Source organism: Serratia proteamaculans, from assembly GCF_008830365.1.
GTDB classification, from domain to species: Bacteria; Pseudomonadota; Gammaproteobacteria; order Enterobacterales; family Enterobacteriaceae; genus Serratia; species Serratia proteamaculans.
This window is the reverse complement of the sequence record NZ_WBKI01000002.1, coordinates 112709-170379: the sequence shown is the minus strand read 5'-3', so window position 1 is coordinate 170379 and position 57671 is coordinate 112709. Positions and strand designations below refer to the sequence as shown.

The window sequence follows — 57671 nt, the reverse complement described above, 5'->3', positions numbered from 1 at the left end:
CATCGATAATCTGCGGGTGGTGGACAGTCTGTTGATTTGGCAGCGCGCCAATAACGAACAGATTAACGTTCGCGATATTAACCTCACCTTGCAACAGAATGCCAAACGCCAGGCGCAAATGGAGCTTTCCAGCCGGGTGAATCGCAATCAACGCGATCTGACTTTCAGCATGGCCGCAGATATCGATCTGCAACAATATCCGCGACGAATTGCCGCTAATGTCACCCAGTTCAGTTACCAACTGGAAGGCGCGGACATACTGGCCGGGGGTATTAAAGGCGATGGCAGTGCTCAGGTGGTGTATCAACAAACCCCGCAGCAAGTCGCGCTAAGCCAACTGAGCCTGAGTGCCAATGACAGCACCTTTATCGGTGGTGCCAGCGTCAAGTTCGGTGAGATACCAGCCTATAAGCTTGACCTGACATCTGCCGCGGTGAATTTTGATGCCTTCACTGGCTGGCAGTCCAGTAGTTCCCAGGTGCCGCAAGCACAGAACATGACTTCTTCACCGGTCATTGCCAGCCAAATGGATGATCCGCAGCAAAATCTTGAGGTGTTGCGAGAATTTAACGCTCAACTTAATTTGAGCGTGGATCAATTAATCTATCGAGGCATGAATATTACCCACCTTTCTACGCAAGCGGAAAACCTCCAGGGGTTGTTAACGTTGCATTCGCTTGCTGGGCAAGTAGCGGGCGGTGACTTCGCTTTACCTGGATCCCTCGACGCGCGGGGTAAACGCCCGGTAATTTCAGTGCAGCCGGTGGTGAAGCAGGTTGAACTTGGCACCGTTCTGAAGGCGTTCGATATGCCGCAAATCATGACCGGTAAGTTCAGTATGCAAGGGGATTTAACCGGCGATCGTCTTACATCACAGTCATTTGAGCACCGCTGGCAGGGCACGGCTCAACTGGCGATGCAGGACGCACAACTTCATGGTCTGAATATTCAGCAGTTGATTCAGCAGGCGGTGGCGCGTAATGACAGTAGCGTGCGCGGACAGGACGATTACCAGCGTTATACCGAGGTGAAACAGTTGTCGGCCAAAGCCAGTCTGAACCATGGCACGATAAAAATCACCGAGCTGGGCGCCGACTCTCCTTTGTTGAACCTGAACGGCAGCGGCACGGTGGATATGCCGGGCAAACAGTGTGATGTGGCACTGAACGTCCGCGTCACCGGCGGTTGGAAAGGGCGCGACGATTTGATCGAGGAGTTGCAGAAAACGCCGATCCCGCTGCGGGTTTATGGCCCGTGGAACCAGCTTAACTATCAATTGCAGGTCGATCAGGTTTTGCGTAAGACACTGCAGAACCGGGCGAAGGATGCGCTGAACAAGTGGGCCGATAAAAACAAGGATTCGCGCGAAGGACAGGATCTTAAAAAGCTGCTCGACAAGCTCTAATTACAAATTGTGCGGGCCGGTCCGCGGCCCGCATGCTCTGTAAACCCTGCCAGAGTATTTCCCTTTCCCAATAATTTCCTCCCGTAACATTGACGAACATCATGATGCATTTGACTGAGTTTGTGCAGAGTGTGCGCAGTAAAGCGATTTGCACGCTTTGGCATGGTCAATAACGATAATGATAAGTTGAGGGAATATGATAGAGCTTCTGATTGGGGCGGTCGTCGCGGCGGGTGTTGGCCGTTACATCATCAAGGGTTACTCCGCTACCGGTGTATTGATGGTAGGTGGCCTATTGCTGTTGGCCATCAGTGCCCTGATGGGCAAAAGCCTGTTGCCTGCCAGCGCCGCCTCTACCGGATGGCGCGCGACCGACATCATTGAGTACGTCAAAATTCTGCTGATGAGCCGCGGGGGCGATCTTGGCATGATGATTATGATGTTGTGCGGGTTTGCGGCTTATATGACGCACATTGGCGCCAATGATGTGGTAGTGAAACTGGCCTCCCGTCCACTGCAGATGATTAACTCCCCGTATCTTCTGATGGTGGCAGCCTATTTTGTTGCCTGCCTGATGTCATTGGCGGTCTCATCTGCCACCGGCCTGGGCGTATTACTGATGGCTACGCTATTCCCATTGATGGTCAACGTGGGTATCAGTCGCGGTGCGGCGGCAGCGATCTGCGCTTCGCCGGCGGCGATTATTCTGGCACCGACCTCGGGTGATGTGGTGCTGGCGGCCAAGGCGGCGGAAATGCCGTTGGTTGATTTTGCCTTTAAAACTACGTTACCCATCTCGATTGCGGCGATTGTTTGCATGGCGATTGCGCATTTCTTCTGGCAGCGCTACCTCGACAAGAAGGCCAACGAACAGCACCATATTATGGATGTGAGTGAAATCACCACGCACGCCCCGGGGTTCTATGCCGTACTGCCTTTCACGCCAATCCTTGGGGTGTTGGTATTTGACGGCAAATGGGGACCGGAACTGCATATCATCACCGTGTTGGTAGGCTGTATGTTGTTGGCGGCGGTGATTGAATTCCTGCGTAGTTTCAGCGCCAAACAGGTATTTAGCGGTCTGGAGGTTGCTTATCGCGGCATGGCGGACGCCTTTGCCAGCGTAGTGATGCTGTTGGTGGCCGCCGGCGTATTCGCCCAGGGGCTTAGCACCGTCGGATTTATCAGCGGACTTATCAGTCTGGCGCAGTCGTTCGGTACCGGTGGCATTATCATGATGCTGGTACTGGTGGTGATTACCATGCTGGCAGCTATGACGACCGGTTCTGGGAACGCACCTTTCTATGCTTTCGTTGAACTCATTCCCAAGTTGGCGGCGCAGATGGGGGTTAATCCGGCTTATCTGGTGATCCCGATGCTGCAAGCGTCAAACCTGGGGCGTACTTTGTCGCCGGTTTCCGGTGTGGTGGTTGCGGTGTCCGGCATGGCAAAAATCTCACCGTTCGAAGTGGTGAAACGCACTTCAGTACCGGTGATTGTTGGGTTGATCGTGGTTATTGTGGCGACGGAATTGCTGGTTCCCCAGCATTTGTAATGGCGGCCGGGCGATGCCCGGCCCCGGTTTAAACCTCGTAGTCTGGTTCTGGTACTAACAGCGGGGTGATTTTCACCTTTAAAATACGGTGGCTACTGACTTCAAGTGGTTCAAACAGGTAGTCACCGATCCGCAACTGCTCGCCTTCCTGAGGAATGCGCTGGCTGTGTTCCATCAGCAGGCCGGCCAGCGTGTGGTATTCACGCTTTTCTTCCAGCGGTAGCGGCAAATACAACACCAAATCTTCCAGCGGCATATAGCCATTGGCCGTCCAGCTTCCGTCATCATTTTGCACAATGTCATGGCGGGCATCGACTTCTTCACCGGCTTCCGGCAGGTTACCGGCGATGGTTTCCATCACATCGGTTAGCGTGACGATCCCTTCCACCGAGCCGAACTCATCAACCACAAAGGCAAAATGCGTCTGCGCCTGGCGGAATTGCTCCAGCGCGCTCAGCAGGGTTAACTGCTCGGGGAAAATCAGCGGCTGCAGCACCAGCGCGCGTAAATCTAGCGGGGCTTGGGTCAGCTGTTGTTTCAACACGTCAATAGTGTGAATAACGCCGAGCGGTTCATCGCTGGCACTGTTTTCCACCACCACGATGCGCGTATGCTGGTTTTTTTCCAGCAGTTGGGTCAGCTTTTCCTGTGGGTCATTCAGCTCAAGGTACTCCACATCATGTCGAGAAGTCATGATGCTGCTTACCGTACGCTGGGCCATGCCCAACACGCGTTCGATCATATGGCGTTCCTGCTGATTGAAAATCTCGCCGCTCTCACTGTCGCTGTCAGCCAGCAGGTTGGCTGAGTGGCTGTCGACTTCTGCTTCTTCATGTTTGCCGCTCAGCATGCGCAGCACGGCCTCTGCCGTCCGTTCGCGCAATGGTCGCACTTTGGAAAGAAAACGGCGGCGATTGAACTGCGATAGCTGGTTCAAAGCTTCAATCATCACCGAGAAACCAATGGCGGCGTACAGATAACCTTTCGGAATGTGGTAGCCAAAGCCTTCGGCAACCAGACTGAAACCGATCATCAACAGGAAGCTCAAGCACAGGATGACAATCGTAGGGTGGGCATTGACGAAACGCGTTAGCGGCTTACTGGCAAGCAACATCAGGCCGATAGCAATACAAACCGCAAGCATCATTACTGCCAGGTGATCGACCATGCCAACGGCGGTGATCACCGAGTCGAGTGAAAAGACGGCATCCAGTACCACGATTTGCGCCACTACCGGCCAGAAACGGGCGCCTTTTCGCTGACCCTGTTGTTCTTCGTCTTTGCCCTCCAGCCGCTCATTCAGCTCCATCGTGGCTTTGAACAGCAGGAAGACCCCACCAACCAGCATTATAAGATCGCGGCCACTGAAGGGGTGCCCAACGGCAGAAAACAGTGGCTGAGTGAGTGTCGCCAGCCATGATATGGAGGCCAATAACGCCAGACGCATCAGTAACGCCAGCAATAAACCCACAACACGGGCTTTATCTCTTTGATGCTTTGGGAGCTTTTCCGCCAGGATGGCGATAAAGATAAGGTTGTCTATACCCAGAACGATTTCCAGCACGACCAGAGTGGCCAGGCCGGCCCAAATTGTTGGATCTGCGATCCATTCCATACGCCCAATTTCACCTGTAAGTTCGACGGCTTATCCCGCAACCGAATGATGGGTGTTGAGCCGGGAAAATTCAACTTTAAAACAGGGGACATACAAGCGACATGAAAAAGCCAAGCAAAAATAATGCATAAAAAATCATCTCTGTAAGAAGCGTTCAGGGTGTGGGAACGTTTGGAATGGGGGATTTTCAGAAAAAGGAGGTATATTGGGCAGAGATGGGTATGAGAGCCTACGGGTAAAGAAATAGACAATATAATTTTTAAAAATCAATCCGTTATAGATTCATATTGCTGCTACACTTTGTTCAGTCTGCTCCAGTGGGTAGTCTTATTCTGAAAAGGGCATCCAACGGGTATCTTAGGCTTGTATCGATACGGTAATAGTATAAGAATCTTAGCCACATAAACATTTACAAGTATCATCGTTTGGTTATAAGGGCGTATTTGTTTTCTTTTTTCTGTGATCTACCTATCGCTTAAAAAGCGAGTATGGCCCCTAATTTACATCAAAGTGAGATTGGAACCCTCAATCACCCCATAGAGAACGATGACAGTACACTGGTAGCTGAAAGCCAGGGGCGGTAGCGTGTCTAAATCATGCGCCCAGGGCTGGGTGAGCATCTGGGTACAGAATTAGGTCGGCTACGCTGTAGTTATTTGATTTTGGATGAAAAAAACATGCAAAAAAGATTGAAAGCTGTGATCCCCGTTGCTGGCTTGGGAACTCGTATGTTGCCGGCAACAAAAGCCATTCCTAAAGAAATGCTGCCGGTGGTCGATAAACCACTGATTCAGTACATTGTGAATGAGTGTGTGGCGGCGGGGATCAAAGATATTGTGTTGGTCACCCACTCCTCCAAAAATGCGATCGAAAACCATTTTGATACCTCGTTTGAGCTTGAGGCCGTTTTGGAATCGCGCGTTAAGCGCCAGTTACTGGAAGAAGTACAGACTATATGCCCGGCAGATGTGACGGTGATGCAAGTACGTCAGGGTCAGGCTAAAGGGTTGGGTCATGCGGTGTTGTGTGCCAAGCCTATGGTAGGCGATGAGCCTTTTGTCGTCTTGCTGCCTGACGTGTTGTTGGATGACTCCACGGCGGATCTGCGTAAAGAAAATCTGGCCAAGATGATCGAGCGCTTCGCGCAGACCGGCTTCAGCCAAATCATGGTAGAACCGGTACCGGAACAGGATGTTTCTAAATACGGCGTCGTCGATTGCGGCGGTGCAGCACTGTCGGCAGGGGAGAGCACCCCAATGACAGCGGTGGTAGAAAAGCCGGCGCTTGAAGATGCACCATCTAATCTGGCAGTGGTAGGGCGCTATGTCCTGTCCGCCGATATTTGGCCGCTGTTGGAAAAAACCTTACCGGGTGCCGGTGATGAAATTCAGTTGACCGATGCCATTGCGGCATTGATGGGGCAGGAAACCGTAGAAGCTTTTCATATGAGCGGAAAATCGCATGACTGCGGCGATAAGTTGGGTTATATGAAGGCATTCGTACAATACGGGCTGCGCCACACCTCCGAAGGCGAAGATTTTACCCAGTGGCTAAAACAAACGCTGAACAGCAAGTAAGAGTTACGGCTGAGAAGACGATCATAAGATATCAAGAGGATTACCATGACTAAGTTAAAAGCTGTCATTCCCGTTGCAGGTCTGGGTATGCGTATGCTGCCTGCAACCAAGGCTATTCCAAAGGAAATGTTGCCGATCGTTGATAAGCCGCTGATTCAATACATTGTTAATGAGTGCGTTGCTGCGGGGATCAAAGAGATCATCCTGGTGACGCATTCATCCAAGAATGCAATCGAAAACCATTTTGATACCTCCTTCGAGTTGGAAGCGATGCTTGAAGCGCGCGTTAAGCGCCAGTTGCTCGATGAAGTGCAATCTATTACACCGAAAGGCGTAACACTAATGCATATTCGTCAGGGGCAGCCACAAGGCTTGGGGCATGCGGTGCTTTGTGCCAAGCCGCTGGTAGGGGACTCACCTTTTGTAGTTCTGCTGCCGGATGTCTTGCTTGACGACGCCAAAGCCGACCTGAAGAAAGACAACCTGCCGCATATGATTAGTCGCTTTGAACAGACGGGTTTGAGCCAGGTGCTGGTTCAGGCTGCGGATGCGCATGTTTTGCACGACTACTCGGTGGTTGAATGCGAAGCCAATAAACTGCAGCCCGGCGAAAGCTCACGTATGACCTCTATTATCGAAAAACCCGGTCATGAAGTCCCGCTGAAATCTAATTATTCTGCGGTAGGGCGCTATGTTCTTTCTGCCGATATTTGGCCGATTTTGGAAAAAACAGAGCCAGGCGCGTGGGGGAGAATTCAACTGACAGATGCCATTGCCGAGTTGTTGAAACACCAACCGGTTGAAGCGACAGAGTTGGTGGGAGAATCGTTCAACTGCGGCGAAAAAATGGGTTATCTGCGGGCGTTTGTTACTTATGGCCTGCGTCATCCAACTCAGGGGAAAGCGTTTCGAGAGTGGGCTGAGCAACTTTCATTATAATGATAATTACGAAAATTTTTTGGCTACCTAAGAGCAATTCTGAGGTGGCCTTTCTCTGTGTTTAGCAGAAAGCGTTTAGATAGGCATACTCTTTTTTTTGATTATTATGCAATAATGTTGTTGACGTTACTTTTATAATAGCAGGTGCGAGTTCAATGCTTGCGCAATGAGTGCGAACTTTTCATACCTGCTTGAGTAGTTGACAAATCATTTTGCTGAGTGCCGCGATAGCGCTACGTTGGCCCGGGGCTTAGCACCACAAACATTCTTAATTTGATAGTGATGATAACTCGATGGCAAAAAAACAATGGAAACTGATACCTCTTTTGGTGTCAATTAGTGTGATTAGCGGTTGTACGATGGTGCCGGGATCTCACCTTTCGACAAGTGGAAAAGATGTAGTAAAACAAAATGATAGCGACTTTGATATCGACAAGTTGGTAAATATTTATCCTATGACGCCAAGCCTCGTTGAAAAAATGCGGCCTAAACCTGTGGTTGCACAGCCAAACTCTTCACTTGAGCGAGAACTGCAGAATTATGAATACCGCATCGGCGTCGGTGATGTGCTGATGGTCACTGTATGGGATCATCCGGAACTGACAACGCCAGCTGGCCAGTACCGTAGTGCCAGTGATACCGGCAACTGGGTTAACTCAGACGGTACGATTTTCTACCCGTACATTGGCAAAGTAAAAGTTGCGGGTAAAACGATGGTTCAGGTTCGAAATGAGATATCCAGCCGTTTAGCACAATATATAGAAAGTCCACAGGTGGATGTAAGCATTGCAGCGTTTCGTTCGCAGAAAGTATATGTGACAGGTGAGGTCGCAACTTCAGGCAAACAAGCTATCACAAACGTACCTTTAACTGTTATGGACGCTATCAATGCTGCCGGCGGGCTAGCCGAAAATGCGGATTGGCGAAATGTAGTGTTGACGCATAATGGTAAAGAACAGCGTATTTCTTTGCAGGCTTTAATGCAGAGAGGTGATCTTATGCAAAACCATCTGCTTTACCCTGGTGATATTCTTTATGTTCCACGTAATGATGACCTGAAAGTTTTCGTTATGGGCGAAGTGAAGAAGCAAACTACGCTGAAAATGGACCGCAGTGGAATGACGTTAACCGAAGCGTTGGGCAATGCTGAAGGTATGGACCAAAGCTTCTCGGATGCCACTGGGGTTTTTGTTATTCGCCCGCTACATGGTACTGACGCTCAAAAATTGGCCAATATTTATCAGTTAAATGCATCTGACGCAGCCGCGATGGTAATGGGAACTGAATTTCATCTTCAACCGTATGATATAGTTTATGTGACAACTGCACCTGTTGTCCGTTGGAATCGGGTTATTAGTCAGCTTGTACCTACAATCACCGGGTTTAATAACTTAACCGAAGGTTCATTACGCATCCGTAATTGGCCATAGTCTTGGTGACAAGTATGTTTGATTCTATTTTGGTTGTATGCGTAGGTAATATATGCCGCTCCCCTACCGGGGAGCGGTTATTAAGAAATGGTCTACCAAATAAGAAGATCAGTTCGGCTGGGCTTGGTGCCTTAGTTGGTAAACCTGCAGATACTCGAGCAACAGAAGTTGCTGAACAACATGGCCTTTCTCTTGATGGTCACGAAGGAAGACAACTTACAGCTACTATGTGTCGTGAATATGATTTGATTCTGGTTATGGAAAAGGGACACATAGATGCAGTCTGCAAGCTGGCTCCTGAAGTTAGAGGAAAAACTATGCTTTTTGGACATTGGCTGGATAAACGAGAAATTACAGATCCTTTCCGCCAGAGTCGTGAAGCTTTTGAGTTTGTATATCTCCTTCTTGAAGAATCCTCCCTGCAATGGGTGAAAGCCTTAAGCCGATAATCAGTCAGGACTACCAATGTCAGAAAAAAATAGAGTAAATAATTCGGGAAATGATAAAACAGATGACGTCGATTTGGGACGTCTGCTGGGTGAGTTAGTCGATAATCGTTGGCTGATCATTGGCGTTACTACATTGTTTTTAACCTTAGGGATATTATATTGTTTATTTGCTACGCCTATTTACCGAGCGGATGCTATGGTACAGGTAGAGCAAAATGCAGGTAATTCGCTACTTAATAATATTAGCCAGATTTTACCTAATAACCAACCTGAGTCGGCTCCTGAAATCGAGTTATTACGGTCAAGAATGATCTTGAGTAAAACGGTAGATGACTTGAATTTACGTGTTGTCGTCGAACAGGAGTATTTCCCGATATTCGGGAAAGGATATTCTCGGCTTGTGAAAGAAAAGTCAGGAAACCTTATGGTTTCGAGATTTGAAATTCCAGCAGATTGGATTGACGAACCTTCAGTAGTTGTAAAAGTTAACGAGAACGGTGGTTTTAGTATCATAAAAGATGGTGCTGAAATTGCCACTGGCAAAAGTGGTGAGGTAATTAGAAAAGGCCAACTAGCAATTTTGATAGACAAAGTTGAAGCTAAAAAAGGAACTAGTTTTAAAGTTTCCAAGATTAGCGAGTTGGCAGCCATTAATATTTTACTCGATAAGTTTGAGGTTGGCGATAAAGGGAAAAACACTGGGGTTTTAGGTTTAGGTATGACTGGAGAGAATCCAGTACTTATAAAAGAAATACTAAACTCGATTGCAAGAAATTATCTTGAGCAGAACGTAGAGAGAAAGTCTGAAGAAGACGCTAAGAGTTTAGGTTTTTTGAATGATCAGTTACCTAAAATACGTGAGTCTCTCGATATAGCAGAAGAAAAACTTAATAAATTCAGACAGAAAAATGATTCTGTAGACTTGTCCCTGGAGGCTAAATCTGTTTTAGATTCTATTGTGTCTGTTGATACTCAGCTAAACGAGTTGACCTTTAAAGAAGCTGAGATTTCAAAGCTCTATACAAAAGTTCACCCCTCGTATAGAGCTTTGTTAGAAAAACGAAAGACTTTAGAAGATGAAAGGGACAAGCTAAATAAACGCGTAAGTGCAATGCCGAATACACAGCAAGAAATTTTACGTTTAAGTCGGGATGTGCAGTCTGGTCAAGAAGTATATATGCAATTGCTGAATAAAGAGCAGGAGCTTAATATATCCAAGGCTAGTACTGTAGGTAATGTACGCATAATTGATAAGGCCATAACACAAGTAAAACCTGTAAAACCACGTAAAGCAATAGTGCTCTTATTAAGCATTATTCTGGGCGGGGCAATATCAACAGGATATATACTCCTGCGTGCGTTCTTGCATCGAGGAATTGAAAGTCCCGAGCAATTGGAAGAATTAGGGATCAACGTTTACTCAAGCGTACCACTTTCAGAATGGCAGCGGAAAAAGGATTTAGAATTCCGTTCAAAAAATAAAAAGAAAAATGCGGATTCTAATCTGCTTCTTGCATTCGGTAACCCTGCCGACCTTGCGATAGAAGCAATTCGTAGTCTGAGAACTAGCTTACATTTTGCAATGATGGAAGCAAAGAATAATGTTTTGATGATTTCAGGTGCAAGTCCAGGAATCGGTAAAACATTCATCTCAGCAAACTTGGCTGCTGTTATTTCCCAAACAGGTAAGAAGGTGCTATTTATTGATAGCGACATGCGAAAAGGCTATGCGCATGAGCTAATTGGCTTAGATGGCAAGAATGGACTATCTGATGTGTTGTCAGGGAAATTAAATGTAGTAGAGTCAATTAAAAAAACGTCATTTGAAAATTTTGATTTTATGCCTCGGGGACAAGTTCCACCGAACCCTTCAGAACTACTCATGCATAGTCGTTTTTCTGAAGTTATCGAATGGGCATCTAAACATTATGATTTTGTATTGGTAGATACGCCACCTATATTAGCCGTTACTGATGCTGCAATAATTGGGAAGCATGTTGGCACCGCGTTAATGGTTGCCCGTTTTGAGCTGAATAGTCCAAAAGAGGTCGAGGTCAGTATAAGGCGGTTTGAACAAAATGGTATTGATATTAAGGGCGTGATACTGAATGCGGTAATGAAAAAGGCTTCAAACTATTATAGCTATGGCTATGATTATTATGATTACAGTTATAAGTCTAAAAGTTAGTTAATTATAAGCGTCGGCTATGAGGGTGGGTAGCCCTCATAGCCTTTAAAAGATGTTTCACACTCCAAAAAATCACCAAAAAGTTTATTATTTTCTAACAGTTGATCTCATAGAGGTTTTAATTTTAAAACACACAGAAGTCATGTCGCTTAGCTTATATATTTGGCGTTGCGCATGGTCATGCTAAGGTTTTATTATACTAATGCTTTATTATACTAATGCTTCTACATTCATATTGGGATTGTTAGGCTGAATTAACTGTAATTAAAATTAAAGGTAATTATATGAGTGCGCGAGTTTACTCAAAAAGAACAAACTTTATAAAGCTTATTTTAGCTCTCTCCGATTTTGTGTTTTTTACAGTATCTTTATTTTTAGCTATTTTCCTCGTGGGTTTCTTCGGCGGCGATGTTAATGAATTTATTCCTGATACAGAAATGCCTGCTCGTGTATTAACCCACATTTCATTAGGAATACTATGTATTGGGTGGTTTTGGGTAAGATTACGACACTATACCTATAGGAAACCTTTTTGGTTTGAACTAAAGGAAATACTCCGAACAATATTAATATTTGCTGTATGTGATCTTGCGATAGTAGCATTCTCAAAGTGGCAGTTTTCACGATACGTGTGGGTGATTACCTGGACACTTACTTTACTGCTGGTTCCGCTTGCACGAGCTGTAGCTAAGCGTTTATTGAATAAGTTTGGGTTGTGGCAGAAACATACTGTTATTATTGGGACGGGAAAAAATGCCCGTGATGCATATGCTGCCTTACAGAGTGAAGAGGTTTTGGGATTTGCTATTTGCGCTTTCTTTTCAAGCGGAGAAAAATGTGATAAAGAGCTGTTAGGAAAACCAATAATTAGCGATGAAAAAGAGCTTTGGATGCAGTGTGATCCTGAGACGACCCAGTTTATAGTAGCTCTTGAATTTGATCAGCATGCGTTGCGTGATCAGTGGCTAAAAAAACTTGCAAAACATCACTGTCGTTCAATATCTGTAATACCGACGTTAAGAGGTGTTCCTTTGTATGGTACAGATATGTCGTTTATTTTTAGCCACGAAGTCATGATATTGCGTGTGAGTAATAATTTAGCGAAAAGGACTTCGCGGTTTGTGAAACGCTGCTTTGATATTATTGGTGCGTCCGCTATTATTATTCTTTTGTCACCTGTGCTTGTAATACTGGTTTTCCTGGTTTCTAAAGATAGAGGTAATGCAATATACGGACATGAACGTATAGGTCGTGACGGACATAAGTTTAAGTGTCTGAAGTTTAGATCAATGGTTGTTAACTCACAAGAAGTGCTTAAAGCGTTATTAGAGAGTGACAGTGATGCGCAAGCTGAATGGAACAAAGATTTTAAATTGAAGAATGCCCCACGGATAACAAAAGTTGGAAAGTTTATTCGTAAAACTAGTCTAGATGAACTTCCTCAATTATTTAACGTTTTGAAAGGAGAGATGAGTTTAGTTGGGCCTCGTCCAATAATCGAAAAAGAGTTGGAGCGGTATGCTGGTGACGTAGATTATTATCTGATGGCCAAGCCAGGGATGACGGGGTTATGGCAAGTCAGCGGCCGAAACGATGTTGATTATGATACAAGAGTATATTTTGATGCGTGGTATGTGAAAAACTGGTCACTGTGGAATGATATCGCTATTTTATTCAAAACCATAAATGTAGTTTTGAAACGTGATGGCGCATATTGAGTGTTGTTAAATCCATAAAATAGTAAAGATAAGACACCATAATTTATTGAGGCTTTATGTTGAAAGATAAAAAAATAGCTATTGTTTTCACTGCCTCGATTGTTGGTGGTCATGAGCTAATGGCAGTTGAGCACATCAAAAAATTCAACAGAAAAGGTTTTTCAATAACATGTTATATACCAAAAGATAATAATAAGCTTAAAGCTATTTTTAAACTTAATAATATAGATTTCATTTCTCATAAAGTTGTTCATAGAAAACTAGAGTCGATACAAAGCTTCATTAACCCTATTTTTGTTCTTGATTCCCTAATGTTTTTACATGGAGTGAATAAAACCTCGGACGAGATAGTCATTATTCAAGGGGATATAGAGTTAGGGGCAGGGTTTATCAATGCGGCAAAGCTAATTGGGTATCCAATTGTTAGTTACATACCCTACGCACATGATTTTGATGTTATGGGCAGTAAGTTTTCAAAAGTAAAAAATTTACTGTCTAATATTTTATATAGAAATTGTCAGCGCTACATAACAATTTCGCATTGTTTTAAGAGTGAGATAATATCTAAAAATAAAAAATCGGTTGTAAAGGTTATCAGAAATTTTGTATCAGAACCGCCCATTCAACAAGTAAGAGGAAAAGGTTATTTCTTTGAGCGAAAGGATGGGGTTCTGAAATTGCTAATGGCAGGTCGTGTTTATTTTAGACAGAAAGGACAAGACTTGTTAATTGAAGCGCTCAGAGGCATAGATCAAAGAATAGAACTCACCGTTATTGGTGATGGCCCGGATTTAAAAAAATTGATAACTTTAGCATCAACGTTGCCTAAGAACATTACAGTAACATTTCTTGGGTGGAAGGATAATGTATGGGACTATGCACAAGATATAGACTTAATATTGATACCTTCAAACTTTGAAGGGGTTCCCCTAATAATGCTAGAGGCCATGAAAAGAAATGTTCCAGTAATAGCTTCTGCGAGAGATGGAATGGCTGATTATTTGGAAAGAAAATCATTATATGATGTCGCTGGTGTAACTGATGAAGTCAAAATTATGAACCTGCGCAATAAAATTAAGGAGTTTGCTGAGGTTGAGTGATAAATTTCACTGTGTTAGAATGTAAAATATTGTGTAAGGTGAAACAATGAATTATAATGAGTATAGAGTGTGGGTGGTTGTCAGATGAAGAAAATAGTCAATATACTGATTGTCATTTTACTCGGTTTTGCTACTTTAGATGGATTAAGAGATACATTTTTCCCTGACAACCCAATATCTTATATTAAAGAAGCTGGAGCGGTTCTGTTATTTTTTATATTATTTATTGTTTCATATAAAAGACAGATAAATATAAATAGTCGGTTCATTCTTGTTTGCAATTTCTTTACGATTTTTTTAGTGTTGGTGAGTTTGGTTACAACAAAGTTTGCGATTTCGGGGGCAACTAGAGGTACTCTCTCTTTTGGTGGTTGGAGTGTATGGATAAAACTGCTATCATTCTATTGCCTAATGAATGCACTTTATTTATTACGGTGTAATTATCCATCAATATTTTACAGAATACCAAAAGCCTATATAAAATTTTCGTTATTATATTGCGCATTAACTCTATTCTTCATTTTCTCAGGACTAAGCTCTCAGTTGACTCAACGAAATTGGGGAGGGCGATTGTCAATTGGATATCCGACAATGGATAGCCTTATTCTTGTTGTGTCAATTATATTTTCTATTTATTTTATAAAATCAAAAACATTAAAATCATTATTTATTTCAGTTTTTGTTATTGTCATGCTGATGCAAAATACTGCCTCGGGTTATGTTATGCTATTTGTGCTTTTCCTATTTAGTACTGTATTTCTTAAGGGGCTGTACAAAATAATCCCTGTTATGTTTAGTGGTATATTAGGTGTTGTTGGGTTTTATGTTTACAATTATTGGTATATGGATATGGGGGCCTTTGGCTACCTTTTCGTTGATAAAGTGAATGGTTTCTTGTTAGGTTCAGATACTAGCTCTATAGAATTAAGACAACAACAAATCAGCTATTTAATGGATGATATGAATTCATATATGCTATATTCAATTTTTGGCAAAGGGGGAGAGGAGGCTTATTTAGTAGAAAGTACATACTATGCACTATATGGGTTTGTTGGTGGAGTGGGTGTTTTTCTCTTCGCATTGTTATTCATATTTCTTCTATTTAAACTACCTGCTTCATTCTCTAATGCCTCATTCTATTGTCATAGCTTTATTATTATGTCAGTGTTCTTGATTTCTTGCGCGGGTCTTATAGGTTTTTATTTGTTCCCAATGATTTTTGTTTTGGCATATTTAATTTCCGTCTATAGTGCAGCTGAAGTAACTCATGAGAACAATATAAAGGAACTAGCATGAAGGATATTTATTACGATTCGCGGTGGTGTGGAAGCCATGGTATTGGTCGTTTTGCCACTGAGATAAAAAAGTCAAAGCTAAAACTGATCGATATTCCCCTTGATGGAAATCCAGCAGATAAGTATGACGTTTTTAAGTTAACTATTGCATTATCTAGAATTGATGGGTTGTACTTTTCCCCCGGATATAATGCCCCGCTTCTTTTCTTAAAAAATACAGTGATAACTGTACATGATCTGAATCATATCGATTTAACATATAATAGTTCATTTTTGAAGAGACATTACTATAATTTAGTGTTAAAACGAGCATGTAGACATTGTGCTAAGATTCTCACTGTGTCGGAGTTCTCAAAGCAAAGAATAATAGAATGGGCTCGAGTGTCAGCTGAAAAGATTGATGTTGTTGGTAATGGAGTATCGAAAGAGTTTAATAATCATATCGATTCGTATCGTCCTGGATATCCTTATATTTTTATTGTTGGAAACCGTAAGCCTCATAAGAATGAAGAGCGAGCTCTTCAAGCTTTCCTAGATGCTAATATATCTACTGATATTAAACTTGTTTTTAATGGTAGCTTGTCATCAAGCTTGAAAGAAATTATTGAGCAATATGGCGCAACAAACCGTGTATCATTTTTGGGGCACTTGAGCAATGATGAATTAGCTAGTGTATATAAAGGTGCTGAATTGCTTTTGTTCCCTTCACTTTATGAAGGTTTTGGGCTTCCTGTAATCGAAGCTATGGCTTGCGGAACCCCAGTTATAACGTCTAACTCTACCTCTTTGAAGGAAATATCTGCAAATGCTGCCTGTTTAGTCGATCCGGAAAGCCTTGAGGATATTACGGTTGCAATTGAGAAAGTTATAAATAATGTTGATTATAAAAATAGTTTAATTAAATCTGGCTTTGAACGCTCAAGTTTTTACACATGGGAAAAAACCATACAAAAAGTCGAGAGTGCAATAAATCCACTTCTCTAATTAATCTGCATACCTCTAGTTTAATAACTTAAAAATACTTAAATGTATACCGGAGAGGTTATGAAAACCATTAGAAAAATGCTTTTTTCAATAGCGCTATTTGGATTTTATTCAGTTAAATGTTATTCGTTTGAGCTCGGTGTTGGCACACATTTAGCTTTCTATCCAAATAGCGACGATTATTATATACAATTGGCGAAAAGTTATGGATTTACCTCATTGAGGGATGAAGTCTCTTGGCAGCAAATAGAAAAAACACCAAAGGTTTATTCGATACCTAAAATAATAGATAAAACGGATAGTGCATTCTCTAGCATTAAGAGTGATGTATCGATGATTCTTATTCTTAGCTATGGAAATGTTTTGTATACTCAAGGTGGATATCCTCAAAATGATGATGATATTCAAAAGTTTTCTGATTATTCATCTTGGGTCGTTGAACGTTACAAGGGCCGGGTTAAGTATTATGAAATTTGGAACGAATGGCTTGTTGGAACAGGAGTAAGCAATAAAAAAATAAAAAGACCGGGGGATGATGTTTTTTTATCTTTAGTGAAATCTGCATCTTATGCAATAAAAAAGGTGGACAATGAAGCAGTTGTAATGACTGGAACAATTAATCCGCTGAAGCCACAAGAAAGAAAATGGATATATAGTTTAGTAGGCAATGGGCTACTTAAGTATGTAGATGCGATCTCCATTCACCCTTACTCATTCCAGTTCAAAGGAAGCTCGCTGCAGACGCCGGAAGGTAATTTAATTGAAGTAGATAAATTCGAAGAGGAACTAAAAAAAATAGAGGGAAAAGAAATTCCATTATATATAACAGAGGTTGGGTATCCGACTATTTATGCGGGTGGTGGATTCTCTCCGGAGAAGGCTGGTGTTGATACACTTAAATATTCATTACTTGCAAAGGCTAGAAGTTATATTCGAGGTATTTGGTGGTATGATTTTATTGATGATGGGAAAAGTTTTTTTAACAGAGAACATCATTTTGGTTTATTAGATATCGACCAAAAACCTAAACCATCGGCATTGTATTTGAAAGAATTTAGAAATTTAATTAAGTATTCTAACGTAAAAATAATAAGACAATCAGTCAATGGCATAGTGGAAGTTAATATTTCCAGTCGAAGTAAATCGATTACTATTCAATGGGATAATTCAAAGTCAGATTCCGATCTTGTTTTTATTGAGCAATTACGGCTGGCTAAGAAAGAATTGAATTACTAATGTAGCCTTCAATTCTGTACTAAAGTATAAAAATAAATGTATTTATTGTTATCGTGAGAAACTCAAGTGGTTGATAAAAAGGTAATGGCAAGAAATACCTTCATGTTGTTTGGGCGAATGTTACTAATTATGTTCGTAACCTTTTATACATCAAGAATGGTATTAGGAGCGTTGGGCGTCTACGATTTTGGCTTATATAGTGTCGTTGGTAGTATAATTGTTCTTTTCTCATTTATACAAAACGTCTCTGCTTTAGCGACACAGCGTTTCTTATCCGTAGGACTGGGAAGGCGAGATGATGAATGGACAAATAATGTATTCAATACCAGTATTATTGTTCATCTTATCATTTGCGGATTGATATTATTTTTGGCTGAGACGGTAGGATTATGGTTTCTACTACACAAATTAAAAGTGCCCGCTGAAAGGTTGAATGATATTTTTTGGGTATATCAAATATCTGTGATCTCATTACTTTTTCAGATAATGCAAACGCCATTTATGGCATCACTCATTGCCTGTGAAAAAATGGATCTATTTGCAAAGATAGGTATTTTTGATGCATTTCAGCGATGGTTAATGGTTTTTCTTTTCATTTGGATTGGGTTCGATAATAAAATTGTCAGTTACGCTTTATTTTTGCTAGTCGGTTATATATTTGTTTTTTTTGTTTACGTAATAATTTGCACGTCAAAAATAACCATTTGTAAAATAAATATAAAATTAAAAGAAAATATATCACTTATTAAAGAGATCCTTTCGTTTTCAAGTTGGTCGATGATAGGTTCTTTGAGTGTTGTTGGACTATCTCAAGGGACAGCTTTGCTCACTTACTATTTTGTCGGTGTAGTTGCAAATGGTTCAATTTGGCTTTCCGAACAGGTTTTAATTGCATTCAACAGAGTTATTGGTACATTACAGACGGCAATAAATCCTCAAATTATAAAGCAGTACTCAATTGGGAATGGTAAGGAGGTTTCGTCATTAATATCTTTGTCATATAAATTGACGGCATTTGTCATTTTGATTTCTGCAGTGCCTGCTTTCGCTGAAGCTGAATACATTACTGGCCTATGGTTAAATCAAGTCCCTCCATACTTGGTTGACCTTGTTAAAATTGTTATAATATATATATTAATTGATTCTTTATCAGGCCCATATGTAACAGCAATCTATGCGGTTGGGAAATTAAGGAACTATCAATTTTTTGTTTCAGGAATCATGATTTTTTCGTTGCTACTGACTTATATTTTGTACTATTCTGGATTTTCGATATACATAGCTGTATCTGCAAGAATTTTATGTGCTTTTTGTTTACTGCTTTTTAGGGTCATATATGTAAGTAAGGCAATAGGAATTGAGGCCCGAACATTTATATTTTTTGACTTTCCGAAGTTGGCCTCAGTTGCCTGTCTATCTATATTACTCAGTAATTACATAAATGGTTTGTTAATTGATGGTTTTGTAGGTCTGATAATACTAATATTTTTGAATGCACTTTTTGTTTTAATTATGTTCTTTCTCATCATACTTAGCTCCCAGGAGAGAAAGAAAGTTACTGCTTTGATAAAAAAACGGTTTTAAGTTATTTACAATAGAGACATGTAAAGGTGAGAATAATGAGTTCCAAATATAGCTTATTGACATATGAAAGTGATATTTACATTAAGAGAAACTGGATTAATTTGGGTGACTATGTTCAGAGTACTGCTGCAAAGCAGTTTATCCCATCGGTAGATACTTTTATTCCACGCGATCACATGAATTCATATAATGGTGATCCTGTGAAAATGATAATGAATGCCTGGTATATGGATATTCCAGAAAATTTCCCACCATCTAATGATATAGAACCTCTTTATGTTTCAATACATATCAACTCAACTATTGTAGATAAAATATTTAGCCCTGCTGCTATTGCCCATTTTAAAAAATTCCAGCCAATAGGGTGTCGTGATTTTTATACGAGAGACCTGCTAATTTCAAAAGGGATCGATGCATATTACTCTGGATGCATGACCTTAACGCTTGGTCAAAAATACAAGCGAGACAATATCACAGATGATGTCTATTTTATTGACGTTATGTATGACTCAATGACAATTCCTGAGTTGGTTAGACAGCCGTTGAGATTTGGTAAACGTATTCTGAATGGACGCGCGTTTGAGTTCTCTCATCGTAATAAGGTATTGAAAAAATACTTCGATCGCGAATTGATTAATAATGCGAAGTTTGAAACACAGATAATTCCTTATATTTCCGCGAGGGAGGGGTTTAGATTAGCAGATGATTTTCTTAAACGCTTGGCTAATGCGAAGTTAGTCGTAACTTCTAGAATCCATACTGCATTACCATGCTTAGCCATGGGAACTCCTGTTATTTTTGTTAACGGTGGGTTCAAAAATAAAATTGATAACTGCCGGTTTGATGGGCTCTTTGATTTCTTCAACAGAATTGACGTTGATGCTAGTGCAAACTCAACAATTAATTTTAATTTTGATGGTGAAAAAATAGGATTGAACAGCAATATCACGAATAAAAAATTACATTTAGAATATGCTGAAAAGTTAATTGAAACTTGCAATTCATTCGTTTGATTTTTATATATTTATTGCTTTTATAGCGAAATATAACGCATATCAGATTTGATTGTTTTTACATTGTTAATGAACTTCATTACAATACGTAAAAAAATAGTTAGAACCCTCCCTGTAGTACAGGGGGGCGCATTTGATAGTGTTTACATAGCCGTAGTTTTAAAGTTATTTCTATTTTTCATAAAGCTAATATTACTTTAAGTGCTATCATTTTTGATTATATACAGTATATAGTTAGTAATGATGCTGAAACATTCTTATAAAAGGTATAGACATGTCTCGGGATTTAAGTGTTGGGCTTGTAGCGGATTGGTTAGTAACATATGCTGGAGCAGAAAAGGTCATTGCTGAGTTTATAAACATTTTCCCCGATTCCGATCTATATTCTATTGTGGATTTTTTATCAGATGAAAATAGATCTCTTTTCAATAACAAAAGAGCGACTACTAGTTTTATTCAAAAACTTCCTAAATCTAGAACAAAATATCAAACTTATCTACCTTTAATGCCACTTGCTGTAGAGCAATTGGATGTTTCAAAGCACGATATTATTTTATCTAGCAGCCATGCCGTAGCAAAAGGTGTTCTTACCGGGCCTGATCAGTTACACATCAGCTATGTTCATTCACCAATTCGATATGCTTGGGATTTACAGCACCAATATTTGCGTGAAGCTGGTTTGAATAAAGGTCTTAAAGCCCAAGCAGCTCGCTGGTTACTTCACAAAATAAGAATGTGGGATTGTCGAACAGCTAATGGAGTTGATCATTTCATTGCCAACTCTCAATTTATTGCCCGTCGTATTAAAAAAGTATATGGTAGAACTGCTGATGTTATCTATCCCCCTGTTGATGTCGATAGGTTTACCCTTAATGAGGCCAAAGAAGATTACTATTTTACGGCATCAAGAATGGTTCCCTATAAACGTATAGATCTTATCGTCGAAGCTTTTAGTCAAATGCCAGATAAAAAACTTGTAGTAGTTGGTGATGGCTCGGAAATGGATAAAATAAAATCAAAGGCTAAAATGAATATAGAGATTCTTGGCTATCAATCAAATAGCGTGATGCAAGAGCATATGCAAAAAGCTAAGGCCTTCATTTTCGCGGCAGAAGAGGATTTTGGCATAACGCCTGTAGAGGCTCAGGCATGTGGTACACCAGTTATTGCTTTCGGCAAAGGTGGTTCATTAGAAACAGTGAGGCCTTATGGTGTAAGCAACCCGACAGGCATTTTCTTTGAAGAGCAAAGTGTCGCTGATATAATTAATGCAGTTGGTAGTTTTGAAAATATCATTGATAAGATATTACCTTCTGATTGTCGCAAAAATGCGGTTCGGTTTTCTAATGATCGTTTCCAGACTGAGATAAAAAAATACATTGATGCGAAGTGGGATGTTTTTTTGAATTCTAAGTCAATTAAATATTAGTTTATTTTTTGTTAAAAATTTAAATGTTTTTACATAAGATGATAGTTATTAGTTATTAGTTATTAGTTATGCGGTGTTGCTTAAGCTTCACCGTTTTGATATTAAGTTTCTTATCAGGTTTTTCAATAAATTTTGATAAAAAATTAGCGCATATACATTGATGACTATTATTACCATTGATAGAGACATTTTATATTAAGCAGGAGAATGCGAAGCTTTCGTGCTGTTTTTTTTAATTAAAATATCCTGGCTAACTAAAAATGAAAATAAATAAATTCAGGTTAATTTCCTTTGTTGCTACATCTTTTATTAGCATTGATATCATACAAGTTTTTAGTGTGAGGGTTTCTCTTATCCCTTTGTTTTTTTACGGAATTTTTATTCTGTATAAAAATAAAAAAATAGATATATGGTTTGCTTATGTTTTCTTGTTTGCAATTACTTGTGTTCCTTCGGTTATTTTTTCATATAACCCTGTAAAATCAATTGGCTATATTTTTTGGATAGTTTTCAACTATATTGCCATATCCTCTGTTTACAAACGCCTTATTATAGGAAATAGCAGGCAAACTATCTTGGGGTTAAGGGATTCATACCGGTTTCAGATCATTATTGGAGGCGTACTCTACTTTTCTGGTATGCAGTTTCGAGCCCAGGTTCTCTATTATGAACCATCGTATTTTGCCTTATCTCTGATTCCTTATGTTGTTTTGGTATTTTTCGGTTTGTTAAAAAATGATACACAGAACGATGTGGAATGGAAGGACAATCATTTTTTAGATGTGATATTGCTTATTGTTGCGCTATATACTACAAAAAGCGCAAACATGGTATTGGTGTTCATGCTAGCTGCATTGGTTGTGTCATTATATGGCGATGGTAAAATAAAAAAATTAAATATAATTGGCATTGCATTCATGATTACGTGGGTGTTTTTAATATGGTACTCAAGCAATTATACTGATTTAATATCTACAACCTTCCAAAAAATTGCAAATGCTGATAGCATCTATGATGCTATTTTAGAGCGGACGGGAAATAGATGGCCTCGTGCACAACTGACTTTTGATACTGCGATGAATACGTTTTGGGGCGTAGGGATCGGGAGCTTTAAAGAGTATACATCCGCAAATTATTTCCCCAAATATGCAGGAATACCTGCATATTATTCACCTTTATCCAATGAAGCGGTGAATATCTATTTTGAGATTGCAGCGACCTGTGGGTGGGGGGCATTAATTGTTTGGCTATCTTTGCACTTTAAACTTATACGGGATGTGAATAAATATACAAGTAACGCACCTCTTATTGTCTGCTCTCTCGTTGTAGCGATGCTTGCATTAGTCATTGAGTCGAATTTTCTACGGCCATATTACTGGATGCTTATAGGAATGATGATGGGGCAGATTTCATTATTAAAAAGCAGTGTATCGGTTGAGCGAGAGAGGAAGAATTAATTTTTGATTAATTCCCTTGCTAGTGAATTCAGTTTTTTTGCTGATGTTTCCCATGAAAAGCGGTTTATGTTCTCGCTTCCATCTTTTATTAATTTATTTCTAAGTTCGTCATTTGTTATTATATTTAACATGACTTGTGTCATTTCGGATTTATCAAATGGATTAAAATATAGAGCGCTGGTACCTAAAATTTCAGGGATTGAAGCTTGGTTCGATGCCAAAACTGGACAGCCACATGCCTGGGCTTCTAGTGGGGGGATGCCAAATCCCTCATAAAAAGACGGAAAAATAAATGCGTAGGCATTTTGATACAGTTTTACTAATTCACTATCACTAACCCGCCCCAGATACTCAATATCCTGCATGCTATCTTCCTGTCTACAATCTTGCTCCATAAAAGATTTCAAAGAATAACCAATTATTTTTAGTTTTGCTTTTCTATTGCTGTTGTTTTTTCTTTGAAAGTCAATAAAAGCATCAATCATTCCGTGGTGATTTTTATGGTAATTTTTAGATGCAACAGCCAAAAAATAAATTTCGGAGTCGGTTTCTCTTTTTGGAAAAAAATGCTCCCCCGCTGCATTATATATGACGGATGTTTTTTCAGTTGAAAACTGATATGTGTTTGTTATTTCTTTTTTAGAGAATTCACTAACAGTCAATAAATGCTTTGATGTTTTAATCATCATCGGAATTAATGATTTGTAAAAAATAATGAATGACTTTGAATAGCTCTGAGGATACCTTAAATAGTTTATATCATGGTGTGTAATAATCTTGTTTTCATAAAAAATCGGCCCTGTGCTTCCTAAGTTTATTAATAGTGGTGAACCTATTTTTTTTAAATAAATTGGTAGTTCTATTTGTTCCCAAACGTGCCCTTGACACAAACCTATTTTTTTTACTTTTAATTTTTTAGCAGTCGATTCCCGTAATATGCCTTGGGGGCAAACGAAAACAATATCATCATATTTTTTGCTCAGTTCCAAAGAAATCATCTCAGCAAACCTTTGCACCCCAGTTATCTCTTGTGTCAGAAATCGTGCATTAACATATATCATTTCGTTATCTATTATCTTTTTAATATATCACCTCCAAGATTACAATCCTCCTCTATCTATGTACCTTAGTCAAGAGCTATAGCTTGCATAACTGGATTCTCAAACAGTATCGCGGTAGCGCGCGCGTGTACGCGTAGTATATGATAACCATTGGAATTATATCGCCCGTAATTAATTGTTTTGTCTACTGTGATAGTTATCTAATTTAACTCTTTGATATTTAAAGGCATACCTCCATTTGGCATAAAAAACTGCAATTGTATGTAATGGTGTTGTAGTTTTTGCTTTTATGGTTTTATCTTTTGTTGCTGTCATTTGTTTTGGATTTTTATGCTTTTTGATTCATTTATTTTTTATTCTGCGCTGTAGCGTTGACAGGTTCCGGCTTTTGGACTTTTCTTAGCATGACATGGATCGCATGATTTCTGCCTATGCTGCGATATGCGATTAGTGTTTTTTCATATTTTTTAGGATTGAATTTTCAATTTTGAAATTCTGAGGATATAATTATGGCTTCTCAAGTACTGCTATACCAGAAAGAAGTGGCGGCTATACTTTATGCAGTGTTAGGTAATGATTCTTTCACGAGCTCTACTGCATATGATAGTGTTGCTGGTCAAATTCGCACAGGGGCTTTAACTCAGCAAGATTATATTGGAGGGTTGATCACATCTACTGCTGGTCAGGCTCTCTATGGCGCACAGACCGATCTGCAAATTTTAAGAACTATTTATACAAAAATTTCCGGTACCACTCCTGCAGACTCCACTCTCCAGGGATATTTGAATGGAACTACTTTAAATAACGCTATTTATAACGCTATTGATAATTTGTTAAATTACAAAGGATTTGATAGTGCAACGCTTTCATCGCAATCAACTTTTGAGACTCATGTTGATTCGATGCTTTTTAGTAACTACGGTACGGCTGCTTGGAACCAATGGAGTGTGGCATTACCTTCTCAGGAGCAAGTTGCTTCAGTTTACCTTGCTGTTGCTAACCGCTCTGCGGATTCTAACGGCTTAAATTATTGGACGAGTTATTTACTTCAACCGGGTAAAACATTCCAGACACTAGTTCAATCGTTAATTAGTTCGCCAGAGTTTCAACAGAAAGGTGCCAACTTGTCTGGTGATGCCTTTATCTCGTATGTATATCAAAGCATCCATGGTTACGCTCCCAGTGCTGATGCATTAGCTTTGTATCGTGGTTTACCAAATAAAATGACGATTACTTCGTCTATTATAAATGATTTGCGTAATTCTGTGGCTACTGATTCTGCGTCAGCGACGACACAGCATGCATTTGAATATCAAATTGGTACTAGCTTGGTATACAAAACTGCCGCAGCATTGACGACCACAGCGGCCGGTGGTAATGCAACTGGTACTATCAATAACGGGCTTTCACATCAGATCAGCAATGCCGAAACTGCGGTTCTGACTGATGTTCAACTCACTGCCAACGCCGCCAGCGTCGTTAACCTGAAGTTTGCCGATCATCTGGCGAATCTGACCATTAACGGTACCAGCGCGGCAACGGTTAACCTGTCTGACAACGGTGTTAACCCGGGTGTCGATATTACCGTCAATAACGGCAACGTTATTCTGAATGCAAGCTCGGGTGCAGATGATGTCCTGGTCACCGCTACGGCAGCTGTTGCTACCGCTACTGGTGATTTTAATCTTGGGGCAGGTAATGACTCACTGAAATGGTTGGGTAATGCGGCGGTTGGCGGTGCCAACACCGTCAGTACTGGCATTTCTGGCAACGGCGGCGATGGCGTTGATACCATTTCCGCCAACTTCATTACCAAAAACGTGGTGATGTCAGGTAACACGATTGTCCGCACCGCGACGATTACCAGCAATGCTTCGCAGTTCACCAATTTTGAGAAAATTGACCTGGCTGGTTACATCGGCAAAGCAACGGTTAACACTGGCTCCACAGCGGCAAACCACACCTTTGACTTTGGTTTGTTAACCGGTAATGCAGTTTCTGAATCCAGCACTACCGGTTTGACCAACAACGTCGTCCAGGCTGCCACCTCCAACATTGGCTCACAAGGTTTTGTGTTGTCTGGTTTGGCTGAAGCAGTGAAAGTGATTAATGCTGCCGGCGGTAACTCCGCGCAGTTGGAAGTGACCGGTAATGCGACGGCGGCGAGCAGCGTGGAAATTACTTTCCTGCAGAATGCCACTGACCATTTTAACGTCACTTTCGATGCCGTTAGCTCAACCGATGTGAATGCCGGCTCTCTGGCTCTGAACAGCAGCAGCAGTCTATTGTTGCCAACTGTACTGAGTACACTGAACATTGCGTCTGGCGGTACCGGTAGTTTTGACAATATTCTGTCACTGACTGGCACAAATGCCCAGGTGCAAAACATTGCTGTTACAGGCGATCACTTACTGGATCTGACTGTGGGCAGTGGATTTAGCAACGTGCGTGATATTAACGCATCTGCTAATACTGGTGGTTTGGATCTGAACTCAAATCATGCCGGTACCGGTGACGGTATCATCGTTCAGTTGCTGAATATTCTGCCTCTGAGTGCAGTTACCACGGCGTTGTTGGCACCGGTACTGACCACTCTGGGTCTGAACGGTTATCAACTGACGGTTGAGGGGACCGGGACTACGGATAGCTTCAACGTTCTGGGTAACACCACCTTGGCCGGTGGTAACGGTGTGAATACCTATGAATTGAAGTCCAGTACTACGCAGGCCGGTGTCACCATTACTGACTTTGACAGTACCAAAGACAAGATTGTTGATGCTGCTTCTGCCTTGACAATTTCTGGTGATGCCAGCGGTACTGCGGTAGCTGACTACGGCACTCGTGCTTCCGATACTCTGGATGCCCTGCTGGGTACTCTGGTTGGCGGCCTGACCAACGGCGTTATTGGTCTGTTAGGCGGTATCCTCGGTCTGGGCAGCAGCAACGCATTGACCGCGAAAGTGGGCGTGGCGTCTGTGGTGTTCGGTGGAACAGGTGATAATGCCAGTTCTTATGTGATTATTGATAACAACGATAACCACACATTGGATGCCAACGACAGCGTGGTTTATCTGACTGGACAAAACCATCAGCAACTGTTGGATACTCTGCATTACGCATGAGTGTAAATTCAGTAGGAAAATAGTTTCCATGGAAACTGTTAGCTGTTAAATAATACGGGGAGGTGAACCTCCCCGTTTTTTTATTTTGTGATCGGTATCGTTATATTTAACTTATTTTTTCTCTCAATAATTCCCTTGTATTTTTCATGCCTTTCATCCTTTTGTTTTCCCTGATTTTGATGGGGTTGAGGCACAGAGTTTTTTTTGGGTTCCACCTTGCTGGTTTGTACTTTCTCTACCTATAGTTAAAAAAAAGTATCTGCAGTCTCGAGCATGTTTGAAGGGGCTTCTTTAGGATTTTCTTTATTTCTTTTTTTTTTAGGATTTTCCTTAGAAGAAATCAATGCGGATTGGACTGACAGTGCACATGATGTAAGGGCAGAAAGTGAATCAATTTATACCGCGTAATGAAATTGCGGATGTTATACGGACACGCAGTAAAATCTTCTGGACCGTTGGCGTATTCACCGCATTTATCAATTTATTAATGTTAGTTCCCTCTGTCTATATGTTGCAGGTCTACGACAGGGTGCTTCCTTCACGTAATGAAATAACCTTGCTGATGTTAACGCTGATTATGCTCGGAATGTTCGGCATGATGGCGTTGCTGGAGTACGTCCGTAGCATGGTTGTTATTCGTATCGGCAGTCAGTTGGATATGCGTTTGAATACGCGTGTTTACACTGCCGCCTATGAATCCAATCTAAAAAATGGCTCCTCCGATGCAGGGCAGATGCTGGGTGATTTGACCACCGTACGGCAGTTCCTGACCGGCAGCGCATTGTTTGCATTCTTCGATGCACCTTGGTTCCCGATCTACCTGCTGGTGATTTTCCTGTTTAACCCATGGTTAGGGTTGTTCGCTCTGGTAGGGTCACTACTGCTGGTTGCGTTGGCCGTGGTCAACGAAATGGTTTCCAAGAAACCTCTGGGCGAGGCGAGCAAGCTATCGATCATGTCCAGCAGTCTGGCGAGTACAAATTTGCGTAATGCTGAAGTGATCGAAGCGTTGGGCATGTTACCTAATCTAAAACGACGTTGGTTTGGCTTACATCAGAGATTTCTGAATAGCCAACGCGTGGCCAGTGAGCGTGCCACTACCGTTAGCTCAATCACCAAATTCGTACGTCTTTCACTGCAGTCGTTGGTTCTGGGTCTCGGCGGTTGGCTGGCGATTGATGGCCATATCACCCCCGGCATGATGATTGCCGGCTCAATTCTGATGGGGCGTACGCTGGCACCTATCGAGCAGGTGATTAACGTCTGGAAGAGTTGGAGCTCTGCCAAACTCTCCTATCAACGCCTGGTAAAATTACTGGATAAGCATCCACCTCGCGGTATGGGAATGTCTTTACCTCGCCCTGAAGGTGTCATTTCTGTCGAGGGTGTGACGGCCACGCCACCAGGCTCCAAAGGTGATGCGGTATTGCATAATGTCAGCTTCGCGATCCAGCCAGGAGACGTGCTGGGGATTATTGGGCCAAGTGCTTCCGGTAAATCCACGTTAGCGCGTTTGTTGGTGGGTATCTGGCCGGTCAGTGAAGGTATTGTGCGGCTTGATAACGCCGATATTTACCAATGGAACAAAGATGAACTGGGGCCTTACATTGGCTATTTGCCGCAGGATATCGAACTGTTCGCCGGCACCATCGCCGAGAACATCGCCCGTTTCAACGATATTGATTCAGAGAAAGTGATTGAAGCCGCCAAATTGGCCGGTGTCCATGAGCTGATCCTGCGTTTCCCTAATGGTTATGATTCGGTCATTGGCAACGGCGGGGCGGGTTTGTCTGGTGGGCAAAAACAACGTATTGGCCTGGCACGCGCGTTGTATGGTGATCCTTCCCTGATCGTATTAGATGAACCCAACTCCAATCTGGATGATGCCGGTGAAAAAGCGCTGAATCAGGCGATTCTGTTCCTTAAACAGCGAAATAAAACGGTGATCCTGATTACTCATCGCACCAATCTGCTGTCGATGACCACCAAGTTGCTGCTGTTGGTGAATGGCACTGTCAATGCGTTTGGCCCAACGCAGCAGGTGCTGCAGGCACTGGCAAATGCACAGCAGAAGGCGCAAACCCCACAGCAAGCGGTACGTGCGGTCAACTCTGAGCCGGACGAAGGCAATATCCCAAAAACTCAAATTAATTAAGCTGTGAACTTGCCGGGCGGCGTCAAAACGTCGCCTGCAGTCAAAGGAGTTGGTATGTCTACGCATATTGGCGAGCCGCAAGACTCGTATTCAGAACAGATCCCGCAGGATGAGCGGCGTTTTACCCGCATGGGGTGGTTAGTGGTTGGGATTGGCCTGTTTGGCTTCTTCGCCTGGGCCGCATTTGCGCCTTTGGATAAAGGGGTCGCGGCACCAGGTTCTGTTACCGTTTCTGGCAACCGTAAAACCGTACAGGCACCGGCTAGCGGCATCATAAAAAGTATTACGGTTAAAGAAGGCGACAAAGTTAAAGCGGGCGAGGTGTTGGTGCAACTGAGTCAGGTGCAAGCCCAGGCTCAGGTTGACTCGCTTCGCGACCAATATTACACCACGCTGGCCAGCGAAGGCCGTTTACTGGCTGAGCGTGATGGATTAGGTAAAGTCACTTTTTCTCCTGTTTTTCAATCCATCCAGGCTCAGCCGCGGGTGGCTGAAATCATCGCTTTGCAAACACAGTTATTCTCTTCACGTCGCCAGGGATTACAAAGCGAAGTTGACGGTTATAAACAGTCAATGGACGGCATGCGATTCCAGCTAAAAGGTTTGCAGGACTCAAGGGTCAACAAGCAAATCCAGCTTTCAAGCCTGCGCGAACAGATGAACAGCATGAAGCAACTGGCGGCGGACGGTTATTTACCGCGTAACCGCTATCTGGAAGTGCAGCGTCAGTTTGCGGAAGTGAACAGCAGCATCGATGAAACCGTCGGCCGAATTGGTCAGGTACAAAAACAGTTACTGGAGTCTCAGCAACGGATCGACCAACGCTTTGCCGACTATCAGCGTGAAGTCAGGACCCAATTGGCACAGACTCAGATGGATGCCAGCGAGTTTAGAAACAAGTTGGAAATGGCGAACTTTGATCTCGGTAACACCGCCATCACTTCGCCGGTGGATGGCACAGTCGTAGGGCTGAATATCTTTACTCAGGGGGGCGTCGTGGGAGCGGGTGACCACCTGATGGACGTTGTACCCAGCCAGGCTACGTTGGTGGTGGATTCACGCCTTAAGGTAGAGCTGATTGATAAAGTGTACGACGGGTTGCCGGTGGATTTGATGTTTACCGCCTTCAACCAAAACAAGACCCCGAAAATACCGGGGACGGTGACGTTGGTTTCTGCCGATCGCTTGGTTGACAAGGCTAATGGCGAACCCTACTACCAAATGCAGGTCACGGTTTCTCCTGAGGGCATGAAACTGCTCAGTGGCGAAGACATCAAACCGGGTATGCCTGTTGAGGTATTTGTGAAGACCGGCTCACGCTCACTGTTGAGTTATCTGTTTAAACCTATTTTGGATCGCGCTCATACTTCATTAACCGAGGAATAATTTTGATTCAATTTAAACGACAGGTTGCTGGCCTTGCTATCAGTACCCTCTTGTTTGCGATAGCTGCGCCGGTTCATTCGATAGGGATTATAGACGCATATTCGCTGGCACTTGAAAAAGATCCGACCTTCCGGGCGGCTATAAAAGAGAAAGAGGCGGGAGACGAAAACGAGAACATCGGCAGGGCGGGGCTGCTGCCGAAGGTATCGCTCAATTACCAGAACTCGCCAAGAAACTGGCAAACGCAAAAGTATCCGCAAAGCGATTTCTTTGGCAACGTGACTGAAACCACCAAGCGGCAGCAGTATCGCAGTTATTCAAGCTCGGTTACGTTGACACAACCGCTGTTCGATTATGAGGCCTATGCACGCTACAAGGCTGGCGTGGCGCAGACGCTGATGTCTGATGAGCGTTACCGCAGTAAGTATCTCGATCTGGCCGTGAGGGTGATCTCCGCCTACGTTGAGGTGGCGTACTCCAAAGACCAGATCGCATTGGCTTCGGCACAAAAGGCGGCTTATAAAGAGCAGCTGTCGCTGAACGATCGTTTAATGAGTGCGGGGGAAGGTACCATTACCGACGTTTCTGAGACTCAGGCGCGTTACAGCCTGGCAGAGGCGCAGGAGATTGAGGCGCGTGATGCGTTGGATGCGGCTCAGCGTGAACTCGAGGTCATTATTGGTATACCACTCAATCAACTGGATGACGTACAGCTGTTGCGGCCTGGTAAATTCCAGGTGGCGCCGTTGATCCCTTCCAAATTCGAAGAGTGGCAAAAAATTGCCCTAGAGAATAACCCGATGTTGGCGGCTTCGCGCCATGGCGTTGATGCCGCCAAGTATGAGGTAGAGAGAAACCGTGCGGGCTTTATGCCGCAGGTTCAGCTCTATGCCTCGCACTCGGAAAATGATTCCAGCAGTGATAACACGGTTAACCAAAAATACCGCACCGACAGTATCGGTGTGCAGGTGAGTGTGCCGATCTACGCTGGTGGTGGAGTTTCGGCATCGACTCGCCAGGCGGCATCACGCTATGGGCAGGCGATGTATGAAATGGATGCACAGGTCGGCACTACGCTGAACGATCTGCGCAAGCAGTATAACCTTTGTATCAGCAGCCGCGCCAAGCTGGCCGCGTACGAACTGGCCGTGAAGTCGGCGACAACTCAGGTAACGGCCACCCGGCAAAGTGTGCTGGCAGGCCAGCGTGTCAACGTCGATGTGCTGAATGCCGAGCAACAGTTGTACAGTGCCCAGCGTGACCTGGCTTCGGCCAAATACACCTACATAAAATCCTGGATCACGCTGCTGAGCGACTCAGGTACGCTTGATGAAAGTGATGTGAAACGCGTGGCGCAGTATTTTGCCATAAACCGCTGAACCGATAGTGTGAAATAGCCTAAATATGCACCATGAGTATTTATCTGAAAGAGCAGCCATGTGCTGCTCTTTTTTGTCTCAATACGTTATGTTAGCCGTAAGTAATGCTCTTACCCGTGCCCTAGTAGTGTATTTTTTGGTGAAAGTTACCACCTTATTTTTTAGGGGCGCTCGGTGGCTTCGGGAGGAGTCCGTTTTGAAGATGCATATCATTATTAGTGTGCAATTGTTTGGTTTTTGTAAGGGTGAGGTTGGCTGGGCTAAGCCGCGCTCTCGTTTATAAGACTGACTACTGAGTAAAGGGTTTAGAATGACAAAATTAATTCCTGTGGTTATGGCTGGTGGTACTGGCAGCCGGCTATGGCCACTGTCGCGTGAATCGTTCCCAAAACAATTTTTATCTATTGATGATAGCGGAGTTAGCTTGTTGCAGCAGACACTGCAACGCTTGTCAGGACTTGAGGGAGTGGAGGTCGCAGCACCTTTGGTTATCTGCAATGAAAACCACCGTTTTTTAGTCGCTGAGCAGCTGCGGGAAATTAATCAACTGGCGACCAATATCATTTTAGAACCCGTAGGACGTAATACCGCACCGGCAGTGGCATTAGCCGCGCATTTGTCAGCAGAAGAAGATGAGGATTGCATTCTGTTGGTGCTGGCTGCCGATCACCTGATTAAAAAGGTAGAAAACTTCCATGCGGCAATAAAAACGGCCATTCGACATGCATCTGAAGACCAGTTGGTGACTTTCGGCATTATTCCTGGGCAACCAGAAACGGGCTACGGTTATATTAAACGTGGTTGCGCGCTCTCGGACGAATGTTTCAAAGTCGACGCTTTTGTGGAAAAACCATGCCTGGACAAGGCCATTGAATACCTGGCGAGTGGTGATTTCAGTTGGAACAGTGGCATGTTTATGTTTAAAACTGCCAAGTTTCTGCATGAGTTGCAACAGTTTAGCCCAGAGATCTTCAGTACAACGCAGCAGTCTGTGGCAGATAGCCAGCGAGATATGAACTTCATCCGTGTTGATCAAGAAATATTCAAGCACTGCCCAAGCGATTCTATTGACTATGCGGTGATGGAAAAAACGAGAGATGCGGTGGTGATCCCTATTGATGCAGGTTGGAGCGATGTAGGCTCTTGGTCATCATTGTGGGAAGTTTCCGAAAAAGATGCGTTGGGGAATGTGAACGTCGGTGAGATTATTTCTATTGATTCAACCAATAACTATATCTCATCTGAAGCGGCTCTGGTGGCCACCATCGGCTTGGATGACCTGATAGTGATCAGCACCAATGATGCATTGCTGATTTCGACTAAGGATAGAGTTCAGGACGTTAAGAAAGTGGTTGAAGAGCTTAAAAAACGCAACCTTCATCACTTCCGCCAACACTCTACCTCCTATCGCCCATGGGGCAAGATATGTGACATTGATAAGGGCGAACATTTCCAGGTAAAAAAAATCATTGTCCGTCCTGGCGAAGGATTATCAGTGCAGCGCCATCTTCATCGTGCAGAACACTGGGTGGTTGTCACCGGCATGGCTAAAGTGAATGTGGATGATAAAGAGTTCTTCTTATCAGAAAATCAATCCACTTTCATACCAGCTGGCAGTGTGCATACGCTGGAGAACCCTGGGAAAATCGATCTTGAAATCATTGAAATCAGATCGGGTTTTTACCTGGAAGAAGATGATATTGAGCGTTTACAGGATCGGTACGGCAGAATTTAATTAAAGGGTTTGGTGATGGAAAAGTTAACGTGTTTTAAAGCTTATGATGTCCGCGGTAAATTAGGTGAAGAGTTGAATGATGATATTGCCTACCGCATTGGGCGTGCTTATGGCGAGTTTCTGAAGCCAAAGACTGTGGTGTTGGGTAGCGATGTGCGCCTGACCAGCGAGAGTTTGAAGTTGTCCCTGGCAAAAGGCTTGCAGGATGCCGGTACCGACGTGATCGACATTGGCATGACGGGGACCGAAGAAATTTATTTCGCTACTTCACATCTGCAAGCGGATGGCGGCGTAGAGGTGACGGCCAGCCATAACCCGATCGACTACAACGGGATGAAGCTGGTTCGTGAAGGTTCACGTCCTATCAGTGGAGATACCGGGTTACGGGCGATTCAGGAGCTGGCGGAAAATAACCGGTTCCCAGAACCTACTGCGACGCGTGGTAGCTATGTTCGCCAGGATGTCCTGGGTGAGTATGTAACGCATATATTGTCGTATATCGATGCCAAAAACTTTAAGCCACTCAAACTGGTTATTAACTCGGGCAACGGTGCTGCCGGGCATGTGATTGACGCCATTGAAGCCCAGCTTAAATCTCAGGGTATTCCTCTGGAATTCATTAAAGTCCACCATCAGCCAGACGGCACGTTCCCCAACGGGATCCCTAATCCATTATTGCCTGAGTGCCGCGCGGATACTGCCAATGCGGTGCGTGAACATGGTGCGGATATGGGTATTGCATTCGATGGCGATTTCGATCGTTGCTTCCTGTTTGACGAAAAAGGCGACTTTATTGAGGGATATTATATTGTCGGCTTGTTGGCCGAGGCTTTCCTGCAAAAACAGCCTGGCGCAAAAATCATTCATGACCCACGTTTAAGCTGGAACACTATCGATGTGGTGAGTACGGCGGGCGGTGTTCCTGTCATGTCGAAAACCGGCCATGCCTTTATTAAAGAGCGTATGCGTTCGGAAGACGCGATTTACGGTGGTGAGATGAGTGCGCATCACTACTTCCGTGATTTTGCCTATTGCGACAGCGGTATGATCCCGTGGCTGCTGGTGGCTGAATTGGTCAGCGTCAAAGGTCAAACGTTGGGGCAATTGGTAGAGGATCGCATTGCCGCTTACCCGTCCTCCGGAGAGATTAATATCAAACTGGCCCAGCCGGCCGTTTCCATCGAGAGCGTCAAGCAACATTATCTGGAACAGGTTGGTGAAGTGGATTACACCGACGGTATCAGTATGGAATTTACCGACTGGCGCTTCAATCTGCGTTCTTCTAACACTGAGCCGGTGGTTCGTCTTAACGTCGAGTCACGAGCCGATGTGGCTTTGATGAAAGAGAAAACGGACGAAATTCTGTCAATACTTTCACGATAGCACTGTATTGATACTCGATCAGATGCAAAGCTGCTTTGGCAGCTTTGCTTGTTTATGGATGTACACTTCCCTAAGTGCTCGATAATTTTCGTGTCAAGGGTGTGAATAAGGAGACGTTATGACCATTTTAGTCACCGGCGGAGCCGGTTACATCGGTTCTCATACCGTTCTGGCTTTGCTGGAGCGTGGTGAGGATGTGGTGGTATTGGATAACCTGTCGAATTCTTCGGAAGAGTCCTTGCACCGTGTAGAAAAGTTGACGGGAAAAGCGGCTGCGTTTTACCAGGGGGATATTCAGGATAATGAATGCCTGAAGCGCATTTTTGAGGCTCATTCGATAGATTCGGTTATCCATTTCGCCGGTCTGAAAGCGGTGGGCGAATCAACTCGCAAGCCACTTGAGTACTATCAAAACAATGTTGCGGGGACGCTGGGGCTACTGGATGAAATGCGCCGTGCAGGTGTTTACCAATTTATCTTTAGCTCTTCCGCTACTGTTTATGGTGCCGATTCCCCGGTGCCTTATGTAGAGACCACGCCGATCGGCGGCACGACCAGCCCTTATGGGACGTCCAAGCTGATGGTAGAACAGGTCTTGCAAGATTTTGCTAAAGCCGAGCCGCAGTTTTCGATTATCGCACTGCGTTACTTCAATCCGGTCGGGGCCCATGAGTCTGGGATGATCGGCGAAGACCCTAACGGTATCCCCAACAATTTGTTGCCATATATCTCCCAGGTGGCGATTGGCAAGCTGGAGAAACTGGGCATTTTTGGTGGAGACTATCCAACGAAAGATGGCACTGGTGAGCGTGACTATATCCACGTAATGGATCTGGCAGAAGGCCATTTGATGGCAATGGATCATCTGGATAAGATCAGCGGCTTCAAGGCGTATAATTTAGGTGCTGGGGTAGGGCATTCCGTATTGGCCATGGTGCAGGCTTTCGAGAAGGCATCAGGTGTGACGATCCCCTACCAAATTTTACCTCGCCGCGACGGCGATTTGCCGGCTTTCTGGGCAGATGCCAATCTGGCTTACCGGGAGCTGGGCTGGGAAGTGCGTCGGGGTATTGAGGATATGATGCGTGATACCTGGAACTGGCAGAAGCAGAATCCCCAAGGGTTCCAACGCTAACCTTATGGACGGGCCTGGCAATTCCTTTGGGTTGGGCCCAACAATTGTTCACTCAAAGGCTAGCGTTACTTTACTTTATAAATTGTAACGTCCCACTTTTAGCTTACTAACGACATCGCAAAGGGTGTCGTTTTTTTATTTGTAAATCAAACTGATACCTTTTTTCTTTGACATGGCGATGTCGGCTGGCGCCGCATTTTTTTTACGTTATAGTGTCGGATGTTTTTGCAAATTGTGCTAGTCTCTCAGACCTTCGCAGGCCCTATGTTATTTGTATCATACGTACGTGAGTTTGTTTAAGGTTCATTCATAATTGCCTTAAAGATGACATGTAGACTCAGTGATAACGTGCGTTCATAAGCATAATTCGAGGTCTCTGGGTTAAAGTTTTTTGTGAGTAGGTTCCTAATGAGAGTAATAGAAACGCAGGTCGCAGGTGTAAAGCTGATTGAACCCAAGGTTTTCGGTGATCACCGCGGTTTTTTTATTGAAACTTTTCGAAAGAGTCGCTATCAAGAGCTACTCGGTATTGACACTGAATTTGTACAAGATAACCACTCCCGTTCTTCGCGGGGGGTTTTGCGCGGATTGCATTTTCAGACAGCCAAGCCACAGGGTAAATTGGTACGCTGTGTTCGTGGTGAGGTTTACGACGTGGTTGTTGATATCCGTCCCGATTCGCCTACCTTCAAGAAATGGGTTGGAGTTTATCTGTCAGAGGACAACAAGAACCAGCTTTGGGTACCACCGGGTCTGGCTCATGGTTTTGTTGTAGTTTCAGACTCCGCTGATTTTGAATATAAATGCACAGATTACTATGATCCGAGTAATGAGGGATGTCTGCTTTGGAATGATCCAGAAGTCGGTGTCGATTGGCCAGTTAGCGAACCGCTGCTGTCGCCGAAGGATTTGCAGGGAAAACTATTTAGAGAGCTTTTCTAATGCGTGTACTTTTGACTGGTGCAGCAGGGCAATTGGGGCGCTGTTTTATCGACCGCTTTCCTGCTGATTGGATCCTGATGGCAACCGACAGTCAGCAATTGGATATCACTGATCCTGTTGCTGTGTCAGCAGTAGTGGCTCAGTTTATGCCGGAAGCCATCGTCAACGCCGCAGCTTACACTGCAGTGGATAAGGCGGAATCGGAGTCGGAGAAGGCCAAAGCTATCAATGTAGATGGGCCAGGTTTTTTGGCAGCAGCTGCGGCAAAGCTGGATATTCCCTTTGTGTACATTTCAACCGATTATGTTTTTGATGGCACCGCTTCAGAACCCTACTGCGAACATACCCCATGCTCACCTAAAAGTATCTATGGTCAAACCAAACTTGACGGTGAAATTGCGGCACTGAAAGCTAACCCTAAAACTGTTGTGATCAGAACGGCTTGGGTTTTTAGCGAGTACGGCAATAACTTTGTTAAAACCATGCTACGGATAGGGGCTCAACGAGCTGAACTTGGTGTGGTGAGTGATCAGTATGGTTGTCCAACTTATGCTGGTGACATAGCGGCTGTCATCATTGCAATGCTTTCAAAACAGCAGCTGTCATATGGTATCTATCACTATTGTGGTGATACTGCAGTTTCCTGGTTTGACTTTGCGCAATCGATTTTCAAGGAAGCACAAGCTTGTGAGCTATATCCGCACCAGGTGAAAGTTAATCCTATTGCCAGTGATGAATACCCGACCCCTGCATCCCGGCCTGCTTACTCGATTCTAAGCACCGATAAGATTTGCGCTTTGAATCTTAGGCCAAGCCCATGGAAACAGCAGCTTAAAACTGTTCTCCGTAAGATATTATCGCAGTAATGATCCTTCAATTTGATGAGATTAAAGGGGATAATAGTATCCCCTTTAATGTTTCTGTTTATAGGTCATTCGTGCCCCTCGTCCCGATCGGTGCTGGGCCTTATAGTCACCCTGATTGCATGACTTTTTGTTACTGCAATAAACCTGGGTTGAGGAATTAGATACAGCATGTCTGTAGAACAAGAAAGATTTCAGATAGTTGCGTCTATCGTTTTATTTAACCACAGCTATGAGCAAGTGGAAGACACGTTGACTTCGCTCCTCAACGAGCAATGCGTTGGCAAAATTGTTTTAATCAACAATGGCGGGTCTGATTGGGCTGCTTCACTGGGAAATGAGCGGATTAGTTATATCCATTCTGCGGTAAACGGTGGTTTCGGTCATGGTCACAATCTGTCCATGAAGAGGTATCTCGACAGTTGCGACTATTTTCTTATCTGTAATCCAGATATCAGTTTTGACGTAGGCGCGTTGGCGCAGTTACATCATTTTGCCTGCGAGGGCGGGCACCAATTCGTTTCCCCACGTATACGTTATAGCGATAGTCGCTTTCAATACAGTTGTAGGCTGCTGCCATCGCCAGCAAATCTTTTCCTCCGTCGCTTCCTGCCTAAATGGGGCGCGAGGAGCGATGTTGACTACGAATTACAGAAAGCCGACTACAACAAAACTTTTGCGGTTCCTTCGGTTTCCGGCTGTTTTATGTTGCTGAAATCCGAATTGTTGAGCCAGCTAGGTGGTTTTGATGAGCGATATTTTATGTATCTGGAGGATGTGGATCTTTGTCGCCGGGCTTTGAAGTTGACGGATATTATTTATTATTCGGGAACCACAATCACACATGTGTTCGGCAAGGGTTCGTATAAGAGTTTGATTTTACTAAGATATCATATTCATTCAGCCATATTGTACTTTAACAAGTGGGGTTGGTTTTTTGACCGTGAACGCTGCCATTACAACCAAAAGTACTTAAAAACGATCCCAATGGCCTCTGTGCATGATGGTCTCTAAGGCCTGGCTGTAAACATTAAATTGAACCTAAGGTATTGATTATGTTTGTTTATATTGATTGTGGGCGCAGGGTGTGCGTTGCTGATAGCTCTACGGAGGCTGGTAAATGAATAATCCCCATAAAAAAATGCCGTTGACTCCGCTGGCGCTGGTACGCGCATTATGGGGATTCAAGTCACTGATTTTGCAAATGACCAAGAGAGAAGTTGTTGGTCGGTACAAAGGGTCAACGATGGGATTGGCCTGGTCCTTTTTGAATCCTCTGTTCATGTTGGTTGTCTACACTTTTGTATTTTCAGTAGTTTTTAAAGCCCGCTGGTCAGTAGGGGGCGATGAGAGCCGTACGCAGTTTGCCGTCATTTTGTTTGTCGGTATGATTGTTCATGGTTTTTTTGCTGAAGTGATCAACCGTGCGCCGCAAATCATTTTGGGTAACACGAACTATGTCAAAAAGGTGGTATTTCCATTGGAAACGCTACCAGTGATTGGTCTCTGTGCTGCGTTGTTCCATACGTTGATTAGCCTGGTGGTTTTGCTGTGCGCCTTTTTCATTTTTAACGGTTTTCTGCATTGGACGGTGGTATTTATCCCGCTGGTATTTTTGCCGTTAGTGATTTTTTGCCTCGGGTTGGGGTGGATCCTGGCCTCCCTTGGCGTCTTTATCCGTGATGTGAGCCAGACGACGGTGATTATCACCACGGTAATGATGTTTTTGTCTCCGGTCTTCTTCCCGGTTACCGCACTGCCGGAAAAATACCGTATCTGGATCATGCTCAATCCGCTGACTTTTATTATCGAACAAGCTCGTAGTGTGTTGATTTGGGGGCGTTTTCCTGATTGGCAAGGGTTGGTGATATATACGCTGGCCGCAACCATAGTGGCTTGGCTGGGTTATGTATTCTTCCAGAAAACCAGAAAGGGGTTTGCCGATGTCCTCTAATGAAATTGCAATTGAAGTCAAAGGATTAAGCAAATGCTATCAGATTTACGATCGTCCACGTGACCGCCTGAAGCAATTTTTTGCACCTAAATTGCAGCGAGCTGTCCGCCGCGAGTCTCGACGTTACTTTCGCGAGTTTTGGGCACTGAGAGATGTCTCCTTCAGCATAAATAAAGGGGAAACTGTTGGAATTATCGGGCGTAATGGCGCGGGGAAATCAACCCTGCTGCAAATGATTTGTGGCACTTTAACTCCGACGGCAGGTGAGATTCAGGTTAACGGTCGGATTGCCGCTCTGCTGGAGCTGGGTGCTGGATTCAATCCGGAATTCACCGGCCGTGACAACGTCTATCTCAATGGCTCTGTTTTGGGATTTTCGCGTGAGCAGATTGACGCGCGTTTCCAGGAAATTATTGATTTTGCAGATATTGGCGAGTTTATTGACCAACCCGTAAAAACCTACTCCAGTGGGATGTATGTCCGTTTGGCATTTGCTGTTCAGGCTTGTGTTGATCCAGAGATATTGATCGTCGATGAGGCGTTGGCTGTAGGCGATATCGGATTCCAATATAAGTGCTATAAGCGTATGGAAGCGCTACGTGCCAAAGGGGTAACTATTATTATGGTTACCCATTCCACCGGCAGTATTCTGGAGTATGCCGATCGCTGTCTGGTAATGAACGACGGGCAGCTAGTCGGAGATACGCATGACGTATTAGCAGCGGTTCTCGCCTATGAAAAAGGCATGTTGCTGACCCAGGCCCCTCCAAAAGAAAAACGTCAACATGTCGATGGCTCTGCCGTCAAGGATGTGGCGACGCTCCAGGCTATTCAGTCAGAACAGACCAATATTGAAGTCGGGGAGAAGCGTTTTGGCACCGCGCGTGCCATTATCGAAAATCTGCAGATCTATAAAGCGGATGGCACTCCACTGTCAGAAAAACCATTGGTACGAGCTGGGGAAGAGTTGACTTTTGACTATACCTTGTTGTCATCAGAGCTTATTGAGGACATAGCGCTTGGTGTATCAATTTCCAAGGCGCAGGGGGGCGATATTTGGGGTGACAGCAATATCGGTGCCGGCGTTCCGATCACTCTGAAACCGGGTGAGCAGCATATCGTTTATAAGGTCAAGTTGCCGATAAATTCCGGTGACTACCTGGTGCACTGTGGATTGGCTCGGGTTGGCAAAGGGGAACGGGAAGAGCTTGACCAGCGTCGTCCGATGATGAGGTTGAAGTTTTGGTCATCGCGCGAGTTGGGTGGTGTCATTCATGCTCCGGTACAAATTTCGCTGGAGGAGGAGTAACGCTATGCTGGCTATTTTTTTACCGCCTTATTCTTTCCGAGGTGTCAAAGCGCCTTACCTGTGGGTATTTTATCGCCTGCTTAGTACCTTGAAGGAAAAAAGTCTCTTTATTACTGGTAGCGAGTACCTGCGAGATCCGCTTGAGTGGCGTGAACAAGGGCGCTGGGAATTCGATGAGCCTACGATGCGTAATTTGGGCTATACGCTGCCGGACCAAGACAGATTCAACCAGCATGAATTCAACCTGCTTGATGAAGAGCTGTTTACCAGGTTATTGAATGAACATCACCATAATCCAATGGCAGTATTCCAAGCGTTCCTAACGCAGAGCATTCCGGAATTGGAGTCTGAGTTACGTAACATATTGCTGGATAAGAAAAAACTTGGAATTAAGGCGATACTCAGTATCTGCAACTGCCCGTCGTTGGAAAATGTCGCGAAGGAATTGTCGATCCCTGTGCTCCACTTTGAGGTCGGTCCTCTGCGTGCGCCAATGTATTTGGGAACTGGCTATATTGATTTCAGCGGTGTGAATGGGAATACTGAGGCGCAAGCTCGCTACCTGAAGGTGGCGCAAGATTGCAAGGTTCAGCTAACCATGGGTGAACTACACCAATTTTTTGCAGAGGCGTTACTGCCGCAGAAGGGTGACGCTGAGTTCGAGATTGGGTTGGTCATGCAGGTCGAAGATGATTCGAACATTATTGCCTACAGTAACGGTTTTAATAATTTATCATTGTTATCCTATGCACAAACGTTGTGTTCCAGCGACAACTTATTGATCCGACTTCACCCCGGCAGTCGTTTTCAACTGCAAAATGTGCAATCTGAAATTGATCATTCACCTAATAGCCTTGAGTTCCTGAATCGTTGTCAGAAGATCGTGACAATAAATTCGAGTGTTGGGTTGGAAGGTTTGTTGCTGAAAAGTGAAGTGCAAGTCTTGGGTGACAGTTCTTACAGTTTTATCAATGAAGCGGATGATGAATCTGAGTGCGCCAACAGAATGGCATTCTATCTGTTTGCTTATCTCGTGCCATTTGATCTGATATTCGATGCGGACTATTTGCATTTTCGTCTGTCTGAACCAGCGGAAATCGATATAGTACGTTACCACTTGAACTATTATTCAGCTGGAGCTGACGAGTTGACAAGCATGAAAGGGATGGATATCGGTGAGCTAATCTCTGACCGTGTTAAGCGTGATAACGACGTTCGTGCAGAGATTTTTCGTGTTATTGATCAGCAAAAACAAAGTATTGAAGAAAAACACCAGTTGATTGAGTCTTTGGAGCATCAACTGCAACAGAGAAAAACACAGTTGCGGATGCAGTTGGAGGAGAACCTGCATCTGCAAGAGTCGTTGCTGCAAAAGCAGCGACAGCATGAAGATGCATTATTGCAGTTGAAAGTCGTCGAAGAAGATAAACGCGCTGAAGAACTGGAACAGGAGCTCGAGGCATTACAGGCAGAAGTTGGAAGTAAAACGCATGAAATTTATGAGTTACATTCTGCTCTGAGCCAAAAAGAAGGTGTTCTGGAGCTGCAACATTCTGTAATGGCCCGGATGCGCAATAGCTTATCATGGAAGCTAACTATGCCGGTAAGGATGGTGGGCCGCGCTGTACGTGGTGAATTTGGTGTTATACGAGACTTTACCCGCCACTATTTTACGCATCAGTTTGCCGGTAATCGCTCCTTAACCGCCAAGATCTGGCACGCGTTCCGAAGCCATCCACAGCCTTATCGTGCGTTGGGACGCAAGTCAAAAACAGCCTTCGGCCTGGTGTGCAAAGGACAGTTTTCCGAATTGAAGTCGAGTTTGCGCCGAACCGCGAAGAATACCGCAGATGCGCCGATGCCACTGACGCATATTGATACCCAGCATGTGGTAATTCTTGCTTCCAGACACACTCTGTATGTCGCCCATCGAGTGCAAAAGTCACTGACCGATATCGGATTAGGGGTAACCATAATCCATGCTTATTCCTCAATTGCCGACAGTGGACAAATGCATATCGTTATTTGTCCGCAAATGTTCCCTGAGTTACCGAAGAACTTCGTGGCTTTCCAAATGGAACAGTCAATTAACCCTCGTTGGTTTACGACTGAGTATTTTGCCATTCTGGAGCGTGCAATTGCGGTCTTTGATTACTCATTGACCAATATCGAATACCTGCTTCAGCATGGTGTGCCGTATCAAAAGCTGTTCTATATGCCCGTATCGTCTTATGAGCATTATGCTGAGCATTTGAGCCAAACTGGCTATAAATTGCAGCCGGTTAACGATGAAAAACCGATTGATGTTCTGTTCTATGGCGATCCTAACTGTGAACGTCGACAAAATTATCTGAGCCAGTTAAGTCAACGTTTCAATGTCCATATTGCCTCAGAGGTATTTGGCCAGGATCTGACCCGATTGGTACAGCGTGCGAAATTGATCGTCAATATTCATTATTATGAAGATGCCTTGCTGGAGACTACGCGACTCTATGAAACGCTGTCACTCGGCACGCCGATTGTCAGCGAAACAAGTTCTGATATTCATCATCATGACAATTTGGTTAACGTGATCGATTTTGCACCGGTGGGCGACATTGATGCAATGGCTGATAAAATTGAGCGTCTGTTGTCTGATGACAACTTCTATGCGCGTCGCCGTCAGGATATAGCTGATTTTACTCGCTTAGATACGCAGTTTGACACCTACTTCAAACGTTATTTACTGGCTAACGATCTGATTGACTTCCAGGTTTACAAAAACAGTGTCGACTTTATTCCGCACAATGAGGTAGATATTCCGAAGTTGTGTCTGTCACTGACTGAAACTCCAGTGCGTAAACAGGCATTTCTTAGTAAACCGACGCATGGTTTTCAGTTGATTGAAGGCGTACGTCATCGTATTGGTTGGATTGGCTGCGGCATGAGCTATAAGTATATGCTGTCGACACTGGCCGATCGTAAAACTGAAATGGCAATAATTTGCGAAGATGACGTGCTATTCCCGGCTGATTTTGACATTCGACTCGAAAAGATCGTTGGGCATTTACGGGAAACCGAGTGGGATTGGCATGTGTTTGCCGGCATTATTGCGCATTTACACGAAGACACCAGCATTCTGGCGGTTAAAGAAATAGACGGTATTGAATATGTCTACATCAACCGCATGACTAGCATGGTAATGAACATTTATTCCCGCCGTGGTATTGAACTTATCAGTCAGTGGGATGAGAAAAACATCGACTCCCAGAACAACACTATCGATCGCTATCTTGAGTCAGCTCCAGGATTGACTGTGGTGACGACATTGCCATTTATGGTTGGTTACGCCGAAGATCAATATTCAACGTTGTGGGGTTTTGTTAATACACAATACACCGACATGATACGCAATAGTGAACTCATGCTGGCTGAGAAGGTTAAGGTATTCAAGGCGCGACAGGCCGAAACTACCGGCTCATAAAGATGCTTTCATCAGGCGGATAGGTAAAAATCGACCGGCCAGTCTACTGGCCGGTTTTTTTCTTATGAGCTCAGATAGCTGAAAGTTTTAGACTACAATTCAATCTCTTGAAACTCATTATGTGACCTATCGCACCAATCACTACCCACGCGGTTCAATCCTGAGTTAACATGTGTGCCACATCACAAAACCTGTTGGCTAAAGTTGTTAACAGGGTCATCCTCAGACAGGAGTTCCTCAATGTCCAAGCAACAAATCGGCGTTGTCGGCATGGCGGTAATGGGCCGCAATCTGGCACTGAACATCGAAAGCCGTGGTTACACCGTTTCGATCTTTAACCGTTCAGGCGACAAAACCGACGAAGTTATTGCAGAGAATCCGGGTAAAAACCTGGTGCCGCACTACACCGTTGAAGAGTTTGTTGAATCTCTGGAAAAACCACGCCGCATTTTGCTGATGGTGAAAGCGGGCGAAGCGACTGACAAGACCATTGCTTCCCTGACTCCGCATCTGGATAAAGGTGACATTCTGATCGACGGTGGTAACACCTACTATCAGGACACCATCCGTCGTAACCGCGAACTGTCTGACCAAGGTTTCAACTTCATCGGCACTGGCGTTTCCGGTGGTGAAGAGGGTGCATTGAAAGGCCCTTCAATCATGCCTGGTGGCCAGAAAGAAGCTTATGAGCTGGTGGCACCAATCCTGAAAAAAATCGCGGCGGTAGCGGAAGGCGAGCCTTGCGTGACCTATATCGGCGCTGATGGCGCCGGCCACTACGTGAAGATGGTGCACAACGGCATCGAGTACGGTGACATGCAGCTGATTGCAGAAGCTTACTCTCTGTTGAAGCAGGCGCTGAACCTGAGCAACGAACAGCTGGCTGAAACCTTCGCCGAGTGGAACAAGGGCGAACTGAACAGCTACCTGATCGACATCACCAAAGATATCTTCACCAAGAAAGATGAAGAAGGTACCTACCTGGTTGACGTGATCCTGGACGAAGCAGCCAACAAAGGCACCGGTAAATGGACCAGCCAGAGCTCTCTGGATCTGGGCGAGCCACTGTCGTTGATCACCGAGTCGGTGTTCGCACGTTACCTGTCCTCACTGAAAGACCAGCGTGTTGCCGCGTCTAAAGTGCTGACCGGTCCTAAAGCGACTCCAGTGAGCGGTGACAAAGCTGAATTCATTGAGAAAGTGCGTCGTGCACTGTACCTGGGTAAAATCGTTTCCTATGCACAGGGCTTCTCTCAGCTGAAAGCGGCTTCCAAAGAAAACAACTGGGATCTGCACTATGGCGATATCGCCAAGATCTTCCGTGCCGGCTGTATCATTCGCGCTCAGTTCCTGCAGAAAATCACCGACGCTTACGCACACGACGCAGATATTGCCAACCTGTTGCTGGCACCATACTTCAAGCAGATTGCTGATGAATACCAGCAGGCGCTGCGTGATGTGGTGTCCTACGCGGTGCAAAACGGCATCCCTACGCCGACCTTCTCTGCGGCGATTGCCTACTACGACAGCTACCGTTCAGCGGTTCTGCCTGCCAACCTGATCCAGGCGCAGCGCGACTACTTCGGTGCTCACACTTACAAACGTATTGATAAAGAAGGCGTGTTCCATACCGAATGGATGGAATAACCCCAACGTTTGAAGTATAAAAAAAGCCGCCGAGGTTTACGCCCGGCGGCTTTTTTATTGCCTGTAAAACAGGGTTATTTCTGGTGCCGTTCGCGCAGTCGGCCAATCACTTTGCTCAAGTCCAGATCCTGATCCTGCAGCAACACCAACAGGTGATAAATCAGATCAGAAGCTTCGTTGGTCAACTCTTCGCGATCGTTCACCGTGGCGGCCAGTGCGGTTTCCACGCCTTCTTCACCGACTTTCTGCGCGATACGCTTGGTGCCACTGGCGTACAGGCTGGCGGTGTAAGAGCTGTCGGGGCTGGCTGTCTTGCGTTCCGCCAGCAGTTGTTCCAACTGATACAGAAAACCCCAATCGCTGCTGGCCGGGTGGAAGCAACTGGTGTTACCCAGGTGGCAAGTCGGGCCGATTGGATTGGCCAGAATCAACAGCGTGTCGTTGTCGCAGTCCGGGGTGATACTGACCACGTTAAGGAAGTGGCCAGAGCTTTCGCCCTTGGTCCACAGGCGCTGTTTGGTGCGTGAGAAAAAGGTGACCTTGCCGCTTTGTTCAGTTTCGGCCAGCGCTTCTTGGTTCATATAGCCGAGCATCAGCACTTCGCCGGAGACAGCGTGCTGGACGATCACCGGCAGCAGGTGGTCAGTTTTTTCCCAGTCGAGCTGGTTTCTTTGCTGTTCTGTTAACACAGGCGGATCTCCACACCTTGTTCGGACAAGAACCTTTTCAGGTCGCCGATATTAATGATTTGCTTGTGGAACACCGAAGCGGCCAGCGCGCCATCGACGTCCGCATCGCGGAACGCCTCCAGGAAGTGCTCCATGGTGCCCGCGCCGCCGGAGGCGATCAATGGCACCTTGCACACTTCACGTACTCGCTGCAACTGCTCCAGATCGTAACCGTTGCGTACGCCGTCCTGATTCATCATGTTCAGCACAATTTCGCCGGCGCCGCGTGTTTGCACTTCTTTCACCCAATCCAGGGTTTCCCACTGGGTGACTCGGGTGCGGCTTTCGTCACCGGTGTACTGGTTAACGTGGTACTTGCCGGTTGCGGCTTCGAACCAGGTATCAATGCCGACCACAATGCACTGTACGCCAAAGCGATCCGCCAGGCGGCTAATCAGCGTAGGGTCGGCCAGCGCCGGGGAGTTGATGGAAATCTTGTCGGCACCGAAAGAGAGGATCTGGCTGGCGTCTTCCGGGCTTTTAATCCCACCGGCGACGCAGAAGGGGATGTCGATCACCTCTGCCACGCGCGATACCCAGCTTTTATCTACCACCCGACCATCGCTTGACGCGGTGATATCGTAAAACACCAGTTCGTCAGCGCCTTCCTGTGCATAGCGCTGTGCCAGCGGCACGATATCGCCGATAATTTCATGGTTGCGGAACTGCACGCCTTTCACTACCTGCCCGTCTTTAACATCCAGGCACGGGATTATCCGTTTTGCCAGCATGCGATCGCCTCCTCAACGCTAAACTTACCTTCCAGCAGGGCACGCCCCACAATCACACCCTCAACACCACTGCCGCGCAACTGGGCGATATCATCCAGATTGCCGATGCCGCCAGACGCCTGGAAGGCGATCTGCGGATAGCGTTGGCTGATTTCCTGATACAGCGCCACGTTGGAACCGGCCAGCGTGCCGTCACGGGAAATATCGGTGCACAGTACGTGTTTCAGGCCATAAGGCAGGAATTGCTCCACCACCTGTTCCAACGTAGCGTCCGAGTTTTCTTGCCAACCACTGATGGCTACGCGTTTGGTGCCGTCCACATCAATGCGCACGTCCAGCGCCAACACCATGGCATCGGCGCCGTAGCGTTCGAACCAGCCCTGTACCAACTGCGGCTGTTTTACCGCGGTGGAGCCGATCACCACGCGGGTCGCACCGGCCTCTAGCAGGGCAACAACGTCTTGCTCATTGCGAATGCCGCCGCCAACCTGGACCGGCACGTTAACTCCCGCCAGCAGCTTACGCAGCAGTGGGATCTGGCGCGCTGTGGGGTCTTTGGCACCGGTCAGATCGACCAGGTGCAATACCTGTGCGCCCTGTTGTTGATAGTCCTGCAGGCGCAGCAGCGGATCGTTGCCGTAGTCGCGCTGCTGGCCGTAATCGCCCTGATGCAAACGCACCACGGTGCCGTCGATCAAATCCAAAGCTGGAATAATCATGCTGCCTACATCTCCAGAAAGTTTTTCAACAGTTGCGCACCGGCCGCACCAGATCGCTCTGGATGAAACTGCACGCCGAAGAAATTGTCTTTTTGCACGGCGGCGGTGAAGGGCTCGCCGTAGTTCGCCTGGGCGATGGTGCTTGGGCATATCGGCATCGCATAGCTGTGAACGAAGTAGAAGTAGGCACCGTCCTCGATGCCGCGGAACAGGTGATGACCCGCCTGGGCAGACACCTGATTCCAGCCCATGTGCGGCAACGGCAGGCCGAAGTCGGTCATCTGGGTTACCGGGGTATCGATAATACCCAGCGTGTCGATGCCGCCGTTCTCTTCACTGCTCTTGGCCAACAACTGCATACCGAGGCAAATCCCCAGCACCGGCTGGGTACAGGCCTTGATTAGCTCAATCAGCTCACGCTGTTGCAACTGGTCCATCGCCGCCTGCGCGGTGCCAACGCCCGGCAGGAACAGCTTGTCGGCGCGCAGGACGATCTCCGGGTCACGGCTTACCTCCGGCTGATAGCCCAGACGCTGCACCGCGTAGGTGACAGAGGCGAGGTTGGCGCAGCCGGTGTCCAGAATCACCACGTCCATCACAGCACTCCTTTCGAGCTCGGGAGGGTGTTGCCCTCAACGCGGATCGCCTGGCGCAGCGTGCGGCCAAACACTTTGAACAGGCTTTCGACACGGTGGTGGTCGTTTTTACCCTTGGTCTTCAGGTGCAGGGTGCAGCCCATGGTATAGGACAGCGAACGGAAGAAGTGTTCGACCATTTCGGTGCTCAGATCGCCGACGCGCTGATAGTTGAATTCTGCTTTGTATTCCAGGTGCGGACGGCCGGAGATGTCCAGCGCGCAGCGTGCCAGGCACTCGTCCATCGGCAGTACAAAGCCGAAGCGCGCGATGCCGCGTTTGTCGCCGAGCGCCTTGTTCAGCGCTTCACCCAGTGCCAGGCCAGTGTCTTCCACCGTGTGGTGATCGTCGATATACAGATCGCCTTTCACGTTGATGTCCATGCGGAAGCCGCCGTGGGTGGCGATCTGATCCAGCATGTGATCGAAGAAGCCCACGCCGGTCTTGATCTTGCTGCCACCTTCGCGATCCAGCCAGACGTTGACGTCGATCTGCGTTTCTTTGGTCACGCGGTTAACCTGCGCATGGCGATCGCGCTGGGTGAGTTGGCGTGTAATTTCTTTCCAGCCCAGGGTGTCGCGCTGATAGCGCAGCCCCTTAATGCCCATGTTATCCGCCAGTTGCACATCGGTTGGACGGTCGCCGATTACGTAACTGTGAACGGTATCCATCACGCCGGGCTCCAGATAGCCTTTGACCAGTGCGGTCTTCGGCTTGCGGCAGTCGCAGTTGTCCGCCGGCAGGTGCGGGCAGATCAAGATATCTTCAAAGTGGATGCCTTGAGAACTGAGGATCTGCATCATCAGGTCGTGCGGCGGATCGAAGGTTTCCTGCGGGAAACTGGCGGTGCCGAGGCCATCTTGGTTGGTGATCATCACCAGTTGATAACCCGCTTGCTGCAAACTCAGCAGGCAAGGGATCACGTCCGGCTCCAGCGCCAGTTTGTCCAGGCGATCGACCTGGAAGTCTTCCGGCGGTTCAGCAATCAGCGTGCCGTCACGGTCAATAAAGAGGAATTTCTGGCTCACATTGGCTCCTGGCGAGTCTCGGTTGCACCGGGCAAGGCAGACAGCGCGTCAACCACGCGCTGGCATTCGTCACGGGTGCCTATGGTGATGCGCAGGCAGCCGGACAACCCAGGTTGTTTATTTTGGTCTCTTAAGATAATGCCCTGATCCCATAAGGTTTTAAACACATTACTGGAAGCAGTGAATCGTGCCAGCAGGTAATTGCTGTCACTGGTGAAAACCTGTTCAACGCAGGCACAGTTTTGCAGCGCCTGCTGCAACCAACTGCGGTTGGCGGCAATCTCGGTAACCCGCTGACGCATCACGCGGATCCCTTCGGTGCTGAGCGCCTGAGCGGCGATATCGGCGACCGGGGTGGACAGCGGATAAGGGGCGATCACCTTCAGCAGCAGGGCGATTAGCTCTTCGTTACCGAGGGTAAAACCACAGCGCAACCCGGCCAGCGCAAAGGCTTTGGACAGGGTACGCAGCACCGTCAGATGCGGGTAGTCGTTCAGCCAGCCGGCTACGCTTGCCTGCGGGCAGAATTCGATATAGGCCTCGTCAACCACGACGATCGCCTTGCCTTTGGCCATTTCCAGCACGGCGCGCAGATCGTTGGCATCGATCAGGTTACCGGTCGGGTTGTTAGGGCTGCAGACGTAAATCAGCTTCACGTTGTCCAGGCTGTCGGCGATGGCCGGTAAATCCAGCTGCCAGTCCTGTTTAGCCGCCACGGTACGGCGTTCCACGCCAAAGGTTTCTGCGCTGACGGCATACATGCCGTAGGTCGGTGGGCAGAACAGGATGGCGTCTTTGCCCGGTTCACAGAATGCGCGGATCAGCAGTTCGATACCTTCGTCCGCACCGCGGCTGACCAGTACCTGTTCCTTCTTAACCCCGGCGTAGTCGGCGTAGCGTTCGATCACCAGCGCCGGCTGGCACTCCGGGTAACGGTTAAAGGTTTGAGCGGTCAGTTGGAACTCGGGGGCAATCGGGTATTCGTTGGCGTTTAGCCACACGTCGCCGTTACCGCCCAGACGCCGTGCCGACTGATAAGGGGTCAGATCGCGAACGTTGGTGCGTGCCAGATTTTCAATGCTCATGCTTGCTCCTTCAGGGCGGCAACGCGCAGGGTCACGGCGTTTTTGTGGGCAATCAACTGCTCGGCGGCGGCCAGGGTTTCAATGGTGGCGGCCAGATTCATAAAGCCCTGCGGCGTCAGCTCTTGCACCGTCATGCGCTTTTGGAAATCCGCCAGGCCCAGGCTGGAACAGGTGGCGGTATAACCGTAGGTCGGCAACACGTGGTTGGTGCCGGACGCATAGTCACCGGCAGACTCCGGCGACCAGTCGCCAAGAAACACCGAACCGGCACTGGTGATGCTGTCGACCAGTTCACGGGCATTGCGGGTCTGAATGATCAGGTGCTCCGGGCCGTACTGGTTGCTGATGGCCACGCATTCGGTCAAATCTTTGGCGACGATCAGTCGGCTGCTGGCCAGCGCCTGACGGGCGGTTTCGGCGCGTGGCAACTGTGCCAGTTGCTGCTCTACTGCTTCGGCTACCGCCTGTGCCATGGCGGCGTCCGGCGTCAACAGGATCACCTGGGAGTCAGGGCCGTGTTCCGCCTGCGACAGCAGGTCAGAGGCAACAAACGCCGGCGTGGCACCGGCGTCGGCGATCACCAGCACTTCGGAAGGGCCGGCCGGCATGTCGATGGCGGCGCCGTCCAGTCGTTGGCTGATTTGGCGTTTGGCTTCGGTGACAAAGGCATTGCCCGGCCCGAAGATTTTCGCCACACGCGGTACAGAGTCGGTGCCGAACGCCATGGCGGCAATCGCCTGTGCACCGCCAACCTGAAACACCTCTTTCACACCGCACAGTTGCGCGGCATACAGAATTTCATCGGCAATCGGCGGCGGTGAGCACAGCACCACGCGACGGCAACCGGCGATGCGTGCCGGTGTCGCCAGCATCAGTACGGTAGAAAACAGCGGTGCGGAGCCACCGGGAATATATAGCCCCACCGAATCGATCGGGCGGGTTATCTGCTGGCAACGCACACCCGGCTGAGTTTCCACATCGACCGGCGGCAGCTGTTGCGCATTGTGGAAGGTTTCCACATTGGCAACGGCCACGGCCATGGCCTGCTTGATCTCATCACCCAGACGAGCGCTGGCGGCGGCTATCTGTTCGGCGGTGACGCGCAGCGCGCCAACCTCGGTTTTATCAAATTTGGCGCTGTAATCGCGCAGCGCCTGATCGCCATTGGCCTTCACGTTGTCGAGGATTTCGCTCACCGTGCGGGTGATGCTGTCCGAGGCGGAAATCGCCGGACGCATCAGCAGTGCTGTGCGCTGTTCGGCGCTACAGTCTGCCCAGTTGACCAGAGTATTGAAGTTCGACATGGCCTTACTCCATCATCTTCTCAATTGGCAACACCAGAATCGAGCTGGCACCGAGCGCTTTCAGTTTTTCCATGGTTTCCCAGAACAGGGTTTCGCTACTGACCATGTGCATGGCTACGCGATTCTGTGCGCCGGCCAGTGGCAGAATGGTAGGGCGTTCGGCACCCGGCAGCAGCGCGACGATTTCGTCCAGACGCTCGCTTGGCGCGTGCAGCATGATGTACTTGGATTCACGCGCCTGGATCACGCCCTGGATACGGGTCATCAGGCGGTCGATCAGTTGCTGCTTGGCTTCCGGCATTTCGCCGTCGCGTTGGATCAGGCAGGCTTTCGAGCGGTAAATCACTTCCACTTCACGCAGGCCGTTGGCTTCCAGCGTAGCGCCGGTGGAAACCAGGTCGCAGATGGCGTCGGCCAGACCGGCACGTGGTGCCACTTCAACCGAACCGTTCAGCAGGCAGGATTTGAAGCGCACGCCCTGTTTGTCGAGGTATTGCTTCAGCAGGTGCGGGTAAGAGGTGGCGATGCGGGCGTCTTGCAGGCTTTGCGGGCCGGCATATTCACTGTCGAGTGAAGTGGCCAGCGACAGGCGGCAGCCGCCGAAGTCCAGGCGACGCAGGGTGAAGTAGCGCGGGTCTTCGCCCTGAGCGCGGCGGTTGAGCAGCTCTTCTTCCAGCACGTTCTCACCGATAATGCCCAGGTCGACCACGCCGTCCATTACCAGGCCCGGGATATCGTCATCGCGCACGCGCAGGATATCAATCGGCATATTCTCCGCGAAGGCGATCAGGCGTTGTTGCTGCAGGTTGATTTTGATACCGCAGCGCGCCAGTAGCTCCTGTGATTCATCACTCAGGCGGCCCGATTTCTGCATTGCTATCCGTAAACGTGTTTTATCCAGCATGGTAACCTCTGTTTAATCTGTAATTTTTTGAATTTATAATGAAAATTATTTTATCTGTCTGTCCGGAGCCAAAAAAAAACCCTCGGAAGAAATCTTCCGAGGGCTCTCTCTTGCATTCTGCGCGCCACTGGAAGATTAACTAACCGTCTTCCAGCACACATCGCCTGAAAGACTAGTCAGGGTGATGGTGATGATGGTGGCTGAACTGAATGCGTGTCATGGTGTGTTCTCTGTATAAAGTCGCTACAAACTCAATTGCTAATTAACCTAAACTATCCGCCGTCTGTCGCGCAACTCTTTTTTGTCGTCATAAATTTAATTTATTGAAACAGGTTGAGTTATTAGCTGGACGCGACTTTACCTAAGCTTAAGATCGGTGGATTGAATCACTACGCTGACTGGCGTAGCCTTAATGGGCAAAGCGCTGCAGTCTTCAAGAGAGGAAGATCATGAAAAAGGTAGCCATTATTGGCCTGGGTTGGTTGGGTATGCCGCTGGCTCTGTCGCTGATGAGCCGTGGATTTGACGTCGTTGGCAGTAAAACCACGCCGGATGGCGTCGAGGCCGCACGGATGAGCGGGATTGAATGCTATCAGTTGGAAATGACGCCGGAACTGATTTGCGAACCGGAGGATCTGGAGGCGCTGCTGCGCGTTGATGCGCTGGTGGTGACGTTACCCGCTCGCCGTACCGTCGAAGGCAGTGAAAACTATTTTAATGCGGTGCGCATGCTGGTGGACAGTGCGATGGCCTTCGGCGTGCCGCGCATCCTGTTTACCAGTTCAACCTCGGTGTACGGTGAAACCACCGGCACGGTGCGCGAAGACTCGCCGCTGAAGCCGGTTTCGCCTTCGGGGCAGGTGCTGGCAGAGCTGGAACGTTGGCTGCATGAGCTGCCGAACACCTCGGTGGATATTTTGCGTCTGGCGGGGCTGGTGGGGGCCGATCGTCATCCTGGCCGTTTCCTCGCGGGCAAAGTTGATGTTAAAGGCGGCTCGCAAGGGGTTAATCTGGTGCATCAGGACGACGTGATCGGCGCGATCCAACTGCTGCTGAAATTGCCGAAAGGCGGCCATGTTTATAATCTATGTGCGCCGGCCCATCCGACCAAACGCGAGTTCTACCCGGCTCTAGCCGAACAATTAAATCTGTCGCCGCCGCAGTTTGCCGCCGAGACGGAGCAGGGCGGGCGTCTGGTGGACGGCAGCCGTATCTGCAACGAACTGGGGTTTGAATATCAGTACCCGGATCCGGCGCGTATGCCGGTCAATTAAACGTTTGAACATGCCCTGCCAAGTGTGCGGGGCATTTTTTTATGCTGTTCGCACCTTGCTACACCAACGCCATAGCGGCTGAAGCCTCCCCGGCGCGCTGCAAATCCTCCAGCAATGCGCTTAGTGCCTCCTTTGGCAAGCCAGGCCGGGTCACCAGACTCAATGCCGCCTGATAAGACAGCGCCTGCCCACCTAACTGTTTCAATGCGCCTTGTTCTACCCAGCGCGCGGCGTAATGGGTGGGCAGGTAACCGAGATACTCGCCGCTGAGCACCAGATGGGCGACCCCTTCCATATGATGGGCAACGGCACCGAGGTTTAGCGGTGCCAGCGGGCAAAGCTGCTGCGCCAGCAGGTAGCCGCGCTTGACCCAGCGCGCATTTTCAATCTGTTCACGCCCCGGCTGCTCCACCGCAAACAACGGGTGATCGCTGCTGCAATAGACTGCCTGCGTCTCTTCTATCCAGGGCTGATACTGCAGCTCGTCCAACTGCTGGCCAAAATAACCGATACCCACATCGAGCTGCTGATTCAGCAACCCCTGTTCCAGTTCGCCGGGGGCGCAAATTCGGCACTGCAACTGCACATCCTGATGCCGACGTTGAAACTGTTTGATGGCACGACTGAAGGGATTACCCGGGAGCGACACCAGATTATCCACCAGGCCGATCTGCAGATCGCCGGTCAACAGACCGTTCAGCGACTGACTGACGCGGGTAAAGTCACGTGCGGCGTTAAACAGGGTGCGGCAGGCGATCAGCATGCGTTCGCCTTTCGGGGTCAGCATAAAACCGGAACGGCCGCGCTGACACAGGCGAAATCCCAGTCGGGTCTCCAGCGTGGCGAGATGGGTGCTGATGGTCGACTGATTCATCAACAGCGTTTCCTGAGCCGCGCTGACGCCCTGGGCTTCCGCAACGGCGACGAATACCCGCAGCAGTCGCAGATCAATATCGCTCAAATTGGTGAGCATTCTCTCCTCCACGGAAATCGCTAATTGTTAACTATTGCATAACATCACCGAGGGGGTCGGTGGGCGGGTAACTGTGTCTTTATGGCATGGGAGTTAAATAAAATCCAACGGTTCAATGCGTTACTAATCATCGGTATTTTCAATACTTACATCCCAAAGATGGAATGGTAGCCCTGTCAGGTGTCGGGGTAGCCTGTAATTGTTATCCAAATGTTGAAACTCACCGACGCTCGAACAAGGAAAACCCATGTTGAACCAACCCCAAAGTGGCAACGATATGCCGCGTTTTGCCGGTATCCCTACCATGATGCGCCTGCCCGTCGCAGATGATGCACGGGGGCTGGATGCGGCCTTCGTCGGTATTCCCCTTGATATTGGTACTTCAAATCGCAGCGGCACGCGCTACGGGCCGCGGCAAATCCGTCAGGAATCGGTGATGATCCGCCCTTACAACATGGGTACCGCCGCCGCGCCTTTTGAACGGTTGCAGGTGGCCGACCTGGGGGATGTGGCCATCAACCCCTACAGCCTGGAGGACAGCGTCCGCCGCATTGAGCTGGCCTATAACGGCATTTTGGCCCACGGCTGCATTCCGCTAACGCTGGGGGGCGATCACACACTGACGTTACCTGTCCTGCGTGCGATGGCCAGCCGATATGGCCCGGTTGGCTTGATTCACGTGGATGCCCACTCCGACACCAACGAAGAGATGTTTGGTGAAAAGTTGGCGCACGGGACGACTTTTCGCCGCGCCTTTGAAGAGGGGCTTTTGCAGCCACAGCGGGTGGTACAGATTGGGCTGCGTGGCAGCGGTTATGAGGCCGATGATTTCGACTGGTCCAGCAAGCAGGGATTTCGCGTGGTGCCGGCGGAAGCCTGCTGGTATCGCTCGTTGGCACCGCTGATGGCAGAAGTGCGTGAACAGATGGGCAATGCGCCGGTTTACCTCAGTTTCGACATTGACGGTCTGGATCCGGCCTTTGCACCGGGCACCGGCACACCGGAGGTCGGCGGGCTGTCGGTTTGGCAGGGCCTGGAGATCGTCAGGGGCTGTCGGGGGCTGAATCTGGTCGGCAGCGACGTGGTAGAGGTCTCGCCGCCTTACGATCGTTCCGGAAATACCGCGTTGCTGGCGGCTAACCTGCTGTTTGAAATGCTGTGTGTGTTGCCTGAGCGATAAGGCCTCGCTATACCCTGACCGGCGGAGCCGTTGCGCCTGATACCGAATAATAACAAGCATGCGGAGTGACTGATGAATCTCGACCTGCTGGTAGTGGTGTTTTACTTTTTGGTGATAGGGGCGGTGGGATGGCTTGGCGTTCGCCGGGCTACCACCAAGGAAGATTATCTGGTGGCTGGCCGCAATCTGGGGCCCTGTTTGTACCTGGGCACGCTGTCCGCCGTGGTATTGGGGGGCGCGTCAACCATTGGCAGCGTCAAGCTGGGTTACACCTACGGTATCTCGGGGGTGTGGCTGTGCGGGGCGCTGGGTGCGGGGATTGTGGTGTTGAGCATGGTGCTGGCCAAACCGCTGCTCAAACTCAAGCTCTACACCGTCAGTCAGGTGCTGGCGCGGCGCTATCATCCGGCCGCCAGAGTCACCAGCGGTGCCATCATGCTGGCTTACGATCTGATGGTGGCGGTCACCTCGATTATCGCCATCGGCAGCGTGATGCAGGTGATGTTTGATCTGTCGTTCACCGCTTCGATTCTGCTTGGTGGGGGCTTGGTGGTGCTTTATTCCACGCTGGGCGGCATGTGGTCACTGACGCTGACCGACAT

General features: G+C 46.7%; 45 protein-coding genes and 1 other annotated feature (2 of these 46 running past the window's edge). Of the genes, 33 read left to right on the top strand and 12 right to left on the bottom strand.

The window, feature by feature from the left end; translation table 11 throughout:
- Together asmA and dcuC are read left to right on the top strand one after the other, a co-directional pair.
- Positions 1–1405, top strand: partial view of an outer membrane assembly protein AsmA gene (asmA, locus tag F8R23_RS09750; RefSeq protein ID WP_129938478.1) — the 3' portion only. It extends 431 nt beyond the left edge of the window; the window shows 1405 of its 1836 coding nt (coding positions 432–1836); its start codon lies off the left edge, out of view; it ends in the stop codon at positions 1403–1405.
- Between the two features lie 196 nt (positions 1406–1601).
- Positions 1602–2960 (top strand): anaerobic C4-dicarboxylate transporter DcuC, encoded by a 1359-nt coding sequence (gene dcuC / locus F8R23_RS09745; RefSeq protein ID WP_112348276.1) that lies wholly within the window; start codon positions 1602–1604, stop codon positions 2958–2960.
- A 28-nt stretch (positions 2961–2988) separates the two neighbouring features.
- Here dcuC and F8R23_RS09740 read toward each other — a convergent pair whose 3' ends face one another.
- Positions 2989–4575 carry a TerC family protein gene (locus tag F8R23_RS09740; protein ID WP_129938477.1) on the bottom strand — a complete coding sequence of 529 codons (1587 nt, stop codon included), beginning with the start codon at positions 4573–4575 and terminating at the stop codon, positions 2989–2991.
- 677 nt (positions 4576–5252) lie between these two features.
- On the opposite strand from F8R23_RS09740, the gene galU reads away from it, so the two are divergent.
- The 14 genes from galU to F8R23_RS09670 all read left to right on the top strand — a co-directional run bounded on the left by galU (position 5253) and on the right by F8R23_RS09670 (position 22974).
- On the top strand, positions 5253–6152 hold the full coding sequence (gene galU / locus F8R23_RS09735; RefSeq protein WP_151415571.1) for a UTP--glucose-1-phosphate uridylyltransferase GalU: 900 nt from the start codon (positions 5253–5255) through the stop codon (positions 6150–6152).
- A 45-nt stretch (positions 6153–6197) separates the two neighbouring features.
- Complete coding sequence (locus F8R23_RS09730) at positions 6198–7091, top strand: sugar phosphate nucleotidyltransferase (RefSeq protein WP_151415570.1); 894 nt, start codon at positions 6198–6200, stop codon at positions 7089–7091.
- A gap of 293 nt (positions 7092–7384) precedes the next feature.
- Entirely contained in the window at positions 7385–8521 is a 1137-nt protein-coding gene (locus F8R23_RS09725) for a polysaccharide export protein (RefSeq protein WP_151415569.1), read from the top strand.
- Positions 8522–8535: 14 nt separating this feature from the next.
- Positions 8536–8970, top strand: a complete 435-nt coding sequence (locus tag F8R23_RS09720) for an arsenate reductase/protein-tyrosine-phosphatase family protein (protein ID WP_151415568.1) — start codon at positions 8536–8538, stop codon at positions 8968–8970.
- A 16-nt stretch (positions 8971–8986) separates the two neighbouring features.
- Complete coding sequence (wzc, locus tag F8R23_RS09715; protein WP_151415567.1) at positions 8987–11158, top strand: tyrosine-protein kinase Wzc; 2172 nt, start codon at positions 8987–8989, stop codon at positions 11156–11158.
- Positions 11159–11442: 284 nt separating this feature from the next.
- On the top strand, positions 11443–12876 hold the full coding sequence (gene wbaP, locus F8R23_RS09710) for an undecaprenyl-phosphate galactose phosphotransferase WbaP (RefSeq protein ID WP_151415566.1): 1434 nt from the start codon (positions 11443–11445) through the stop codon (positions 12874–12876).
- Between the two features lie 56 nt (positions 12877–12932).
- A complete protein-coding gene (locus F8R23_RS09705; RefSeq protein ID WP_151415565.1) occupies positions 12933–13976 on the top strand; it encodes a glycosyltransferase family 4 protein in 1044 nt (347 codons plus the stop codon).
- Positions 13977–14060: 84 nt separating this feature from the next.
- Entirely contained in the window at positions 14061–15272 is a 1212-nt protein-coding gene (locus F8R23_RS09700) for a hypothetical protein (RefSeq protein WP_151415564.1), read from the top strand.
- Positions 15269–16255 (top strand): glycosyltransferase family 4 protein, encoded by a 987-nt coding sequence (locus tag F8R23_RS09695; protein ID WP_151415563.1) that lies wholly within the window; start codon positions 15269–15271, stop codon positions 16253–16255. The genes F8R23_RS09700 and F8R23_RS09695 overlap by 4 nt, the downstream gene beginning before the upstream one ends.
- Positions 16256–16315: 60 nt before the next feature.
- Positions 16316–17491 (top strand): cellulase family glycosylhydrolase, encoded by a 1176-nt coding sequence (locus F8R23_RS09690; protein WP_170287983.1) that lies wholly within the window; start codon positions 16316–16318, stop codon positions 17489–17491.
- Between the two features lie 66 nt (positions 17492–17557).
- Positions 17558–19075, top strand: coding sequence for an MATE family efflux transporter (locus F8R23_RS09685; protein ID WP_151415561.1), 1518 nt, complete (start codon positions 17558–17560; stop codon positions 19073–19075).
- Positions 19076–19110: 35 nt separating this feature from the next.
- Complete coding sequence (locus F8R23_RS09680) at positions 19111–20088, top strand: polysaccharide pyruvyl transferase family protein (protein WP_151415560.1); 978 nt, start codon at positions 19111–19113, stop codon at positions 20086–20088.
- A 274-nt stretch (positions 20089–20362) separates the two neighbouring features.
- Positions 20363–21517, top strand: coding sequence for a glycosyltransferase family 4 protein (locus tag F8R23_RS09675; protein WP_151415559.1), 1155 nt, complete (start codon positions 20363–20365; stop codon positions 21515–21517).
- 260 nt (positions 21518–21777) lie between these two features.
- Positions 21778–22974 (top strand): O-antigen ligase family protein, encoded by a 1197-nt coding sequence (locus F8R23_RS09670; RefSeq protein WP_151415558.1) that lies wholly within the window; start codon positions 21778–21780, stop codon positions 22972–22974.
- Here F8R23_RS09670 and F8R23_RS09665 read toward each other — a convergent pair.
- Entirely contained in the window at positions 22971–23972 is a 1002-nt protein-coding gene (locus F8R23_RS09665; RefSeq protein ID WP_314725594.1) for a glycosyltransferase family 4 protein, read from the bottom strand. The two genes, F8R23_RS09670 and F8R23_RS09665, sit on opposite strands and share 4 nt — an antisense overlap.
- Positions 23973–24544: 572 nt before the next feature.
- Between F8R23_RS09665 and F8R23_RS09660 the strand changes: the two genes are divergently transcribed.
- The 14 genes from F8R23_RS09660 (at position 24545) to gndA (ending at position 46508) form a co-directional block, all read left to right on the top strand.
- Positions 24545–27157, top strand: coding sequence for a beta strand repeat-containing protein (locus F8R23_RS09660; protein ID WP_151415556.1), 2613 nt, complete (start codon positions 24545–24547; stop codon positions 27155–27157).
- A gap of 385 nt (positions 27158–27542) precedes the next feature.
- Positions 27543–29312 carry a type I secretion system permease/ATPase gene (locus F8R23_RS09655; protein WP_129937349.1) on the top strand — a complete coding sequence of 590 codons (1770 nt, stop codon included), beginning with the start codon at positions 27543–27545 and terminating at the stop codon, positions 29310–29312.
- A 54-nt stretch (positions 29313–29366) separates the two neighbouring features.
- On the top strand, positions 29367–30698 hold the full coding sequence (locus F8R23_RS09650; RefSeq protein WP_112350243.1) for an HlyD family type I secretion periplasmic adaptor subunit: 1332 nt from the start codon (positions 29367–29369) through the stop codon (positions 30696–30698).
- Between the two features lie 2 nt (positions 30699–30700).
- Positions 30701–32077: a TolC family outer membrane protein gene (locus F8R23_RS09645; protein ID WP_151415555.1), complete on the top strand. Its 1377-nt coding sequence runs from the start codon at positions 30701–30703 to the stop codon at positions 32075–32077.
- 310 nt (positions 32078–32387) lie between these two features.
- Positions 32388–33812, top strand: coding sequence for a mannose-1-phosphate guanylyltransferase/mannose-6-phosphate isomerase (locus F8R23_RS09640; RefSeq protein WP_151415554.1), 1425 nt, complete (start codon positions 32388–32390; stop codon positions 33810–33812).
- Between the two features lie 15 nt (positions 33813–33827).
- Positions 33828–35195, top strand: a complete 1368-nt coding sequence (cpsG, locus tag F8R23_RS09635) for a phosphomannomutase CpsG (protein ID WP_151415553.1) — start codon at positions 33828–33830, stop codon at positions 35193–35195.
- Positions 35196–35313: 118 nt separating this feature from the next.
- The gene (galE, locus tag F8R23_RS09630) at positions 35314–36330 is read left to right on the top strand and encodes a UDP-glucose 4-epimerase GalE (RefSeq protein WP_129935129.1); all 1017 of its coding nucleotides are present in this window, start codon (positions 35314–35316) and stop codon (positions 36328–36330) included.
- 408 nt (positions 36331–36738) lie between these two features.
- Positions 36739–37272, top strand: coding sequence for a dTDP-4-dehydrorhamnose 3,5-epimerase (rfbC, locus tag F8R23_RS09625; protein WP_129935126.1), 534 nt, complete (start codon positions 36739–36741; stop codon positions 37270–37272).
- Positions 37272–38138: a dTDP-4-dehydrorhamnose reductase gene (gene rfbD / locus F8R23_RS09620; RefSeq protein ID WP_151415552.1), complete on the top strand. Its 867-nt coding sequence runs from the start codon at positions 37272–37274 to the stop codon at positions 38136–38138. Before rfbC ends, rfbD begins: the two co-directional genes overlap by 1 nt.
- Positions 38139–38306: 168 nt before the next feature.
- On the top strand, positions 38307–39149 hold the full coding sequence (locus tag F8R23_RS09615; RefSeq protein ID WP_129935122.1) for a glycosyltransferase family protein: 843 nt from the start codon (positions 38307–38309) through the stop codon (positions 39147–39149).
- A 106-nt stretch (positions 39150–39255) separates the two neighbouring features.
- Complete coding sequence (locus F8R23_RS09610) at positions 39256–40089, top strand: ABC transporter permease (RefSeq protein WP_129935120.1); 834 nt, start codon at positions 39256–39258, stop codon at positions 40087–40089.
- On the top strand, positions 40079–41398 hold the full coding sequence (locus tag F8R23_RS09605) for an ABC transporter ATP-binding protein (RefSeq protein ID WP_129935118.1): 1320 nt from the start codon (positions 40079–40081) through the stop codon (positions 41396–41398). Before F8R23_RS09610 ends, F8R23_RS09605 begins: the two co-directional genes overlap by 11 nt.
- 4 nt (positions 41399–41402) lie before the next feature.
- Positions 41403–44861 (top strand): GT99 family glycosyltransferase N-terminal domain-containing protein, encoded by a 3459-nt coding sequence (locus F8R23_RS09600; protein WP_129935116.1) that lies wholly within the window; start codon positions 41403–41405, stop codon positions 44859–44861.
- A gap of 240 nt (positions 44862–45101) precedes the next feature.
- The gene (gndA, locus tag F8R23_RS09595) at positions 45102–46508 is read left to right on the top strand and encodes an NADP-dependent phosphogluconate dehydrogenase (protein ID WP_085115982.1); all 1407 of its coding nucleotides are present in this window, start codon (positions 45102–45104) and stop codon (positions 46506–46508) included.
- 74 nt (positions 46509–46582) lie between these two features.
- Here the strand turns inward: gndA and hisIE are convergent, their stop codons facing one another.
- From hisIE to hisL, 9 genes are all read right to left on the bottom strand, one after another.
- Positions 46583–47197 carry a bifunctional phosphoribosyl-AMP cyclohydrolase/phosphoribosyl-ATP diphosphatase HisIE gene (hisIE, locus tag F8R23_RS09590; RefSeq protein ID WP_112350255.1) on the bottom strand — a complete coding sequence of 205 codons (615 nt, stop codon included), beginning with the start codon at positions 47195–47197 and terminating at the stop codon, positions 46583–46585.
- Positions 47191–47967, bottom strand: a complete 777-nt coding sequence (gene hisF / locus F8R23_RS09585; RefSeq protein ID WP_112350256.1) for an imidazole glycerol phosphate synthase subunit HisF — start codon at positions 47965–47967, stop codon at positions 47191–47193. Before hisF ends, hisIE begins: the two co-directional genes overlap by 7 nt.
- Positions 47949–48686: a 1-(5-phosphoribosyl)-5-[(5-phosphoribosylamino)methylideneamino]imidazole-4-carboxamide isomerase gene (gene hisA / locus F8R23_RS09580; RefSeq protein ID WP_099064153.1), complete on the bottom strand. Its 738-nt coding sequence runs from the start codon at positions 48684–48686 to the stop codon at positions 47949–47951. Before hisA ends, hisF begins: the two co-directional genes overlap by 19 nt.
- A gap of 5 nt (positions 48687–48691) precedes the next feature.
- Positions 48692–49282 carry an imidazole glycerol phosphate synthase subunit HisH gene (gene hisH, locus F8R23_RS09575; RefSeq protein ID WP_099064154.1) on the bottom strand — a complete coding sequence of 197 codons (591 nt, stop codon included), beginning with the start codon at positions 49280–49282 and terminating at the stop codon, positions 48692–48694.
- Positions 49282–50349, bottom strand: a complete 1068-nt coding sequence (hisB, locus tag F8R23_RS09570; RefSeq protein WP_099064155.1) for a bifunctional histidinol-phosphatase/imidazoleglycerol-phosphate dehydratase HisB — start codon at positions 50347–50349, stop codon at positions 49282–49284. Before hisB ends, hisH begins: the two co-directional genes overlap by 1 nt.
- Positions 50346–51434: a histidinol-phosphate transaminase gene (gene hisC, locus F8R23_RS09565; protein WP_151415551.1), complete on the bottom strand. Its 1089-nt coding sequence runs from the start codon at positions 51432–51434 to the stop codon at positions 50346–50348. Before hisC ends, hisB begins: the two co-directional genes overlap by 4 nt.
- A complete protein-coding gene (hisD, locus tag F8R23_RS09560; RefSeq protein WP_112350258.1) occupies positions 51431–52738 on the bottom strand; it encodes a histidinol dehydrogenase in 1308 nt (435 codons plus the stop codon). Before hisD ends, hisC begins: the two co-directional genes overlap by 4 nt.
- 4 nt (positions 52739–52742) lie before the next feature.
- A complete protein-coding gene (gene hisG / locus F8R23_RS09555; protein ID WP_112350259.1) occupies positions 52743–53642 on the bottom strand; it encodes an ATP phosphoribosyltransferase in 900 nt (299 codons plus the stop codon).
- A 70-nt stretch (positions 53643–53712) separates the two neighbouring features.
- Positions 53713–53839: a sequence feature (His leader region), on the bottom strand.
- Positions 53815–53862, bottom strand: coding sequence for a his operon leader peptide (gene hisL, locus F8R23_RS09550; RefSeq protein ID WP_101495319.1), 48 nt, complete (start codon positions 53860–53862; stop codon positions 53815–53817). It overlaps the preceding feature by 25 nt.
- 229 nt (positions 53863–54091) lie before the next feature.
- On the opposite strand from hisL, the gene F8R23_RS09545 reads away from it, so the two are divergent.
- Positions 54092–54916, top strand: coding sequence for an SDR family oxidoreductase (locus F8R23_RS09545; protein ID WP_112350260.1), 825 nt, complete (start codon positions 54092–54094; stop codon positions 54914–54916).
- Positions 54917–54974: 58 nt separating this feature from the next.
- Here F8R23_RS09545 and F8R23_RS09540 read toward each other — a convergent pair whose 3' ends face one another.
- Positions 54975–55889: a LysR family transcriptional regulator gene (locus tag F8R23_RS09540; protein WP_129935110.1), complete on the bottom strand. Its 915-nt coding sequence runs from the start codon at positions 55887–55889 to the stop codon at positions 54975–54977.
- 247 nt (positions 55890–56136) lie between these two features.
- On the opposite strand from F8R23_RS09540, the gene speB reads away from it, so the two are divergent.
- The gene (gene speB / locus F8R23_RS09535) at positions 56137–57069 is read left to right on the top strand and encodes an agmatinase (RefSeq protein WP_129938468.1); all 933 of its coding nucleotides are present in this window, start codon (positions 56137–56139) and stop codon (positions 57067–57069) included.
- 72 nt (positions 57070–57141) lie between these two features.
- Positions 57142–57671, top strand: the 5' portion of a protein-coding gene (locus tag F8R23_RS09530; RefSeq protein ID WP_129935106.1) for a sodium:solute symporter family protein. It continues 853 nt past the right edge of the window; only the first 530 of its 1383 coding nucleotides appear in the window; the start codon lies at positions 57142–57144; its stop codon lies off the right edge, out of view.

Bases quoted from the DNA above. Each gene is read 5' to 3' on its own strand.
- F8R23_RS09670 (WP_151415558.1), top strand. From the start codon at position 21,778: ATGAAAATAAATAAATTCAGGTTAATTTCCTTTGTTGCTACATCTTTT.
- F8R23_RS09700 (WP_151415564.1), top strand. From the start codon at position 14,061: ATGAAGAAAATAGTCAATATACTGATTGTCATTTTACTCGGTTTTGCT.
- F8R23_RS09720 (WP_151415568.1), top strand. From the start codon at position 8,536: ATGTTTGATTCTATTTTGGTTGTATGCGTAGGTAATATATGCCGCTCC.
- gndA (WP_085115982.1), top strand. From the start codon at position 45,102: ATGTCCAAGCAACAAATCGGCGTTGTCGGCATGGCGGTAATGGGCCGC.
- F8R23_RS09605 (WP_129935118.1), top strand. From the start codon at position 40,079: ATGTCCTCTAATGAAATTGCAATTGAAGTCAAAGGATTAAGCAAATGC.
- hisF (WP_112350256.1), bottom strand. From the start codon at position 47,967: ATGCTGGCAAAACGGATAATCCCGTGCCTGGATGTTAAAGACGGGCAG.
- hisA (WP_099064153.1), bottom strand. From the start codon at position 48,686: ATGATTATTCCAGCTTTGGATTTGATCGACGGCACCGTGGTGCGTTTG.
- hisC (WP_151415551.1), bottom strand. From the start codon at position 51,434: ATGAGCATTGAAAATCTGGCACGCACCAACGTTCGCGATCTGACCCCT.
- F8R23_RS09660 (WP_151415556.1), top strand. From the start codon at position 24,545: ATGGCTTCTCAAGTACTGCTATACCAGAAAGAAGTGGCGGCTATACTT.
- galE (WP_129935129.1), top strand. From the start codon at position 35,314: ATGACCATTTTAGTCACCGGCGGAGCCGGTTACATCGGTTCTCATACC.
- galU (WP_151415571.1), top strand. From the start codon at position 5,253: ATGCAAAAAAGATTGAAAGCTGTGATCCCCGTTGCTGGCTTGGGAACT.
- F8R23_RS09545 (WP_112350260.1), top strand. From the start codon at position 54,092: ATGAAAAAGGTAGCCATTATTGGCCTGGGTTGGTTGGGTATGCCGCTG.
- wzc (WP_151415567.1), top strand. From the start codon at position 8,987: ATGTCAGAAAAAAATAGAGTAAATAATTCGGGAAATGATAAAACAGAT.
- speB (WP_129938468.1), top strand. From the start codon at position 56,137: ATGTTGAACCAACCCCAAAGTGGCAACGATATGCCGCGTTTTGCCGGT.
- F8R23_RS09695 (WP_151415563.1), top strand. From the start codon at position 15,269: ATGAAGGATATTTATTACGATTCGCGGTGGTGTGGAAGCCATGGTATT.
- cpsG (WP_151415553.1), top strand. From the start codon at position 33,828: ATGGAAAAGTTAACGTGTTTTAAAGCTTATGATGTCCGCGGTAAATTA.
- dcuC (WP_112348276.1), top strand. From the start codon at position 1,602: ATGATAGAGCTTCTGATTGGGGCGGTCGTCGCGGCGGGTGTTGGCCGT.
- hisD (WP_112350258.1), bottom strand. From the start codon at position 52,738: ATGTCGAACTTCAATACTCTGGTCAACTGGGCAGACTGTAGCGCCGAA.
- F8R23_RS09680 (WP_151415560.1), top strand. From the start codon at position 19,111: ATGAGTTCCAAATATAGCTTATTGACATATGAAAGTGATATTTACATT.
- F8R23_RS09705 (WP_151415565.1), top strand. From the start codon at position 12,933: ATGTTGAAAGATAAAAAAATAGCTATTGTTTTCACTGCCTCGATTGTT.
- wbaP (WP_151415566.1), top strand. From the start codon at position 11,443: ATGAGTGCGCGAGTTTACTCAAAAAGAACAAACTTTATAAAGCTTATT.
- F8R23_RS09725 (WP_151415569.1), top strand. From the start codon at position 7,385: ATGGCAAAAAAACAATGGAAACTGATACCTCTTTTGGTGTCAATTAGT.
- F8R23_RS09615 (WP_129935122.1), top strand. From the start codon at position 38,307: ATGTCTGTAGAACAAGAAAGATTTCAGATAGTTGCGTCTATCGTTTTA.
- F8R23_RS09730 (WP_151415570.1), top strand. From the start codon at position 6,198: ATGACTAAGTTAAAAGCTGTCATTCCCGTTGCAGGTCTGGGTATGCGT.
- F8R23_RS09690 (WP_170287983.1), top strand. From the start codon at position 16,316: ATGAAAACCATTAGAAAAATGCTTTTTTCAATAGCGCTATTTGGATTT.
- F8R23_RS09675 (WP_151415559.1), top strand. From the start codon at position 20,363: ATGTCTCGGGATTTAAGTGTTGGGCTTGTAGCGGATTGGTTAGTAACA.
- rfbD (WP_151415552.1), top strand. From the start codon at position 37,272: ATGCGTGTACTTTTGACTGGTGCAGCAGGGCAATTGGGGCGCTGTTTT.
- hisH (WP_099064154.1), bottom strand. From the start codon at position 49,282: ATGGACGTGGTGATTCTGGACACCGGCTGCGCCAACCTCGCCTCTGTC.
- F8R23_RS09610 (WP_129935120.1), top strand. From the start codon at position 39,256: ATGAATAATCCCCATAAAAAAATGCCGTTGACTCCGCTGGCGCTGGTA.
- hisG (WP_112350259.1), bottom strand. From the start codon at position 53,642: ATGCTGGATAAAACACGTTTACGGATAGCAATGCAGAAATCGGGCCGC.
- rfbC (WP_129935126.1), top strand. From the start codon at position 36,739: ATGAGAGTAATAGAAACGCAGGTCGCAGGTGTAAAGCTGATTGAACCC.
- F8R23_RS09740 (WP_129938477.1), bottom strand. From the start codon at position 4,575: ATGGAATGGATCGCAGATCCAACAATTTGGGCCGGCCTGGCCACTCTG.
- F8R23_RS09650 (WP_112350243.1), top strand. From the start codon at position 29,367: ATGTCTACGCATATTGGCGAGCCGCAAGACTCGTATTCAGAACAGATC.
- F8R23_RS09600 (WP_129935116.1), top strand. From the start codon at position 41,403: ATGCTGGCTATTTTTTTACCGCCTTATTCTTTCCGAGGTGTCAAAGCG.
- F8R23_RS09665 (WP_314725594.1), bottom strand. From the start codon at position 23,972: ATGATTTCTTTGGAACTGAGCAAAAAATATGATGATATTGTTTTCGTT.
- F8R23_RS09640 (WP_151415554.1), top strand. From the start codon at position 32,388: ATGACAAAATTAATTCCTGTGGTTATGGCTGGTGGTACTGGCAGCCGG.
- F8R23_RS09540 (WP_129935110.1), bottom strand. From the start codon at position 55,889: ATGCTCACCAATTTGAGCGATATTGATCTGCGACTGCTGCGGGTATTC.